Annotated in this window: 57 protein-coding genes and 2 tRNA genes (1 of these 59 cut by a window edge); 24 read left to right on the forward strand and 35 right to left on the reverse strand. The window is 38.2% G+C overall.

Features of this window, described 5'->3' with window-relative positions; all coding sequences use genetic code 11:
* Nucleotides 1-11: 11 nt before the first annotated feature.
* The gene (locus ACY2RU_RS16550) at nt 12-1,016 is read left to right on the forward strand and encodes a PorP/SprF family type IX secretion system membrane protein (protein ID WP_490139670.1); all 1,005 of its coding nucleotides are present in this window, start codon (nt 12-14) and stop codon (nt 1,014-1,016) included.
* 66 nt (nt 1,017-1,082) lie between these two features.
* Here the strand turns inward: ACY2RU_RS16550 and ACY2RU_RS16555 are convergent, their stop codons facing one another.
* On the reverse strand, nt 1,083-2,201 hold the full coding sequence (locus tag ACY2RU_RS16555; RefSeq protein ID WP_490139596.1) for a vWA domain-containing protein: 1,119 nt from the start codon (nt 2,199-2,201) through the stop codon (nt 1,083-1,085).
* 43 nt (nt 2,202-2,244) lie between these two features.
* Nucleotides 2,245-3,279, reverse strand: a complete 1,035-nt coding sequence (locus ACY2RU_RS16560; RefSeq protein WP_490139597.1) for an SIMPL domain-containing protein — start codon at nt 3,277-3,279, stop codon at nt 2,245-2,247.
* A 195-nt stretch (nt 3,280-3,474) separates the two neighbouring features.
* Here ACY2RU_RS16560 and ACY2RU_RS16565 point away from each other — a divergent pair, with 195 nt between their 5' ends.
* Together ACY2RU_RS16565 and ACY2RU_RS16570 are read left to right on the forward strand one after the other, a co-directional pair.
* Nucleotides 3,475-5,682 carry a histidine kinase gene (locus tag ACY2RU_RS16565; protein ID WP_490139598.1) on the forward strand — a complete coding sequence of 736 codons (2,208 nt, stop codon included), beginning with the start codon at nt 3,475-3,477 and terminating at the stop codon, nt 5,680-5,682.
* Between the two features lie 18 nt (nt 5,683-5,700).
* A complete protein-coding gene (locus ACY2RU_RS16570) occupies nt 5,701-6,432 on the forward strand; it encodes a LytR/AlgR family response regulator transcription factor (protein WP_490139599.1) in 732 nt (243 codons plus the stop codon).
* Here ACY2RU_RS16570 and folK read toward each other — a convergent pair.
* Entirely contained in the window at nt 6,425-7,552 is a 1,128-nt protein-coding gene (gene folK, locus ACY2RU_RS16575) for a 2-amino-4-hydroxy-6-hydroxymethyldihydropteridine diphosphokinase (RefSeq protein WP_490139671.1), read from the reverse strand. The genes ACY2RU_RS16570 and folK overlap by 8 nt on opposite strands.
* A 156-nt stretch (nt 7,553-7,708) precedes the next feature.
* Here folK and ACY2RU_RS16580 point away from each other — a divergent pair, with 156 nt between their 5' ends.
* Nucleotides 7,709-8,422, forward strand: a complete 714-nt coding sequence (locus ACY2RU_RS16580) for a queuosine precursor transporter (protein WP_490139600.1) — start codon at nt 7,709-7,711, stop codon at nt 8,420-8,422.
* A 33-nt stretch (nt 8,423-8,455) separates the two neighbouring features.
* Nucleotides 8,456-11,086, forward strand: a complete 2,631-nt coding sequence (locus ACY2RU_RS16585) for an AsmA family protein (protein WP_490139601.1) — start codon at nt 8,456-8,458, stop codon at nt 11,084-11,086.
* On the opposite strand, the gene ACY2RU_RS16590 is transcribed toward ACY2RU_RS16585, so the two are convergent.
* Nucleotides 11,083-11,877: a DUF2797 domain-containing protein gene (locus ACY2RU_RS16590; protein ID WP_490139602.1), complete on the reverse strand. Its 795-nt coding sequence runs from the start codon at nt 11,875-11,877 to the stop codon at nt 11,083-11,085. The genes ACY2RU_RS16585 and ACY2RU_RS16590 overlap by 4 nt on opposite strands.
* A gap of 42 nt (nt 11,878-11,919) precedes the next feature.
* Here ACY2RU_RS16590 and ACY2RU_RS16595 point away from each other — a divergent pair, with 42 nt between their 5' ends.
* Both ACY2RU_RS16595 and ACY2RU_RS16600 read left to right on the forward strand, forming a co-directional pair.
* Nucleotides 11,920-13,440: a GH3 auxin-responsive promoter family protein gene (locus ACY2RU_RS16595; protein WP_490139603.1), complete on the forward strand. Its 1,521-nt coding sequence runs from the start codon at nt 11,920-11,922 to the stop codon at nt 13,438-13,440.
* Nucleotides 13,441-13,756: 316 nt separating this feature from the next.
* Complete coding sequence (locus ACY2RU_RS16600; RefSeq protein ID WP_490139604.1) at nt 13,757-13,942, forward strand: hypothetical protein; 186 nt, start codon at nt 13,757-13,759, stop codon at nt 13,940-13,942.
* Between the two features lie 81 nt (nt 13,943-14,023).
* On the opposite strand, the gene clpX is transcribed toward ACY2RU_RS16600, so the two are convergent.
* From clpX to ACY2RU_RS16640, 8 genes are all read right to left on the reverse strand, one after another.
* Nucleotides 14,024-15,256, reverse strand: coding sequence for an ATP-dependent Clp protease ATP-binding subunit ClpX (clpX, locus tag ACY2RU_RS16605; protein ID WP_490139605.1), 1,233 nt, complete (start codon nt 15,254-15,256; stop codon nt 14,024-14,026).
* Nucleotides 15,257-15,282: 26 nt separating this feature from the next.
* Complete coding sequence (clpP, locus tag ACY2RU_RS16610) at nt 15,283-15,963, reverse strand: ATP-dependent Clp endopeptidase proteolytic subunit ClpP (RefSeq protein ID WP_490139606.1); 681 nt, start codon at nt 15,961-15,963, stop codon at nt 15,283-15,285.
* 84 nt (nt 15,964-16,047) lie between these two features.
* On the reverse strand, nt 16,048-17,370 hold the full coding sequence (gene tig / locus ACY2RU_RS16615; RefSeq protein WP_490139607.1) for a trigger factor: 1,323 nt from the start codon (nt 17,368-17,370) through the stop codon (nt 16,048-16,050).
* A 107-nt stretch (nt 17,371-17,477) separates the two neighbouring features.
* Nucleotides 17,478-17,822 carry a phage holin family protein gene (locus tag ACY2RU_RS16620; RefSeq protein WP_490139608.1) on the reverse strand — a complete coding sequence of 115 codons (345 nt, stop codon included), beginning with the start codon at nt 17,820-17,822 and terminating at the stop codon, nt 17,478-17,480.
* Nucleotides 17,823-17,904: 82 nt separating this feature from the next.
* Nucleotides 17,905-19,416 (reverse strand): SGNH/GDSL hydrolase family protein, encoded by a 1,512-nt coding sequence (locus tag ACY2RU_RS16625; protein ID WP_490139609.1) that lies wholly within the window; start codon nt 19,414-19,416, stop codon nt 17,905-17,907.
* Between the two features lie 18 nt (nt 19,417-19,434).
* The gene (locus tag ACY2RU_RS16630; protein WP_490139610.1) at nt 19,435-20,685 is read right to left on the reverse strand and encodes an OmpP1/FadL family transporter; all 1,251 of its coding nucleotides are present in this window, start codon (nt 20,683-20,685) and stop codon (nt 19,435-19,437) included.
* Nucleotides 20,686-20,807: 122 nt separating this feature from the next.
* Nucleotides 20,808-21,569 (reverse strand): alpha/beta fold hydrolase, encoded by a 762-nt coding sequence (locus tag ACY2RU_RS16635; RefSeq protein ID WP_490139611.1) that lies wholly within the window; start codon nt 21,567-21,569, stop codon nt 20,808-20,810.
* A 1-nt stretch (nt 21,570) separates the two neighbouring features.
* Nucleotides 21,571-22,284, reverse strand: coding sequence for a pyridoxine 5'-phosphate synthase (locus ACY2RU_RS16640; RefSeq protein ID WP_490139612.1), 714 nt, complete (start codon nt 22,282-22,284; stop codon nt 21,571-21,573).
* Nucleotides 22,285-22,368: 84 nt separating this feature from the next.
* Here ACY2RU_RS16640 and ACY2RU_RS16645 point away from each other — a divergent pair, with 84 nt between their 5' ends.
* The 8 genes from ACY2RU_RS16645 to murI all read left to right on the forward strand — a co-directional run bounded on the left by ACY2RU_RS16645 (nt 22,369) and on the right by murI (nt 30,459).
* Nucleotides 22,369-23,025 (forward strand): CBS domain-containing protein, encoded by a 657-nt coding sequence (locus ACY2RU_RS16645; RefSeq protein WP_490139613.1) that lies wholly within the window; start codon nt 22,369-22,371, stop codon nt 23,023-23,025.
* A 4-nt stretch (nt 23,026-23,029) separates the two neighbouring features.
* Nucleotides 23,030-23,914 carry an NAD kinase gene (locus ACY2RU_RS16650; RefSeq protein ID WP_490139614.1) on the forward strand — a complete coding sequence of 295 codons (885 nt, stop codon included), beginning with the start codon at nt 23,030-23,032 and terminating at the stop codon, nt 23,912-23,914.
* Between the two features lie 99 nt (nt 23,915-24,013).
* Nucleotides 24,014-24,706: a type IX secretion system protein PorG gene (gene porG / locus ACY2RU_RS16655; RefSeq protein ID WP_490139615.1), complete on the forward strand. Its 693-nt coding sequence runs from the start codon at nt 24,014-24,016 to the stop codon at nt 24,704-24,706.
* Nucleotides 24,707-24,796: 90 nt separating this feature from the next.
* Nucleotides 24,797-25,540: an undecaprenyl pyrophosphate synthase gene (gene uppS / locus ACY2RU_RS16660; RefSeq protein WP_490139616.1), complete on the forward strand. Its 744-nt coding sequence runs from the start codon at nt 24,797-24,799 to the stop codon at nt 25,538-25,540.
* A gap of 49 nt (nt 25,541-25,589) precedes the next feature.
* Nucleotides 25,590-28,127 carry an outer membrane protein assembly factor BamA gene (gene bamA / locus ACY2RU_RS16665; RefSeq protein ID WP_490139617.1) on the forward strand — a complete coding sequence of 846 codons (2,538 nt, stop codon included), beginning with the start codon at nt 25,590-25,592 and terminating at the stop codon, nt 28,125-28,127.
* Nucleotides 28,128-28,162: 35 nt separating this feature from the next.
* A complete protein-coding gene (locus tag ACY2RU_RS16670; RefSeq protein ID WP_490139618.1) occupies nt 28,163-29,017 on the forward strand; it encodes an OmpH/Skp family outer membrane protein in 855 nt (284 codons plus the stop codon).
* 42 nt (nt 29,018-29,059) lie between these two features.
* Nucleotides 29,060-29,569, forward strand: coding sequence for an OmpH/Skp family outer membrane protein (locus ACY2RU_RS16675; RefSeq protein WP_490139619.1), 510 nt, complete (start codon nt 29,060-29,062; stop codon nt 29,567-29,569).
* A 98-nt stretch (nt 29,570-29,667) separates the two neighbouring features.
* Entirely contained in the window at nt 29,668-30,459 is a 792-nt protein-coding gene (gene murI, locus ACY2RU_RS16680; RefSeq protein ID WP_490139620.1) for a glutamate racemase, read from the forward strand.
* Here murI and ACY2RU_RS16685 read toward each other — a convergent pair.
* Nucleotides 30,442-30,984: an RNA methyltransferase gene (locus ACY2RU_RS16685; protein ID WP_490139621.1), complete on the reverse strand. Its 543-nt coding sequence runs from the start codon at nt 30,982-30,984 to the stop codon at nt 30,442-30,444. The genes murI and ACY2RU_RS16685 overlap by 18 nt on opposite strands.
* Before the next feature lie 235 nt (nt 30,985-31,219).
* Here ACY2RU_RS16685 and mutS point away from each other — a divergent pair, with 235 nt between their 5' ends.
* Nucleotides 31,220-33,811, forward strand: coding sequence for a DNA mismatch repair protein MutS (gene mutS, locus ACY2RU_RS16690; protein WP_490139622.1), 2,592 nt, complete (start codon nt 31,220-31,222; stop codon nt 33,809-33,811).
* Nucleotides 33,812-34,629: 818 nt separating this feature from the next.
* On the opposite strand, the gene ACY2RU_RS16695 is transcribed toward mutS, so the two are convergent.
* The 8 genes from ACY2RU_RS16695 to ACY2RU_RS16730 form a co-directional block, all read right to left on the reverse strand.
* Nucleotides 34,630-34,713, reverse strand: a tRNA-Leu gene (locus ACY2RU_RS16695).
* Between the two features lie 37 nt (nt 34,714-34,750).
* Nucleotides 34,751-34,823, reverse strand: a tRNA-Gly gene (locus ACY2RU_RS16700).
* Between the two features lie 124 nt (nt 34,824-34,947).
* Complete coding sequence (locus tag ACY2RU_RS16705; RefSeq protein ID WP_490139623.1) at nt 34,948-35,394, reverse strand: hypothetical protein; 447 nt, start codon at nt 35,392-35,394, stop codon at nt 34,948-34,950.
* 22 nt (nt 35,395-35,416) lie between these two features.
* Complete coding sequence (locus ACY2RU_RS16710) at nt 35,417-35,545, reverse strand: hypothetical protein (RefSeq protein WP_490139624.1); 129 nt, start codon at nt 35,543-35,545, stop codon at nt 35,417-35,419.
* Nucleotides 35,546-35,642: 97 nt separating this feature from the next.
* A complete protein-coding gene (locus ACY2RU_RS16715) occupies nt 35,643-36,077 on the reverse strand; it encodes a hypothetical protein (RefSeq protein WP_490139625.1) in 435 nt (144 codons plus the stop codon).
* Between the two features lie 281 nt (nt 36,078-36,358).
* Nucleotides 36,359-36,646: a hypothetical protein gene (locus ACY2RU_RS16720; RefSeq protein ID WP_490139626.1), complete on the reverse strand. Its 288-nt coding sequence runs from the start codon at nt 36,644-36,646 to the stop codon at nt 36,359-36,361.
* Nucleotides 36,647-36,693: 47 nt separating this feature from the next.
* Nucleotides 36,694-37,464, reverse strand: a complete 771-nt coding sequence (locus ACY2RU_RS16725) for a TIGR03915 family putative DNA repair protein (RefSeq protein WP_490139627.1) — start codon at nt 37,462-37,464, stop codon at nt 36,694-36,696.
* On the reverse strand, nt 37,461-38,747 hold the full coding sequence (locus ACY2RU_RS16730) for a putative DNA modification/repair radical SAM protein (RefSeq protein WP_490139628.1): 1,287 nt from the start codon (nt 38,745-38,747) through the stop codon (nt 37,461-37,463). Before ACY2RU_RS16730 ends, ACY2RU_RS16725 begins: the two co-directional genes overlap by 4 nt.
* Before the next feature lie 102 nt (nt 38,748-38,849).
* On the opposite strand from ACY2RU_RS16730, the gene ACY2RU_RS16735 reads away from it, so the two are divergent.
* A complete protein-coding gene (locus ACY2RU_RS16735) occupies nt 38,850-39,620 on the forward strand; it encodes an XRE family transcriptional regulator (RefSeq protein ID WP_490139629.1) in 771 nt (256 codons plus the stop codon).
* Between the two features lie 53 nt (nt 39,621-39,673).
* On the opposite strand, the gene ACY2RU_RS16740 is transcribed toward ACY2RU_RS16735, so the two are convergent.
* Genes ACY2RU_RS16740 through ACY2RU_RS16750 form a run of 3 tightly spaced genes read right to left on the reverse strand, consistent with a single transcriptional unit; the run spans nt 39,674 to nt 40,455 of the window.
* Entirely contained in the window at nt 39,674-39,922 is a 249-nt protein-coding gene (locus tag ACY2RU_RS16740; RefSeq protein WP_490139630.1) for a DUF4097 family beta strand repeat-containing protein, read from the reverse strand.
* 32 nt (nt 39,923-39,954) lie between these two features.
* Nucleotides 39,955-40,209 (reverse strand): hypothetical protein, encoded by a 255-nt coding sequence (locus ACY2RU_RS16745; RefSeq protein ID WP_490139631.1) that lies wholly within the window; start codon nt 40,207-40,209, stop codon nt 39,955-39,957.
* 27 nt (nt 40,210-40,236) lie between these two features.
* On the reverse strand, nt 40,237-40,455 hold the full coding sequence (locus tag ACY2RU_RS16750) for a hypothetical protein (protein ID WP_490139632.1): 219 nt from the start codon (nt 40,453-40,455) through the stop codon (nt 40,237-40,239).
* A 133-nt stretch (nt 40,456-40,588) separates the two neighbouring features.
* Here ACY2RU_RS16750 and ACY2RU_RS16755 point away from each other — a divergent pair, with 133 nt between their 5' ends.
* Nucleotides 40,589-41,227 carry a DUF2461 domain-containing protein gene (locus ACY2RU_RS16755; RefSeq protein ID WP_490139633.1) on the forward strand — a complete coding sequence of 213 codons (639 nt, stop codon included), beginning with the start codon at nt 40,589-40,591 and terminating at the stop codon, nt 41,225-41,227.
* 3 nt (nt 41,228-41,230) lie between these two features.
* Here ACY2RU_RS16755 and ACY2RU_RS16760 read toward each other — a convergent pair whose 3' ends face one another.
* Nucleotides 41,231-42,046, reverse strand: coding sequence for a T9SS type A sorting domain-containing protein (locus tag ACY2RU_RS16760; protein WP_490139634.1), 816 nt, complete (start codon nt 42,044-42,046; stop codon nt 41,231-41,233).
* A 20-nt stretch (nt 42,047-42,066) separates the two neighbouring features.
* Nucleotides 42,067-43,338 carry a 3-deoxy-D-manno-octulosonic acid transferase gene (locus ACY2RU_RS16765; protein ID WP_490139635.1) on the reverse strand — a complete coding sequence of 424 codons (1,272 nt, stop codon included), beginning with the start codon at nt 43,336-43,338 and terminating at the stop codon, nt 42,067-42,069.
* Nucleotides 43,339-43,487: 149 nt separating this feature from the next.
* On the opposite strand from ACY2RU_RS16765, the gene ACY2RU_RS16770 reads away from it, so the two are divergent.
* From ACY2RU_RS16770 to ACY2RU_RS16790, 5 genes are all read left to right on the forward strand, one after another.
* Complete coding sequence (locus ACY2RU_RS16770; protein ID WP_490139636.1) at nt 43,488-44,648, forward strand: DegT/DnrJ/EryC1/StrS family aminotransferase; 1,161 nt, start codon at nt 43,488-43,490, stop codon at nt 44,646-44,648.
* 36 nt (nt 44,649-44,684) lie between these two features.
* Nucleotides 44,685-45,707, forward strand: a complete 1,023-nt coding sequence (gene galE / locus ACY2RU_RS16775; protein ID WP_490139637.1) for a UDP-glucose 4-epimerase GalE — start codon at nt 44,685-44,687, stop codon at nt 45,705-45,707.
* Nucleotides 45,708-45,711: 4 nt separating this feature from the next.
* Nucleotides 45,712-46,989: a metal-dependent hydrolase family protein gene (locus tag ACY2RU_RS16780; protein ID WP_490139638.1), complete on the forward strand. Its 1,278-nt coding sequence runs from the start codon at nt 45,712-45,714 to the stop codon at nt 46,987-46,989.
* Between the two features lie 688 nt (nt 46,990-47,677).
* A complete protein-coding gene (locus tag ACY2RU_RS16785; protein ID WP_490139639.1) occupies nt 47,678-48,958 on the forward strand; it encodes a hypothetical protein in 1,281 nt (426 codons plus the stop codon).
* Nucleotides 48,959-49,026: 68 nt separating this feature from the next.
* On the forward strand, nt 49,027-49,251 hold the full coding sequence (locus tag ACY2RU_RS16790; RefSeq protein ID WP_490139640.1) for a hypothetical protein: 225 nt from the start codon (nt 49,027-49,029) through the stop codon (nt 49,249-49,251).
* A gap of 86 nt (nt 49,252-49,337) precedes the next feature.
* Here ACY2RU_RS16790 and fabD read toward each other — a convergent pair whose 3' ends face one another.
* The 4 genes from fabD to ACY2RU_RS16810 all read right to left on the reverse strand — a co-directional run bounded on the left by fabD (nt 49,338) and on the right by ACY2RU_RS16810 (nt 51,943).
* Nucleotides 49,338-50,219, reverse strand: a complete 882-nt coding sequence (gene fabD, locus ACY2RU_RS16795; RefSeq protein WP_490139641.1) for an ACP S-malonyltransferase — start codon at nt 50,217-50,219, stop codon at nt 49,338-49,340.
* A 132-nt stretch (nt 50,220-50,351) separates the two neighbouring features.
* Complete coding sequence (locus ACY2RU_RS16800) at nt 50,352-50,852, reverse strand: pyridoxamine 5'-phosphate oxidase family protein (protein ID WP_490139642.1); 501 nt, start codon at nt 50,850-50,852, stop codon at nt 50,352-50,354.
* Nucleotides 50,853-50,984: 132 nt separating this feature from the next.
* Nucleotides 50,985-51,467, reverse strand: a complete 483-nt coding sequence (locus ACY2RU_RS16805) for a dihydrofolate reductase (RefSeq protein WP_490139643.1) — start codon at nt 51,465-51,467, stop codon at nt 50,985-50,987.
* Nucleotides 51,464-51,943 carry a 2TM domain-containing protein gene (locus tag ACY2RU_RS16810; protein WP_490139644.1) on the reverse strand — a complete coding sequence of 160 codons (480 nt, stop codon included), beginning with the start codon at nt 51,941-51,943 and terminating at the stop codon, nt 51,464-51,466. Before ACY2RU_RS16810 ends, ACY2RU_RS16805 begins: the two co-directional genes overlap by 4 nt.
* A 92-nt stretch (nt 51,944-52,035) precedes the next feature.
* Between ACY2RU_RS16810 and ACY2RU_RS16815 the strand changes: the two genes are divergently transcribed.
* On the forward strand, nt 52,036-53,115 hold the full coding sequence (locus ACY2RU_RS16815; protein WP_490139645.1) for an aminotransferase class V-fold PLP-dependent enzyme: 1,080 nt from the start codon (nt 52,036-52,038) through the stop codon (nt 53,113-53,115).
* Here ACY2RU_RS16815 and ACY2RU_RS16820 read toward each other — a convergent pair whose 3' ends face one another.
* The 5 genes from ACY2RU_RS16820 to ACY2RU_RS16840 form a co-directional block, all read right to left on the reverse strand.
* On the reverse strand, nt 53,116-53,979 hold the full coding sequence (locus tag ACY2RU_RS16820; RefSeq protein ID WP_490139646.1) for an energy transducer TonB: 864 nt from the start codon (nt 53,977-53,979) through the stop codon (nt 53,116-53,118).
* Nucleotides 53,980-54,059: 80 nt separating this feature from the next.
* On the reverse strand, nt 54,060-54,494 hold the full coding sequence (locus ACY2RU_RS16825) for an energy transducer TonB (RefSeq protein WP_490139647.1): 435 nt from the start codon (nt 54,492-54,494) through the stop codon (nt 54,060-54,062).
* A 12-nt stretch (nt 54,495-54,506) separates the two neighbouring features.
* Nucleotides 54,507-55,331 (reverse strand): thymidylate synthase, encoded by an 825-nt coding sequence (locus ACY2RU_RS16830; protein ID WP_490139648.1) that lies wholly within the window; start codon nt 55,329-55,331, stop codon nt 54,507-54,509.
* Nucleotides 55,332-55,418: 87 nt separating this feature from the next.
* Complete coding sequence (locus ACY2RU_RS16835) at nt 55,419-57,143, reverse strand: nucleoside transporter C-terminal domain-containing protein (protein ID WP_490139649.1); 1,725 nt, start codon at nt 57,141-57,143, stop codon at nt 55,419-55,421.
* A gap of 18 nt (nt 57,144-57,161) precedes the next feature.
* A protein-coding gene (locus tag ACY2RU_RS16840; protein WP_490139650.1) for a bifunctional nuclease family protein crosses the window boundary here: on the reverse strand, nt 57,162-57,232 show its final stretch. Its footprint extends 562 nt past the window's final position; the window shows 71 of its 633 coding nt (coding positions 563-633); its start codon lies off the right edge, out of view; its stop codon occupies nt 57,162-57,164.

A 57,232-nucleotide genomic window follows, 5' to 3' on the forward strand; every position in this document is an offset into this window, starting at 1 on the left:
GACAACTAACTATGAAACTAAAAAAAACCTACTTTTTACTATTGCTATTAGCAGTAGCCCCATTCGTTTATTCACAAGACGGAATCCCTGTGTACTCTGAGTATTTAGCGGATAACTTATATATCATACACCCTTCTATGGCAGGGGCAGCTGCGCATAATCAGGTGCGACTTACCGCCAGAAAGCAGTGGTTCGACCAACAAGATGCTCCTAATTTGCAGACCTTGAGTTTTAATGCGCGTTTAGGTGAACAATCTGGTGTAGGAGCTATTCTTTACAATGATAAGAATGGATATCACTCACAAACGGGAGCATATTTAACGTATGCGCATCACTTAATGTTTTCAAGAAGTGAAGCGGATCTTAATCAACTTTCATTTGGATTAAGTGCCGGTATAACACAATCTCGTTTAGATGAAACAGAATTTGATCCTTTGGTATATGATCCCATTATCGCAAACATTATTCAGAGTTCTTCCTATTTTAATGTAGATGCAGGGTTCTCATATAACTTTTTAAATTTTTCTGGACACTTTACAGTGAAAAATGTTTTATTTCAGAATAGAAACTTATTTTCAGAGGAGTATGAGTCTAATAACCAACGTCGTTATATCTTAGGTGCTGCTTATGCTATTGGACAGTTTGGTGCAGTTTGGTCTTATGAACCTTCAGTTATGTTTCAGTTTCAAGAGCGCACGGGAGAACAAGCGTTTGATATTAACTTTAAAGCATACCGAGAAATGGATTTTGGAAAACTTTGGGCAGCGCTCTCATATCGTCGTAGTCTTGACGGTTCTGAATTTGTTGATGGTGCGGGTATTGGAGATCAAAAACTTCAATACATTACACCCATAGTGGGTGTGAATTACAAACAATTTATGTTTGCTTATACCTATTCACAACAAGTAGGAACAATCAAATTTGAAAGTGGTGGTCACCACCAGATCACAATTGGTTATGACTTCCTTGGAGGAAGACCTGAACCTTACGATTGTAATTGTCCTGCAATTAATTAAAAAAAAGCGCCTCTGAACAGAGGCGCTTTTTTTATGAGTTATTTTATAACATGAATTCTTTTTCGATTATTGCCATACATAATTTTTCTTAGCCGCTTGCTTCTTTAAAGATGTTATCATGGCAGCTTCCAAACCATTTGTGTCGCCACTTTTTTGGGTAGCGATAAAGGTTCGGCGCTTTTCATTAAGTTTTGAGATCTCTGATTTAATTTCTTCACGCTCCTCACGTAGCTCTTCCAAATAACTTCGGAGTTCAGCTTCCGATTTCCCACGTAGCGCTTCCGGTAATTGATCTTTTTTTAAAGAATTATAACTAAAATCTTCTTTTTCTTCAGCGTCAACCAGATCCCAAGAGCTATTTTTGTATAAATGCGACCCCTTACTTACAGTACGGCTTACAGCATTGGCTTTGCTATAATCGGCTGCATTTGCATCTTGTTCACCTTGTACACGCACCTTTTGCTTTCCATAGGCACCATAGGGCACATAAGTGTTATTTAAACGCACATTAAGTTGTAAAATCACATCGTCATATGGAGAGGCTATATGTACGGTTTGCTGATTGTGATTGATAGACATATAATCACCATAAGCCAATTTAGCACCATCTCGCCAGTATGAATCAATTCCTTGTTCGTGTTTTCCGCAGAAAATAGTATTAATTACCACATCTTTTTCTTTTGCATTTGTAGCGGCATCTTTATAGTTGATTTTTCCTTGCGTAAATGGCTCATTTCCTGCGATAAATATCATTTTTAGGTCATCTGCGTCGTTACCCCAATCAAGATTGTCTAAAGAAGCTTGAATTACAGCTCCACAATATTCGCTCCCTCCATTTGTAGTTAAAGAGAATAATTCTTTTGAAACATCGTCAAGGTCATTTGTAAAGGAGAGTATTTTCCGAAGATACCCGTCGCGTTCGGCCAATCGATCGTTTCCGTATTCATATAAAGCGATCTCTAATTGTGGACGCTCACCCTTGCATTTTGCATAAGAGAGTTCGTTGACAATTTCCCAGAGCTGAGCCTTGGCCTGATCAATGAGGCCATCCATACTATTGCTAGTGTCAAGTAGAAGTGCAACACGAATGGCTTGCTTTTTAACTACTGAAGCAGAAACTGGATCTCCAGCCATAGCTACTTCTTTTTTCGTTTCAGCTTTGCACGAACTTATTATCAAGCTCATTGTACAAAGCATTATTAGCGTTAACTTTTTCATAGTGTTTAAATTATTTGTTTGTATTTAATTGTTTGATGTCAATATTTCCATCTGGAGAAACCACGTAATACACAGGTTTAATTTCAGTTTTTACGATAGGTTCAGTTTTATCTTCGGGTTTTGGCGTGTAAACTAGTTTTATGTTCATTCCAACTTGAATTACCGGCTCCAAAATGCTTGGATTAATGACCAAATCATAATCGCCATACGAAAGCGGGTCATAGTAGTAAGAGGTTTGTTTCGTTACCTTCGTCACCTTATTTTGTTTGATCGCCTCAAATGAAATACTGTTAAAGGCTTGGTAGCTTTTATAAAAATCTTTCGGAAAAAAGCAATACTTATCGTCTGCCAGTGCTACTGTATAATTATCCATATCAAAACCAAGCATAGTATAATATGCTTTCTTTTTATCTATAAGTTTGATAAGACCAGTTTGTAGTTCATTATATACCGAAGCGATATCTTCAATATAGTAATCTACTTTTACCAAATTGTATATTTCGTTCTTAGCACAGGCCGTTAGGATGGCTTCAAACTGATTGGTTTTTGAAAAGCGAATGTGTAGGTTTTGCTGTAGTTCAAAGCCTTTTGGTACCTCGTTGTATTTTTTACTGAAGATTTTTTTTTCAACCTCGATATCATAAACGGGAACGAAGGAAATAACATCTATCACAATGTCTTCTTCGGAAATACCTTCGGAAAGTAACAGGGCTTTTACGGCATTAATCCGACCGTTAATTAGATCATTTGCCTCTTCCGCAGAGCTGCCAATTTGCGAAAGATTAAATACAGCGGTAAACGAAGTGGCAGTTACATTTTTTAAAGCTTTTAAGTCGATAGTTAATGTAGTAGTAGGATTTATCGGTCTATTTAATTGTTGCTGAACCACTGGGTTATAAATAGGTGCATTACCAAGTGCAGCTATATTTTGCCGAGAGACTACTTCCTCAAGTTGCTGTTGGTTGTAGTTTCCTTTGTGCTGTGCCTGAGCTAATTCAGAAAAAAACAAAAGGCAAGCAAGTATTAAATAGGTATATTTCATCATCTTTATTTATGGTGTAAAACTAGGACGGAAGTATTTCAGAAAAAACCATAAATGAGGTAGTCCCTTTTTTCAATGAGTCAACATAACGCGTCATTGAGTAAAGTGCTACTTTTGAACTCTAAAACACTGTTAATGCTCGTATCGTCGTTTTTCAATGCCGCATAAAGTATGTATGTTTACACTTTCTAATAAATTATGAGAACCTTATTTTTAGTGCTATTTTTTGTTTGCTTCGGAATGTCGGGCGACCTTATGTCTCAAAATAAGAGTGTTCGTTCTTCGAGCGCTAAGCAGACTTTTGCACTACGCGGTAAGGTGATAGAAGCTGAAACATTTTTGCCTATTCCAAAAGTGAATATTGAGATTCTGGGCGGTGATTATACAACGACCAATAATGCTGGGGAGTTTTCTATTCGAGCTAAAGTTGGCGATGAACTTATTATAAAGAATGACGATTTTAAAACCGTGTACTATACGATCAAGGATGGGCAGAATATTACTGTTCAAGTTGAGCAAGCCGAACCCGAATCGGCACCAATATCTTCCAAAAAGTTTATAAAACGTTCCCGAAATGATTTTGCCGACAATATTGATCAGGCGAAAGCCAGCTTAAAAAACGACGCAAAAAAAAGCATTGAATTTGTAACTATGGCCTTAGAGTCAACAGGCAAACAGGCTACCGCAGTACAAAACAGGATCGCGTTTGAGACCCTGGGCGATATTTACACCTTTTGGGGACAACCAGATCTTGCCGTTGACAATTATAAACGGGCCCTTTCTTCAGAAAATAACCTGGAAACGCGCATTAAGCTTGCAAAAGCTTTTATGAAAAATAAGAACTATCAAGAGGCAATAGCCGACTATAAAGATCTGCTAAAAAGCAATCTTTCAAATTATCAAAAAGTCGAAGTTTATGAAGGTTTAGGTGATACATATTCGGCTACGGGTGATTCAAAAAAGAGCGTTGAAAATTATCGAAAAGGCTTAGAAGTTGCCCAAAAGCACGCTATCACACCGAAAGTAACCGATCTTAATTCAAAAATTGGACAGGCATATGCACAGGGAGGAGAAAAACAAGAAGCAGAAGAATACTTTGGAAATTCTCTGAAATTAGCCCAAGGCGAAAATAAAAAGCGTGCAGTTGAAGAAAAAAATCAGGTAGCCGATTTTTATAATGCGAACCGAGATTTTGATAAGGAAATCCAACTTCGATCTGAAGCTTTAGAAGAAATAGAATCATTAGAAGATGATGTGATTTCTGAGCCGGTTGATGAGGCCTTGACTCCGCAACGACAAAATTATAAAATTGCGAATGCCTATGTGGCCCAAGAAAAATATGCAGACGCTATTCCTTTTCTAAAAAAGAGTATTGAAGAAGCCGATAAGAAATCTGATTTAGTAGTAGAAAAGGATGCTACCCGGAAGCTTTCTGAGATCTATCGTGACCTAGGGGATTATGGAAAAGCCGCTGAAAGTTATGAACGCTATGTAGAAGTGGTAGACGAATTATATATTAAAAAGGAGCAGGAGATCTCGCAGGCGGCCCGTTTTAGCCGGGAAATTGCCTTAAAACAGAACCGAATTACCAGTCTGGAAAACGAACGGTCGATCAATGAAAGTAGATATCAACTCGCCTTTGAAAATCAAGAATTAATTCAGAAGAACAATCGCGTACAAAAGTGGGTCATTGGGTCTTTGATCTTGATCGCGCTACTATTATTATTTACAGCCTACAATCAATATAAAGGTGTAAAGCAACAAAAGTATGCCAATAATTTACTCGCGCTAAAATCGTTGCGAACGCAAATGAATCCGCATTTTATTTTTAATGCGTTAAATTCAGTAAATAGCTTTATAGCGAGTAGTGATGAGCGCACAGCAAATAAATACCTCAGTGATTTTTCACAACTTATGCGATCGGTTCTTGAAAATAGTGACGAAGATTTTATTCCGTTGTCTAAGGAAATTGAACTTCTCGAATTGTATACCAAACTTGAACATTTTCGCTTTAAAGATAAATTCGACTACACGATTACGGTTGATGAAAACTTACAGGTAAATGAATTTGTAATTCCTCCAATGCTTTTGCAGCCGTATGTAGAAAATGCAGTATGGCATGGTTTGCGCTACAAAGAGGAGCGTGGTACATTAAAGATTCATTTTAAGCAGTTAGATTCAGAAACGGTAGAAATTTCAATTGTCGATGATGGAATTGGGAGAACAAAATCGATGGAGTTTAAAACCGATAACCAAAAGAAACAAAAATCGAAAGGTATGGGGAACATCAAAAAACGAATCTCTATACTAAATGAAATGTATAAAGATAAGGTGGATGTACATGTTACCGATGGCATGGAAGATGCTTCAGGAACTCGCGTAGAGCTTATTTTAAAGAAAGATTAAACCTAATAATCACCACCTATGAAACTAAGAGCCATCATTGTAGAGGATGAAGAGACTAGTAGAGAAATCTTACGCAATTATATTGGTAAATATTGTCCTACTGTTGAAATTCAAGGAGAAGCCGCCAATGTTGATGAAGCCCTGATCTTGATCAGAAATAACGAACTTGATCTTGTGTTTTTAGACGTAGAGATGCCTTATGGAAACGCTTTTGATCTACTTGACAAGGTGGGTGACAGAACCTTTGAGACCGTTTTTGTTACTGCCTACAATCATTATGCAATTGATGCACTTAATGCACATGCGTCATATTATTTGCTAAAACCTATTTCAATTGACAAGCTTATAGAGGCGGTCGATTATGTTTCAGAAATAAAACAAAAGGAAAATAGCCTTCAAAATACGGTGCTAAAACCGAAACTCACTCAGGTTGAAGGGAAGATCACCATTCCGTTGCAAAACGGATTTGAAGTCTTGCAAGTTGCCGATATTTTATACTGCCAAGCAGATGATAATTACACCAATATTTACCTTTCTAGCAGCAAAAAACTGGTTAGTAAGACCCTAAAATACTTTGAAGATATTTTAAAGGAAAGTGGCTTTGCTCGGGTGCACAAATCTTATTTGGTGAATGTCAATGCCATCACTGAATACAAAAAAGGAAAAGGAGGAAGTGTAGTACTCTCTAGTGGTAAAGAGATCATGGTCAGCCCTTCAAGAAAAAAAGAACTTCTCGCCTTTTTTAGTTAAGGATCAGCTTTATTATCGTGAGATAATCTTTTCGAGACCGAACAAAATCCATTTCAGAGATATCAATGATCTTGATATTGTCATTGTGTTGTGACTTTATAAATTCAAGGTATCCTTCGTTTATTTTCTGAAGATAATGTGCCTCGATCCCTTGTTCATAGTTTCGCCCACGTTGTTTTATATTTTCTAATAAGCGATCCGTATTTTGATACAAATACACATATACATCAGGTTTTGGAAGCTCCTTATGCATCAAATGAAATAACTTCTTATATAGATTGTACTCCTCGTCTGCCAAGGTAACCTTCGCGAAAATTAACGATTTATAAGCATCATAATCGGCAATTACACAATCTTTAAACAAATCGAATTGCGCGATATCTTCAAGCAATTGCAAGTAACGATCTGCTAAAAAAGACATCTCTAAAGGAAAAGCATACCGTGCCTGATCATTATAAAATTTTGGAAGAAAAGGATTGTCTTTAAAGCGCTCTAGAATTAATTTTGCATTAAAATCGGTTGCCAATAAACTGGCCAAACTGGTCTTTCCGGCTCCTATATTTCCTTCAATGGCGATGTAGTTAAATTTTGATAAATCGTAGTCTTTTTTAGGATTTCGCAACCATTTCGATTGTTTTACCACTACACTTTCATCCTTTGTTTCTGAAAGTAGTTTTACAGCATTTTTATGTAATACCGGATGGACTATTTTTGCATTGACCTCCGCCAATGGTTGCAATACAAACCTTCTGTTCGCTATTTCAGGATGTGGTATGACCAGGTCTTTTGTTTGCTTTACTTCGTCATCATAAAACAAAATATCAATATCAATGTTACGTGAGGCATATCCTAAAGCATTTTTACGTTCCCGACCCTGCTTTTTTTCTATAAGAAGGATCTGTTGAAGTAGTTTTCTAGGTGAAAGGGTAGACTGTGCTAAAAGAACACAATTTAAAAAATCACCTCCTTCAAAACCAAGTGCTGGAGTTTCATAAACAGAAGAGATCTTTACGATGGTGCCTATCTCTTCAAAAATAGCATTTACTGCTGCTTGGAGGTGTTCAAAGCGATTGCCAATATTGCTGCCTAGCGAAAGATATATGTTATGTGTTGGTTTTATAACTTGGTTATTGGACCCTCGTTACTGTTTTACGGGGGTTGATTAGTAACATTGTTGAAATCGCTGGCACCTTATAAATAAGACTCTCTCGAATTTAAGACGAAATTAAGGAAAAGAAAAACACTGACCATTATCTTTGTTATTATAGACAGAATTTTGGCGACACTCTCAATAAAAGATAAGATACTTGCCGACCGTATCTACTTGATCTTAGCGGCCTTATTCATAGCTTCGTTGGTTGTGTCTAATTTGATCTTTCAAAAGTTTTTTTATTGGGACTTCTTCGGAATATATACTTTTGAAATTTCTGTAGGTATTTTACCTTACCCCATCACCTTTCTTATAACAGACGTCATTAGCGAGATCTATGGAAAGAAAAAAGCCAATCAAGTAGTCACCGCAGGAATTTTTGCGTCGTTCTTTTCATTGCTAATTGTTTTTGTAGCCGATACTGTGCCAGCAACCTCGTGGAGTCCTATTGACGATCCTGTGTTTTCAAAAGTTTTTGGAGCCACGGCCATTGCCGTTTTTGCTTCTATGATGGCGTATTTATTGGCCCAGTATATCGATATTCAGATTTTCCATTTTTGGAAAAGACTCACCAAGGGAAAACATTTATGGCTTCGGAATAATTTCTCAACTTTTCTGTCGCAATTTGTCGATACCTTCACGGTACTTTTGCTTTTGTGTAGCTTCGGAAAAATTGAATGGTCGCTTTTCGGCAGACTTTTATTAGGCGGGTTTTTATTTAAAGTACTTATAGCAATACTCGATACGCCCGTACTCTATCTGGCCGTTTTTGCCTTCCGAAAGCGTTTTGGTTTGGCTATGGGGGAGGAAATTCCGCAGTTGAAAACACAATATGTTTAATTATAAAATAATCGGCGTTCGCGCTATTCTATCATGAAGAAATTTTTTAAGATCATCGGAATTATTCTTGTACTGCTTATCATCTTTTTGGCTGCCGCTCCATTTTTATTTAAGGGCACTTTTGAAAAACTGATCAAGCAGAACATCGATAAAAATGTCAACGCCGATGTTTCATGGCAAGCGTTCGATTTGAGTCTTTTTAAAGATTTTCCAAACGCTGCTTTGATCATCAATGATTTTAGCGTGGTTAATCGCGCTCCTTTTACTGGTGACACACTCGCAAGTGGAAAAGAACTGCGTTTAAACATGGGCATTACACAGTTATTAAAAGGAGGCAATGACGCGATCAAGATTGATGGGCTTACATTTGATGAAGCTTTTGTCAATATAAAAGTAGATTCGTTGGGTAATGCTAATTACGATATTGGTGTCGAAAATGAAAACACAGTTGGCACTAATAATGAAGCGTCTTCGGAAGGTTTTACATTTAATTTACAGCGCTACGAACTCATCAATTCAAGAATTAACTATTTGGACGAGTCTACAAAAACCTTCTTAATGTTGAAAAATGTTAACCATACTGGGAAGGGAGATTTTTCAGTAAATCAATCAGAATTAGAAACCATAACCACTGCTTTAGTTTCCTTTAAGATCGATAATGTTGAGTATTTAAGTGAAAACAGCGTGACCTTAGACGCGCTCTTTCAACTTGACCTTGAGAATCAGAAGTACACTTTTCTCGAAAATGAAGCAAAGATCAATGAGCTTCCATTAACTTTTAACGGATATGTTCAAGTGAATGAAACCAACAACGAGATCGATATTTCGTTTAAAACACCTTCATCAGACTTTAAAAACTTTTTAGCAGTTATTCCGAAGGAATATGTAAAAAATTTAGACGGCGTAACTACAACGGGTAATTTTACTGTGGAAGGTAACCTTAAGGGCATTGTTGATGATACTTATATTCCTAAAATGGATATAAAAGTTCGAAGTGATAACGCGTCTTTTAAATATCCAGATTTACCGAAAGCAGTTAAAAATATTTCTATTTCCGCAGATCTCTTAAATACCACGGGCTTGTTAAAAGATACGTATCTCGATATTGGCGGACTAACATTTAAAATAGACGACCAGATATTTAAAACCAGCGGAAGCATAAAAAATCTAACACAAAACGCCTTGATAAACCTCGCCATTCAAGGAACACTTGACCTTGCTAATATTGAACGTGTGCTTCCTATTGAATTAGAGCAGGATCTCAGCGGAATTTTTAAGGCAGATGTTACTACAAGTTTCGACATGGCTTCTGTGGAAAACGAACAATATCAAAACATAAAGACGAACGGAACGGCAAGCTTGTCAAATTTTATTTACACTAATGCCGCTTTTAATAATCCGATAGAGATCTCAAATGCCGCGATCACTATGTCTCCGGGAAATATTCAGTTAAATGAATTGAAAGCCAAAACCGGTTCGACCGACGTGCAAGGTACCGGAACGATTCAAAATTTGATCCCGTGGATCATGGCGAAACAAGATCTAAAGGGACGTTTTAATATTAAATCGAACACCTTTGATCTAAATGATTTTATGGCTGCGGAAACTACTTCTTCTGGTCAGAAAGCTTCAAATACCAACGTCTCACTTACCGACGATAGTATTAAAATACCTGACTTTTTGGATGCAACCCTAGACTTTCAGGCAAACAAAGTGATCTACGATGATGTTGTATTGGAAGATGCGAAAGGAACCGTGGGAATTAAAAACGAAACTGCTAATTTGAGTAATGTCACCTCGCGTATTTTTGGTGGAACTATTGCGCTTGCTGGAAATGTGAATACTCAAAATAAAGTGCCAACCTTTGCAATGGACCTGGATCTTAGCAAGATAGACATTGATGAGTCCTTCGGAAAATTAGCGCTACTCAAATATATTGCGCCAGTCGCAAAAGCATTGGATGGAAATCTAAATACCACGATAAAATTGAGTGGTGAGTTGGATGAAAATTTTACACCTAAATTGGCTACTATTGCTGGAAGTGCTTTAGCACAGATATTAACGGCCGAAGTTAATCCTGCGCAGGCTCCATTGCTATCTAAGCTGGGTGAAAAGGTTTCTTTTTTAAATTTGGATAGATTAAGTCTAAAAGATGTTACTACGGCACTGTCGTTTAAAGATGGAAATATTGAAGTGCAACCGTTCACTTTTGATGTAAAGGGAGTAAAAATTACCGCAGGAGGAACTCATGGTTTAGATAAGAGTGTCAATTACAATCTCAGTATGGATGTGCCCGCAAAATATTTAGGAGGGGAGGTAAGCAGCCTATTGGCCAAGTTAGATCCTGCCGAAGCAAACGCAATGACGGTTTCTTTACCTGTAGGTATAACAGGAACCATGACAAATCCGCAAATAAATTTAAACACCGAAAGTGCAGTAAAAGCATTGACACAAAAACTTATTGATAAGCAAAAACAAGATTTAAAAGATAAAGGAACCGATATCTTAAAAGATATTATTGGAGGAAGTTCAAAGCCAAAGGACAGTTCAGGAACTACAAAAACAGACCCAGTTAATACAACAACGGAAGTTGTAAAAGATATTTTTGGCGATCTCTTCGGAAATAAAAAGAAAAAGAAAGATTCGGTAAAGGGCGGAAACTAACTTATTTGCAGCCGCACAACATAGCCCTCACTGCCTCGAACATTAAAAACAGTATCGTCTTCAAAGATGAGGTATTGTCCTTTAATTCCTTTTAGAACCCCTTCATAACTAGGTGTTTTGATGAGGTTTAAACTCTTGGGCTTCTTAGGGTAATGTAATACAGGGAATTCCATATGGGTCTCCGAATTATTAGCAATAAAGTATTCTTTTGCTTCCTCAGGGATAAAAGACCTTAACTTTTCACGCCATTCTACAAGATCCACATCTTTAATTTCATTTTTAAGCATGGTTCGCCAATTTGTTTTATCAGCGACATGATCTTTAAGGGCAACTTCCGTAATTCCTGCTAAGTAGCGATTAGGAACTTCTACGATCTCAATGGCTTCATGTGCACCTTGGTCAATCCATCTTGTGGGAATCTGTGCTTTTCTTGTTACGCCAACCTTGACATTACTACTATTTGCTAGGTAAACAACATGTGGTTGCAGTTGTACTCTTTTTTCATATGCAAGGTCTCTATCTTCCTTTTCTAAATGAGCGGTACTTAATTCTGGTCGCATGATCCAGTCGGCTGCCTGTGGAATTTCATAAAAACAATCATAACAAAAGCCTTGGCGATAGATCTTTTTATCGAGATGGCAGTTCAAACATTCGTTGCCAATATGAGAAATAGATAGTTTTTTATCTAAAAGTTGGTTCATTTGAAGAAAGTCGTTGGCAAAAACCAAATAGTACTGAATTGGACTTCCAATTTCGGTTCGCATTTTTGTTAAAACACCTTCGTATTGCATAGAATAAAATTGTATTTTTAAAGCATAAAGATAGGTCAAAATATGCCAATCCCATTAGTAAATTCAATCGCTTCATGGTTCTTAAAGAAGCGCTTTCATCAAATTGAACTTTTTCTGAAATATCCTATTGAGGTTCAGGAGGAATTGCTGCACAGTCTTATTAATACGGCGCGAAATACCGAAATAGGAAAGCAATACGAATTTGAAAGCATAAAGACCTATCGGGAGTTTGCCGAGAGGGTTCCTATTACAGATTATGAACAAAATCAAGCCCGAATTGAACGGGCGAGGCGAGGGGAGAGTAATATTTTTTGGCCAACTCCTATCAAATGGTTTGCAAAATCGAGTGGAACAACAAATGCAAAGAGTAAGTTTATTCCTGTGAGTAGTGATTCGTTAGAGAAGTGTCATTATGCTGCAAGTAAAGACTTATTATGTATGTACTTAAACAACAATCCCGAGTCACAGTTGTTTGTTGGTAAAAGTCTTCGTTTAGGAGGAAGTAAGGAGTTGTATCAGGAAAACGGTACCGTGTTTGGGGATCTTTCGGCCATCCTGATTGATAATATGCCCTTTTGGGCCGAATTTAGTAGTACGCCAAGCAGTGAAGTTTCTCTGATGGGCGATTGGGAAACCAAGATGCAGGCCATTGTAAATGAAACTATTTGGGAAAATGTAACAAGTTTGGCAGGCGTACCGTCTTGGATGCTGGTATTACTAAATAATGTTTTAGAAACTACTGGAAAGAAAAATTTGTTCGAAATATGGCCAAATTTGGAAGTTTATTTTCATGGAGGCGTGAGTTTTGACCCCTATGTTGAACAATACAATGCAATTTTACCACGGGAGTCATTCCGTTATTATGAGATCTATAATGCTTCGGAAGGGTTTTTCGCGATTCAAGACAGAAATTCCAACAGCGAATTAATGTTAATGCTTGATTATGGGATCTTTTATGAGTTTATCCCGATGGATGCATATGGTTCAACTTCAGAAAAGATCATTCCGCTTTCCGAAGTAGAAATTGGAAAAAATTACGCAATTGTAATTACTACAAATGCTGGCTTATGGCGTTATAAAATTGGCGATACTGTACGATTTACCTCTGTTAGTCCGCATCGAATTAAAGTAACAGGGCGTACTAAGCATCATATTAATGTATTTGGGGAAGAACTTATTATAGAAAATGCCGAAGCAGCGCTTCGGAAGGCATCCTTTCAAACACAAACCGAGATCGTTGATTATACAGCGGCCCCCATTTTTATGGAAGGTAGAGAGAAAGGTGCGCATGAGTGGATCATTGAATTTAAGACCCCTCCAAAAGATTTTAATGAGTTTTCTGAAATTCTCGATACTGCTTTGCAAGAAGTTAATAGTGATTATGAAGCCAAACGCTTTAATAATACTACCTTAAATCCCCCTAAAGTGCACTGCGCTCGTGAACGTTTATTCTATGATTGGTTAAAAGATAAGGGGAAATTGGGCGGGCAGCATAAAGTGCCTCGTTTGTCAAATACACGTGATTATCTAGAGGAATTGATCGATTTAAATGGTCTACAGTAAGATCTGCTTTTTGATTCCTTCGGAATATAATTTCGTTTCCATTTGTATCTCTACTAACTCAATATTTTATTGGTAGATTTTTTAGAAACAATACTTCTTTTAAAGAACGGATGATTTGTTCTGATATTTAGCTCGATCGACGAACGACATCTTTTTCGGCTCAAATACTGCGTTTTAAAACGATGTTTTGTGGTCTTTAATCGATTTTTAAGAAAATCGATGTATTTCAACGAATTTCGAACTCACTTAAACTAAAAGTTTTGGTAGTCCTTTTCTTACGGAGTATGTTTGACCTGTTCAAAGGAAATAACCTCACATGAAAAGAATAATTTTTATAATAGCAACTGTAGTTTTAACCATCTCGATGACCTCTTGTGGTAGTGCGGTTAATCTAAAAAATAGCGATACCGATGTTGCTGGATATACATTGAAAAATAAGACGGAATTGTTGGAGCAGAAAATATTGAATAGAAAGTCAAAAACAGTGATTGCTATTCCGTAACCGATTAGTTTAAGTTAAGTTCAATAAAAAGCCTCAAACGGATTAATGTTTGAGGCTTTTTTATATTTAAGTAAGAGTTTGTTATGAAACGGCTTTCAATTTCTTGATGGTCGCCTTGTTCAGTTTTTCTTGAACGTATTCCTCAGTAACATTTAAAATCTTATCATCTGTTCCAGGTAGTTCGTACATGGCATCAGTTAAAACAGCTTCACAAAGCGAACGCAGGCCTCTAGCACCTAATTTGTATGCTATTGCTTGATCAACGATAAAGCCTAGAGCTTCTTCAGTCATGACAAGTTCTATGCCGTCCATCTCAAAAAGCTTGATATATTGCTTTATAATGGCGTTTTTAGGTTCTGTTAGAATCGCACGCAATGTGCCCTTATCAAGCGGATTCATATGGGCAAGCACTGGTAATCGCCCAATAATCTCCGGAATGAGTCCGTAATCTTTTAGATCTTTCGGGATAATATATCTCAAAAGATTATCGCGATCTAGGTATTCTTCTTTCATCGTTGCACTAAAACCAACGGCTTGCATATTAAGGCGTTTCGAAATATGACGCTCGATTCCATCAAAGGCACCTCCCGCGATAAAAAGAATATTTTCTGTGTTTACTTCAATAAATTTCTGATCTGGATGTTTTCTACCTCCTTTAGGCGGGACATTAACTACAGTTCCTTCCAAAAGTTTTAGAAGCGCTTGTTGAACACCTTCACCACTTACGTCTCTTGTAATTGATGGGTTATCGCTTTTACGGGCGATCTTATCGATCTCATCAATAAAAACAATACCGTTCTGTGCTTTTTCAACATTGTAATCTGCTGCCTGTAAAAGGCGTGTTAGGATACTTTCAACATCCTCACCTACGTAACCAGCCTCGGTCAATACGGTTGCATCTACTATTGCTAAAGGAACGTTTAACATTCGTGCAATTGTTTTAGCGACCAATGTTTTTCCAGTTCCTGTTTGCCCAACAATGATGATATTACTTTTTTGAATTTCAATATCGTCATCCGTTTTAGGTTGTAATAATCGTTTGTAGTGATTATAAACTGCAACCGACATTACTTTTTTGGTATGTTCTTGGCCGATCACATAATCATCAAGAAATTCTTTGATCGATTTCGGCTTTTTGAGCATAAGCTCTTTAGATAATTCATTGTTGGTAGAATGCAGCGCCTCTTCTATTACAATACCGTGTGCTTGTTCAATACAGCGATCACAAATATGTGCATCCAAACCTGCAATAAGCAAGTTGGTTTCGGCTTTTTTACGGCCACAAAAGGAACATTCTAATTCTTCTTTCGACATAAATATCGGTTTAGCTTTTTTGGGGATTATTTGTCGCCTCGGGTCAAAATTTCATCAATCATTCCGTATTCCAAAGCTTTTTCAGCTTTCATCCAGTAATCACGATCACTGTCTTCATATACTTTCTCATAGGTCTGACCGCTGTGTTGAGCGATAATTTTATATAGCTCTTCTTTTAAAGTGATGATCTCCCGTGCCGTGATCTCAATATCACTCGCTTGACCTTGTGCGCCACCCATAGGTTGGTGAATCATAACTCGAGAATGGGTTAAGCCACTTCGCTTGCCTTTTTCACCGGCGCAAAGCAGTACTGCAGCCATAGAAGCTGCCATCCCTGTACAAATGGTTGCTACATCTGGGGTGATAAACTGCATGGTGTCGTAAATACCTAATCCAGCATATACGCTTCCTCCTGGAGAATTGATGTAGATCTGAATATCTCGATTTGAATCAACGCTGGCTAAAAATAGCAATTGCGCTTGTACAATATTGGCTACTTGATCATTAATGCCAGTACCCAGAAAAATAATACGATCCATCATGAGTCTTGAAAAAACATCCATAGATACGGCGTTCATCTGGCGTTCTTCAATAATATTTGGGGTAAGACTCACAGGATACATGCTGCTCATGATCTTGTCATAATACGTGCTGCTTATTCCTTGGTCTTTTGTGGCAAAATCTTTAAATTCTTTCTGAAAATTCATAAATAAAAATCGTGTTGTATTAAAAAAATTAGGGCGTTAAAATATCTATTCCAACGCCCTAAAGATACCTATTTTTTTACGGAATTACTCGTAAGCCTCTTTGATGAATTTTTCGTAGGTAACTTCTTTAGTTTTAAGTTTTACGTTTTCTTTAAAGAAGTCGAGCATTTTATTGGTGTTCAATTGCTCACTCATACGTTTTACTTCTTCTTCGTTAGATAAAATTCGTGCTGCGATGGTATCTAACTCTTCATCACTTGGGTTGGTTTGACCAAACTGTGCCATTTGCGCACGAATCATGCCTTTGCTATAGTCCTTTAGTTCGTCAAAAGTAACTTGTAGTTTATGCTCTGCACGCAATTTCCCTTCGATCAATTGATAACGAAGACCTTTTTCACTGCGTTCGTATTCGGTCTTGGCTGCTTCTTCGGTGATTGGTTCTTCCGAAGAAACCTGGATCCATCGTGTTAAAAATTCACTAGGAAGATCAAACTTTGTATTTTCAATTAGTGACTCTACAATATCATTCAATAATTTCTGATCACTTTGCTGCGCAAATTGACCTTCGGCATCTTCCTTGATCTTTTCTTTGAGTTCTGCTTCGGAAGTAACTACGTCTTTTCCGAAGAGCTTATCGAACAACTCTTGGTCAAGCTCTGCCATTTCACGCGTATTCACTTCTTCAATTTTAAAAGCCACTTCGATATCTAAACCGTGCGCATCGTCATGAGCCACATCGAGGTGTTTTTGATTGTCGTGATCATCGTTAAAAAGTCCTTTGGTCTTTAATGTCACAACATCGCCAACTTTAGCTCCTATAAGAGCGGCAAGTTGTTTTTTACCTTTGATGTCTTCAGTAGAGATAGTGGTTTGTTTATTAATTCCTTTTTCTTCTGAAGTAAACGTTCCTGTGATCTCGTCTCCTTTTTCTACGGTGTCTTTGGCGATCAATTTCCCGTATTGCTTACGAATTGTTTTCACCTGATTATTTAGCATTTCTTCATCAGCAACAATTTTGTAGCTAGTGATTGCTTTTTTAGGCTTCAGGTCCACTTCAAATTCTGGAGCCATACCTAGATCAAATTCGAAGGTAAAATCGTCTGTATTCCAGTCGATCGCGCTTTCATTCTTCGGTATTGGGTTCCCAAGTACGTCTAATTTTTCTTCGGTTAAGAATTTGTGAAGATTCTCTTGAAGTAATTTGTTTACTTCTTCCAATAAGACTGCTTTTCCGTATTGTTTCTGGACCATTCCCATGGGAACATGTCCTTTTCTAAAACCTGGAATATTGGCAGTTTTACGATAGTCGTTTAAGATGGATGCTACTTTATCTGCGTAATCATCTTTTGAAATTTCTACGGTTACTACCGCATTCAATGCATCTATGTCTTTTTTGGTAATATTCATGTCGTCTGTACTGAAAATAGTCGCTTTCCGTTCTTCGGAAAGGCGGGTGCAAAAGTACTACTTTTTATGTAAGACAACAAGTATTTAACGAACGGGATTTTAACGTTTTAGTTGTCCTTTTTCAGAAGTGAAAAGAGAATAGATTGCAATAGGGAAAGTAGCAAACTAAAAATAAGCGCCCACCAAATGTTAGTTACCGCAAAACCACCGATAAAATAATCTGCTAGCAGAATGATTATAGCATTCACGATTAATAAAAATAAACCGAGCGTAACGATAGTTACTGGTAGCGTAAGTATAACTAGAATAGGTTTTACAATGAGCCTCAATAAGCCTAAAACAATAGCAACAATGATGGCAGAACCATAACCATCTACTGCTACACCAGGAAGTATTTTTGCTAAAATGACTACGGCTACGGCAGTGAGTAATACTTTAAGAATTGTATTCATAAGCTTTTAGTTTCCTTAAAGATAAAAAAAATCCGCTCCCAAACTATGGGAGCGGATTTTAATTTTTAGAAATACGCTACGCTTAGTTATTCGCTAAGGTAATTGTAGGATAATTTCCTATTTCAACCATAGGGATTGTTGCTCCGTAGGTTCTGTTGAGTTCTTTTATGATGAGGTTTGCAGTAAATGCATAGCCTCGAGCTGTTGGATGTACTCCATCTAAAGAAAAAGCACCACCAGTTACAAATGTAGACGTTAAGACGCCGCCATTGTAGCTAACACCGTTAGCTGCAACATCTGCCAAGGCAGAACGCGCATCAACAAAAGCAAGTCCGTTAGCACTCGCTAAACCACTAATTGTTGCATTATATGCTGAAGCCGCCGCACTTACACGACCTTGCTCAACTGCAGTAAGAATAAATTGATCTTCTAATGGAATAGAAACACCAATTATACCTAAAGGATTTGATGGGTCTGGTTGTGTCCCTAATACAGAGGCAGCAGTTAAAACAACCAAATCACTTTCATTTGCCTGACGCAATTGACCTAATAAATTAGCCAACGCTGGAGGTAAATTTGCAGGCGGACCTTGTAAAACTAAACTTACATCTGTAAGATCATCGTCTGTCATAATTGGAAAGTTTACACCAGCTGAAAAGTTAATTTTTCTAGCCTCAGCTTCTTCCGGTGTAATAACTCCAAAGGTCACTAAGGTAGGTAAGATCACATCATTGTACTGAGCAAACTGTGCATTTACCGCACCAGCTGTTGCTGCGTCTAATGGAATAGATTTAGCAGGAACCGTTGTAAAGTAAGGAATAGAAGTTACATCTGGAATATTTACCAATACACCGCCTGAAGCTCCAGCGCTAAGCGCAGTTACTTGAGCGCTATATGCTGCAGCGAATACATTTGGATCAGTAATATCGTTTGGTCCATAAGTTGACGGATCGAAATTACCTGTTTGGTCAACACCATCACCTCCGTTGGTCGCATATCCTAGGATATCGTTGTTACCAATCCAAAGACTGAAAAAGGTTGGATTTAGGGAAGCTGCATCTTCAATAACTGAAGCACTCTGACTAGTTTGGAAACGTCCGTACCATGGGTTTAAGGAACCGTATCCGTTAGCATTTAAGTGAAAAACTTTAGCTCCTGGAACTCCCATGTTGTTAAAAGGACCAGCAGCACTGTTTTCAACAGATGTTGTTGGAGTTCCTTCTAAACGAACTGGGCTAGGGTTACTTCCATCAGCATCTGCAGAAAGCACAAATCTGTTAGGAAAAACTTGTTGTCCGCCCGCAAGAAGACCACCTATATTATCATTCATCAAAGGCTGTGTAAACTCACCGCCTCCTGCCAAAGCAAATTGCTGTGCCATGATGTTAGGATAACTATTTTCTTGTCCAGTGATATATAGGGCTCCATCAGCATATCCTGCAGTTAAAGAGTTACCAACGGCTACGTAATTAGTTAGGTTGGCATCACCACTAGTATAAAATCCATTTTCATCTACTGGATTTTCAAATTCTGGGTCGCAACTTACCAAGCCAATGGCGATAAGTCCCGCGAATATTTTAATTGTATTTTTCATCGTGTTGATTTTTTTCAATTACATTTTGTACGTAACACCTAGACCAGGCACAAACGCATTTGATTTGTATTTTCCGCTAAAAGGAGCGCTCTGGCCACTTTCAATGTAGTAATCGTAGGAAGCATCGATTTCTTTAAAGTGTATATAAAGGAAAGAAGCATCGATCTGGAAGCTGTCACTCACATTAAATGTAAGTCCGGCAGTGTATCCATTGCTGTCATTACGCGGAGTTTCTGGTGCAAAGTAACCCGATTGAACAGGAGACTCATCAAAGTAGTATCCAGCGCGTAGCGTGAACATTTTTGTTGCGTCATACTGAAGACCAAAACGATAAATAGACGCATTTTTATAATTACGTGCGTTTTTTGAATCTGGAATGCTTTCATCTGCAAAATCGATATCTAAGGAATCATAAACATCCCAAAAAGCTCGGTTGTAGTCAAAAGCGAATAACCATTTTTCACAAAACTGATATGAAATACCAACGGTCATTTCGGCTGGTAACGGCAAGGTAGCGTCAAATTCAGTTGAGTCTGGGAATGGTGTTAGTGGAGAATCTGGAATGTTTTCAAAGGTAGCGTCACCGCCTTCAGCATTCATTTTTATCTCCGATCGATAATTAGCACCAATGGTAATGTTTTCGGTAGGTTTAAACATAGTTCCTACAGTAAAACCCCAGGCGTTAATTCCTGTTGCGTCAATGGTCACTTCTGAGCGATTTCCGTCAAGGTCACTTAAGCTTCTTGAAAGGTTACGATTAAAGTTCACAGAACCAGTTACGTAAATAGGGCCACCACCAAAACTTAGGTGCTCATTTACTTTAATGGCAACAGTTGGTTGGATATAGATAGCTGCTAAATCGATATTGTTCACTAAGTGTGAACCAGCCCAATCATCTTCATATTCTACCGAACTTCCGTAAGGTGTATAGGCCGCTAAACCAAAGGCTAGCCAATCTGTTGCTTGATAAGACGCATATACATAAAAGGGTGTTCCTACTGGACTGTCGGTTCTTGCCGAGACGCCAGTGCTTTCATTTTGATATGCTACGTTAGAGAATACGCCAAAGGCTCCCCCAGAAATACTGAGTTTATTCTCTAGGTAAACTATACCTGCTGGATTGAAAAACAACGATTCACTGTTAACAACAGCGACACCGGTGTGTCCCATTGCCAAAGATTTGTTACCCTGTAAACTAACACGGTATCCTCCGGCGTACATTACTGCTGTGGCTAATGTAAACACAGCAAGAAGCAATACTTTCTTCATAATAGTTTGTTAAGTTAATTTTAAATTTCTGTAAAAGTAAGAATAATTCGGTTGCATCTACGTGGTTCCACGTAGTTCCCTGTTTGTTTGTTATGCACGCATAACAAACCGCTTCTGCAATACTATAAAAAATCCTTAACATAATGGTAAAATTCGAGTGGATTTTCGGCATGAAGCCAATGTCCGGCCTTAGAAACTGTTTTTAAAGTTGCCTTCGGAAACTGTTTTTTAATGGAAATCTCATCCATATCTTCAATATAGCCAGATTTAGAGCCTCGTAAAAATAAGGTAGGTCCGTCATATTTTGCATCCAATGGAAGTGCCTTTCCTACTTCGCCAATCTTTTCAGTAAGGACAGGCAAATTCATACGTAAACCTAGCTTTCCTTTTTGTTTCCAGAAGAGGTTTTTTAGTAAAAACAAACGCGTGCCTGTATCTGGAATATAAACTGCGAGGGCTTCATCGGCTTCATCACGGGAGTGTATCTTGTCGAAATCTAAAGTGCCTAAAGCTTTTAGTATATCCTGATGATGCTGCGGATATGCTTTAGGCGCAATATCTGCTACTATGAGTTTAGACACTAACTGAGGATAGCGTGTTGCAAGTTCCATGGCGGTTTTCCCGCCCATAGAATGCCCTAGAAGTATGATTTTATCGAGTCTGTGATGTACGCAATAGGCTTGGATGTCGTTGGCCAAGGTTGTGTAATCAAACTGTGTGCTGTGAAAACTACGACCGTGATTACGTTGATCTATAAGGTGTACTTGGTAGCCTATTTCTGAGAATTTTCTACCCAGCGTTTTCCAGTTGTCGCTCATGCCCAAAAATCCGTGGAGGATAACAAAGGGTTGTCCTTCGCCTATTATTTGAGAGTGTAAGATCATATTATGCGAGTTTACTACGATATTGTTTGATTACGTTTTCCAGACCTTGATAAATGGCTTCGCAGATCAGGGCGTGACCAATGGAAACTTCAAGGAGCTGCGGAATATTTTCTTTAAAAAACTGAATGTTTTCAAGTGAAAGATCATGACCAGCATTTACGCCTAATCCTAGTTCATTGGCAAGTACAGCACATTCGGTATAAGGTTTTATGGCTTTTTTGTTGCCTAGGCCATATTGATGTGCAAATGTTTCGGTGTAAAGCTCTATACGGTCAGTTCCTACTTCCGAAGCCCCTTCGATCATACGTAATTCTGGATCAACAAAAATGGAGGTTCTTATCTCATTTCGTCTACATTCGCTAATAATTTCAGAAAGAAAAGTCCGGTTTTTAATAGTATCCCAGCCAGCATTGGAAGTGATAGCGTCTACCGAATCGGGAACCAAGGTGACCTGTGTGGGTTTAATGGCTAAAACCATCTTCATAAACGAATCGATAGGGTTCCCTTCAATGTTGTATTCGGTGGTGACTATTTCCTTTAGATCATAAGCGTCTTGATACCTAATATGGCGCTCATCGGGTCTGGGGTGAATAGTAATTCCTTGTCCGCCAAATGCCTCCACATCTCGGGCTACCTGCAACAGATCAGGAACATTTCCGCCTCGGGCATTTCGCAAGGTTGCAATTTTATTGATATTAACACTTAGTTTAGTCATAACGATTGGAATAAAGCACAAAAATACAAAGCTTCGTCGCGGTTTTGATTCATTATTTAAGTATTTTGCATAAAAATTGTACCTGTGGATACCCAAAACTACATTATCAATGATATTAAGCCTTTTGATATTTCTTCGGGAATAAAAGAGGTGCAACGCGCTTTCAATATGCTTACTTATTCGCACATTCCTGTAATGAAAGAAGGAGCTTATGAAGGTTGTGTTTCTGAAACCGATGCCCATTGTTTTGAGAGTGATAAGTTGCTCTCAGATTTTCAGTATGCTATAGAACCTTTTTTTGTGCGTGCTACCACCAATTGGTTGGATATTCTTGAGGCATTTGCGCTACACAGCAGTAATATTATGCCAGTTTTGGATGACAAAAATCATTATTTAGGGTATTATGAGCTCAGTGATATTATGAGTTTGTTTAATCATACTCCTTTTTTGAATGAAGCTGGAGGTATCATCGTAGTTGAGAAAGGCGTTCGCGATTATTCTTTTAGTGAGATATGCCAGATCGTTGAATCGAATGACGCTAAGATATTGGGTGTATTTATATCTCACATAGACGCTAACATTATGCAAGCCACGGTGAAAATAGGGCATACAGGAATGAATGCCATTGTGCAGACCTTTCGACGTTACGACTATCATGTGGTGTCAAATCATGATGAAGATAAATTTTTGGACGATCTTAAAAAACGCTCCGAGTACCTAGATAGATACCTAAACATTTAAGAAGATGAAAATTGGTATTTACGGTCAGTTTTATCATGAGGATTCTGAAAAATATATTCAGCTTATTCTCGACGCACTGCAAGCAAAGGATGCTGAGATCATTGTTGAGGCAAACTTTTTAAAGATTCTTCAAAAAAATCATACAGGGGCTGCCCAATATGCGCACTTAGAGACTTTTACTAAACTTGATCATAGTTATGATCTGTTTTTTAGTATTGGTGGTGACGGAACCATTTTAAAGTCGGTTACCTTTGTTCGCGATCTCGATATTCCTATTGTAGGGATCAATACAGGTCGCTTGGGATTTTTGGCAACTATTCAGAAAGAAGATATTACTCAAAGTATTAATGCTATCTTAAACGGGTCCTTTCGCATTTCAGAAAGAAGTTTGCTTACTATAGAGACTTCTCCAGATAACAATGAAGTGAAAACGCTCAATTTTGCCTTAAATGAAGTAGCTGTCAATAGAAAAAACACTACTTCAATGATCAAGGTTGAAACCATGGTCAATGATAAATATCTAACTTCTTATTGGAGTGATGGTCTTATTGTTGCAACACCTACTGGCTCTACGGGATATTCTTTGAGTTGTGGGGGTCCTGTAATTGACCCGAGTACCAATAGTATTGTTATTACGCCTATTGCGCCGCATAATTTAAATGCGCGACCATTGGTCATACCTGATAATAGTGAGATCTCCTTAAAGGTGAGCGGACGAGAGACTTCTTTTCTAGTTTCATTAGATTCTCGAATTGCAACTCTAGACAATGGTACCACACTACACATTAAAAAGGCGAGCTTTACTATAAAGATGGTTCAACTGGAAGATGATAGCTTTATAAAGACCCTACGAGAGAAACTTTTGTGGGGAGAAGACAAACGCAACTAGGCAATAAAATACCATAAACTTTGTTAATCAACTTAGACAAATGAGCTTACCTCATGGTGAAGCCAAGTTAATTGTTATATTTGCAAACTTTTAAGGTATATGAAGTATTTCGCATCGCTGTTTATCATAATGTCATCTGTTTATATGGCCTCAGCGCAGACCTATGAATTAGGTATGTTTGTTGGTGGATCTAACTATATAGGAGATGTAGGTAAAACTAACTATATTGCACCTAATGAACTCGCATTGGGAGGTGTTTTTAAATGGAATCGAAGTTCAAGACACGCTTTTCGTTTTAGTGCAATGTTTGCTTCTATAAGTGGGGATGACAATGATTCTAGTGAAGCACGACGCCAAGAGCGAGGTTATTCGTTTGAAAATACGATCACCGAAGTTTCATTAGGGATAGAATACACCTTTTTTGATTATAATGTTTATAGCGGAAGACCCGTTTCAACACCGTATCTTTATACAGGTTTAACTTATTTTGGTTACAATGCCCTGTTTAAAAGATCGAGTAATATTATTGACGAATACGATTCAGCTGGATCTGTAGCCATACCAATGGTGCTTGGGTATAAAGCCAATCTTGGTGGGAAGATAGTACTTGCCTTTGAGATAGGTGCACGCTATACATTTACCGATGATCTGGACGGAAGTTTTCCGGTAGGAGGACTAGAAAATGAAGAAAGTTTGCGTTTTGGAAATCGCAATAATGATGATTGGTACGTGTTTTCCGGCGTAACAGTTAGTTTTACCTTCGGAAGAAAACCGTGTTATTGTAATTTTTAGAAAAAAGCCTCGTCTTTGTGACGTTGCAAAAAGATAAACACGGCTTTAAGAGATGCAGGAATAGTAAAGAAAGCAATTAAGAAGTATGCAATGACATTACAATCGCAGATAGATGTAGACAAACTCCCGCAACACCTAGCTATTATTATGGATGGCAACGGGCGTTGGGCCAAGCAAAAAGGTCTGTTTCGATCTATGGGTCATGAAAATGGCACCAAAGCGGTTCGTGAAATTGTTGAGGCATGCGCCGAAATTAATATTCCATATCTCACCTTGTATGCGTTTTCTACTGAAAATTGGAATCGTCCAAGAATGGAGGTAGAATTATTGATGAAATTGTTAGTTTCCTCTTTAAAAAAGGAGATCGATACGCTTCAAAAAAATAATATCAAGTTAAATGCGATTGGCAATTTAGATGCCTTGCCAAAAAGAGCGCATAAAGAATTACTAGATGTTATTGAAGTGACAAAGACCAATACTAGGATGACGCTCACGCTCGCCCTAAGTTATGGTTCTCGGGAAGAAATTGTAAAAACTATTAAAGAGATTAGTCTTAAAGTTAAAAATAACCTAATTTCGCCCGAATTTATCGATGAAGACGTTATTAATAATCATCTTTACACGCGAAATTTACCAGACGTAGATTTGCTGATACGCACCAGTGGTGAACAGCGTATTAGCAATTTTTTGCTTTGGCAAATAGCGTACGCTGAACTGTATTTTACAGAAACACTTTGGCCAGATTATACTAAAAACCATCTTTTTGAAGCAATATTAAATTATCAAAATAGAGAAAGAAGATTTGGAAAGACTAGTGAACAACTCAAAAAATAATTCAACATTGCCTACTTATAAAAAGCTGTATTGTGCGATAATTTTCACAATGCTTTCCGTTTTTACAATATCTGCCCAGCAAAAGGACTTGGACGGAGGTAAAAAGTATACCATTAATAAAATTGAAGTCACCGGGGCTCAAAGTTTTAATGAGCAAACCGTGATTGCCTTTACAGGTCTTAAAAAAGGAGACCGCATCTATATTCCAGGGGAAAAGCTTAGTGCCGTTACTAAAAAGTTGTGGGAGCAAAAGCTTTTTAGTGATATCGCTTTTTATGTGACCAATATTGAGGGTGACGAAGTTGATTTAGAATTATACATTGTAGAACTTCCAAAGTTAAACAAGGTAACCATTGAGGGAATCCGGAAAGGAAAGACCAAAGAAATTATCAAGGATAATGGTCTTAAGCCTGGTACAAAAATTACCAAAAACCTAATTACTACTACCAAGAACGCTATCACTACTAAGTATAGAGATCTTGGTTTTTTAAATACGAATGTAATTTTTTCTACAACACCTGTTGTCGATACTACCGGACAAGAGGTAAGCAGAGATATGAAGATCCTTATCGATAAAGGGGTGCGAGTTAAAGTTTCGGATATCGATTTTGAAGGAAATAGCGAACTTACTGATGCTAAGCTTCGTAAGACAATGAAAAAGACCAAGCGAAAATTTCCCTTGCGTATTTTTAAACGATCTAAATATACCGAAAGCGGATTTCAAGAGGATAAGACGTCTATTATAACCAAATACAAGACAAATGGGTTTAGAGATGCGCGTATAATAAGTGATACGCTTATCGTTAAGGATAAAAAGAACATTGCACTTGCAATGACCATTGAAGAAGGTAGAAAATACTATTTTGGTGATATTCGTTTCATTGGAAATAGTGTCTTTACAGACCAACAGCTCCGCCGAATTATAGGCATTAAAAAAGGAGACACCTATAATGGTGTCTTGCTGCAAGAACGAATTGAAGATGCTGGAGACCCAGAAGCGATTGATATTACAAACCTATACCAAAATAGCGGTTACCTATTCTCAAGAATTAACCCTGTTGAGGTAGCAGTAAGACAAGATACAATCGATTTTGAAATTCGTATCATCGAAGGAAAAGAAGCCTATTTTGACCATGTTACTGTAGTAGGTAACACCAAGACAAATGATCACGTGATCTATCGTGAGCTGCGTACGCGACCAGGACAGAAATACAGTAAGCGTGACGTGGTTCGTACCATACGTGAACTAGGACAATTGGGCTATTTTGATCCTGAACAATTATCACCAAACTTTAAAAATGTAGATCCAAATAACGGTACTTTAGACATGGAGTATTCTGTAGTTGAAAAAGGATCTAGCCAGATTGAATTGCAAGGAGGTTATGGTGGCGGAGGATTCGTAGGGACACTTGGTTTGTCTTTCAACAACTTCTCATTGCAAAATATATTTAATAAAGATGCTTATAAGCCGTTACCTATGGGTGATGGACAAAAGCTATCGTTACGAGCGCAAGCAAGTAGTTTTTATCAAACCTACAGTCTGTCGTTAGTTGAACCATGGCTCGGTGGTAAAAAGCCTGTTCAGTTGAGTACATCTTTCTCGCATACCGTACAGTACTTTTACGATTTTCAACAGAGGGAAGCCGATCGTGACAGACGATTCTTAATTACTGGTGGATCTGTTGGAATTGCAAAAAAATTACAATGGCCAGATGATTACTTTGTACTCTCACAGGCGGTTAGTTTTCAGCATTATAACTTAAAGAATTATAATACTCCTTTATTTACGTTTGGAGATGGATATTCGAACAACTTGGCGTATACCTTCGGAATAAGCCGAAACAACACGGCTACCAACCCAATCTATCCCATGTCTGGTTCAGATTTTAGTTTAACCGCTAAAATGACGCTACCATATTCGGCATTTGGCGAAAAAGATAAATATAAAGACCTCAGTGATGAGCGTAATGATATTATTGGCGCTTTAGCCATTAACGATGATTCTGATTTTGTTACTGCTGCGAATGAACGTATTGGACAAATTGACCAAGAGCGCTTTGATTGGTTAGAATATTACAAGATCAAATTCAAAGGAACCTGGTATACACGTCTAGTTGACAAATTAGTGTTGCGTACGAATACAGAATTTGGGTACTTAGGTGCTTATAATAATGATAGAGGTATCCCGCCATTTGAGCGTTTCTTTGTTGGAGGGAGTGGCTTAGGATCTTTTAGTCTTGACGGAAGAGAAGTAGTTCAATTACGTGGTTATGCAGATCAGTCACTTTCTGGGACAGATGGAAATACCATTTTCAATAAATTTTCGTTAGAATTAAGATATCCCGTAACTTTGAAACAATTAGCATCTATTTATGTGCTTGGTTTTGTTGAAGGTGGTGGGGCATATGATGGTTTTAGTGACTATAATCCGTTTGATTTGAAACGATCTGCTGGCGTAGGATTACGTATATTTATGCCTGCCTTTGGGTTGTTAGGAATTGATTTCGGGTATGGTTTCGATCCAGTATTGGGTGGTACACAGCCAAATGGACTGGAAACTCATTTCATTATTGGACAACAATTTTAACTTTGGCACGATATTTTCTAATCAACAACTAATCTATGATGAATACTAAGAAATTAATTGCAGTTGCACTTGTTTTGTTAGGCTTTGGCTTGACGGCAAATGCTCAAAGGGGCGTTCGCATCGGTTACATAGACATGGAGTATATCCTTGAAAATGTACCAGAATATAAGGAAGCAACTATTCAGTTAGAAGGAAAAGTGCAACGTTGGAAAACAGATATTTCAAAAGATCAGAAAGAGATCGATCTTATGAAATTAAATTTAAGTAACGAACGTGTATTACTCACTAAAGAGCTTATTGAAGAACGCGAAGAGGAGATCAAGATCAAAGAAGATGAAATGATCAAATATCAACAAGATCGTTTTGGTCCAAATGGTGATCTTATTATTCAAAGACGCCAATTGGTTCAGCCTATTCAAGATCAGGTTTTTAATATTGTACAGGAAATTGCAGTTAATAAAAAATACGATTTTATTTTTGACAAATCTGCCGATGTAGTGATGTTGTTTGCTGCGGAAAGAAATGATATTAGCGAAACCGTATTGAGAAGCATAAATAGAGCCGCTAAAAGAAAAGAAGTAACAACAAAACGTGAAAAGCAAGCTGTTGAAACAAGAGATGCTCTAAGTGTCGAAGAAGAAGGAGCTGTAAGCGAAAGAGAAGAAGCTGTTGAAGCTAAAAAGAATGAGCGTGAGCAAATGATGGCCGATCGTCAAAAAGTACGTGACTCCATTCGAGCAGCTAAAAAGAAAGAATTTGATGAGCGTAGAGAACGTTTATTGAGAGAGCGACAAGAGAGAAAAGATTCTATTATGAACGCCAGAAATGGCGGTCAAAATACACCGCCAGAAAATGGCGGGGACGATGGTGACGGCGGACAAAACATTTAAAAAAAGACAAATAACATAACACTTAAATTAAACACAATTACAATGAGAAATTTTAAATCATTATTCGTAGCCCTAGTGCTATTTGTTGGAGCAACCAGCTTTATGAACGCACAATCTAAGGTTGCGCATATTGAAACTGGAGCCTTAGTAGAAGCTATGCCAGAAATGAAAGCAGCTCAGAGCCAGTTAGAGAAGCTTAAAAAGACCTATGACACAGAGATCAAGGCAATGGGAAGAGAGCTTGAAACAAAAATGAAGCAGTACGATGCCGAAGCAAGCACAAAAACCGATGAGGTGAATCGCTCGCGTATGGAAGAGGTACAGGGAATGCAAAATAATATTGGTGCATACCGAAATCAAGCTTTACAAGACCTTCAGCAAAAAGAAGTTGATATCTTAAAGCCTATCCTTGAAAAGGCGCGTCAGGCTATTCAAACTGTTGCAAGAGCGCAAGGGTTTCAGTATGTCTTAGATTCTTCAACCGGAGGTGGTGTTTTATTAGCCGACGGAAAAGATCTTTTACCAGACGTAAAGAAGCAATTGGGAATCTAATACGACCCGTTCAATAGAATAAAAACGACCTGCATTTGTAGGTCGTTTTTTTATGCGGCAATTTCAAGAAACCGAAAGTTTGAGTTACTTTTACAATGATGATGGCAAACCAACCAATAGGCTTTTTTGATTCTGGCGTAGGAGGCTCTTCTATATGGAAGGAAGTGCATTACTTACTGCCTAATGAGCATACCATTTATCTTGCTGATAGTGCAAATGCACCCTACGGAAATAGAACTTCCGAAGAAATTATTGCACTAAGCTTTAAAAATACCGAAAAGCTTATCGAAATGGGCTGTAAGATCATTGTAGTAGCTTGTAATACTGCTACAACCAATGCAATTGACTTACTTCGGAAGAAGTATAGCATTCCTTTTATTGGTATTGAACCCGCAATAAAACCAGCTGCTTTAAAAACCAACTCTAAGGCTATTGGTATTCTAGCAACTAAAGGAACATTGGGAAGTGAATTGTTTCATAAAACAGCCGCTGCATTAACAAAGGAAATTCAGTTGGTAGAGATTATTGGCGAAGGACTGGTACCTTTGATCGAAGCAGGAAAACTTGATAGCCCCGAATTATTGAGGTTGTTAAAGCGTTATATTGGTCCTATGCTTGAGGCAAAGGTTGATTATCTCGTTCTGGGATGTAGCCATTACCCCTATATTATTCCACAACTGCGCCAGTTGTTGCCAGATTATGTAAAAATCATTGATTCAGGCACGGCAGTAGCCAAACAAACCAAATGGATCTTAGAAGAAAGAGATTTACTTCGGAAAGAAATCACTGTGCCAAAACTTCAGTTTTTCAGCAACACCAACACAGAAACTTTAGCTCGTTTATTAAATGACGTTGAAGATCCCATGGAGATCTTAAGGCTTGATTTCTAATTTGCTAAAAAAATCCCAAACAACAATCCCAGTACTTACACTGATGTTTAAGGAGTGTTTTGTGCCGTACTGCGGAATTTCGAGCACTACATCACTGGCTGAAACAACAGACTGTTGCACGCCTTTTACTTCGTTGCCGAAAATAATAGCATATTTCTTATTGGGCTCGGGTTTAAACGCATCTAACATAACAGCATCTGCAGCTTGTTCGATAGCAATGATTGTAACGTCATCATTTTTTAATGCTAATAATAGTTCGAGTGTGTCTTCCGTGTATTCCCATGAAACACTCTCTGTGGCTCCCAAAGCTGTTTTCTGAATGTCTTTGTGCGGTGGTTGGGCTGTAATGCCGCAGAGATAGATCTTTTCCACAAGAAAAGCATCAGCCGTCCTAAAAACCGAACCAATATTATTCAAACTCCGAATATTGTCTAAAATAATGATAAGTGGGGTTTTAGCGGCTGCTTTAAAACCATCAATATCTTTTCGGTCAAGTTCACTATTTTTGATCTTTCGGTGCTTCATAGTGCAAAGGTACTAGCTTTTTGCGAAGATATTTTTTGTGAGCTTTGTTTTTCTTTTCTTCGGAAGGAGCATGCGCTCATTATAGAAAATTGTTGATAAAAGGCAACAACTTAGGGAAGCTGCGATGGCTTAAAAAGAGGCATTTTCTGTATTTTTACTAGTCACAAATATATTGAAACTTAAAAAGAAATCCGTTGTACCGGATCTTACTATGGCAAAAAAAGTGACCCCTTTAATGAAGCAATATAACAGCATCAAGGCAAAGTATCCGGATGCATTGTTGTTATTCCGGGTGGGTGATTTTTACGAAACCTTTAGTGAAGATGCAGTTCGTGCTTCCAAGATCTTAAATATCACGCTTACGGCGCGGAATAATGGGGGAGAGCAGACAGAGCTTGCGGGATTTCCGCATCATTCCTTGAATACCTATTTACCGAAATTGGTCATGGCGGGATGTCGTGTGGCTATTTGTGATCAATTGGAAGATCCAAAGTTAACCAAGACCATCGTAAAACGAGGGGTGACCGAGTTGGTGACACCAGGTGTGGCTCTCAATGATGATATTTTGCAATCAAATTCCAACAATTTTTTGGCGGCAGTTCATTTTCATCATAAAGGTATTGGAGTATCCTTTCTCGATGTTTCAACTGGTGAATTCTTGACTGCGGAAGGTTCTGCGGAATATATTGATAAATTATTACAGAATTTCAACCCTTCCGAAGTACTTTTTAGCAAACAAAAACGCAAGGTTTTTACGGAGACGTTTGGAGATAATTATCACGTCTTTCACCTTGAAGATTGGGTGTTCCAAACAGATTATGCGCAAGAGACCCTTCAGAAACACTTCGGAACTAAAAATTTAAAAGGATTTGGTGTTGATCATCTTGAAGCCGGTGTGATTGCTAGTAGTGCGGCCCTGCATTATTTAGGGGAAACCCAACATCACAAGCTTCAACATATCACAAAAATTTCAAGGATCGCCGAAGATGCCTATGTTTGGATGGACCGATTTACCATCCGGAATTTAGAGCTTTATCATTCACAGCAACAAAATGCGGTAACTCTGCTCGATGTGATCGATAAAACGATATCGCCTATGGGCGGACGTCTTTTAAAACGATGGATGGCATTACCGCTTAAAGATGTGTCGGCCATTACCCAAAGACATGAAGTGGTGAGTCATTTATTGGATCATCCAAAAGTTTTAGACACGGTGCAACAGCATATTAAACGTATTGGCGATCTGGAACGGCTCATTTCCAAAGTGGCTACGGCAAAGATCCATCCACGGGAGGTGATACAATTAAAAAATTCGTTGGCTGCTATTATTCCGGTCAAAGCACAAGCATTAGCATCTGGTAATGCTTCTTTAAAACGTATTGGTGAACAACTCAATAATTGCGAAAGTCTCCGGGAAAAGATCCAAGAAACCTTAAATGAAGAAGCGCCAGTCAATATTATAAAAGGAAATGCTATTGCCTCAGGTTTTAATGAAGACTTAGATGAGTTACGAGCCATTTCAACAGGAGGCAAACAATATCTTGAAGCGATGCTTAAGCGGGAAACCGAACGTACCGGGATCAGCTCGTTAAAGATCGCGTCAAACAATGTATTTGGTTATTATATTGAAGTCCGAAACACCCACAAAGACAAGGTCCCAGAAGAATGGATCAGAAAGCAAACACTCGTTAATGCAGAGCGTTATATTACAGAAGAGTTAAAAGAATACGAAGCCAAGATCCTGGGTGCCGAAGAAAAGATTTCAGCCTTAGAACACGAGATTTACAATAAGCTGGTTTCTTGGATGCTTCCGTTTATTGGTGTGGTACAGCATAATGCTGCGCTGATCGCCGAATTGGATTGTCTTTGCTCTTTTGCGAGTCATGCCAAAGCCGCCAATTATACGAGACCCCTCTTTGATGAAACCACCGATCTGGACATAAAAGAAGGTCGGCATCCGGTGATCGAAGCTCAGTTACCGCCCGATTATCCTTTTATAGCCAACGATGTATTTTTAGATCGTGATAACCAGCAACTGATCATGATCACAGGGCCCAATATGAGTGGTAAAAGTGCTATTTTAAGGCAAACGGCCTTAATTGTTTTATTGGCGCAAATGGGAAGCTTTGTGCCTGCTAAAGCAGTTCGGATGGGTGTTGTAGACAAAATATTTACACGGGTTGGTGCGAGCGACAATATTTCCATGGGTGAATCTACGTTTATGGTTGAAATGAACGAGACCGCAAGTATTTTAAATAATATTTCAGAGCGTTCATTAGTGCTTCTCGATGAAATTGGACGAGGTACTAGTACATACGATGGTATTTCAATTGCTTGGGCAATCAGCGAGTATTTACATGAACATCCAAGCCGCGCAAAGACCCTCTTTGCGACGCATTACCACGAGATCAATGAAATGACTGAAACTTTTCCGCGAATTAAAAATTACAACGTTTCGGTTAAAGAGCTTAAGGATGATGTTCTGTTTCTGCGAAAATTGGTTCCGGGTGGTTCACATCACAGTTTTGGAATTCACGTCGCAAAAATGGCCGGAATGCCACAAGCGGTTTTAAATCGCGCGAATAAAATTTTAAAACGACTTGAAAAAAGTCATTCTTCTGAAGAGCTTTCCGAAGAAATGAAAGCGATTTCTAAAGATGAAATGCAATTGAGTTTTTTTAAGTTAGACGATCCTCTGCTCGAAGAATTGCGCGACGAGATCCTAGATATCGATATTGACACATTAACGCCTGTAGAGGCTCTTATGAAGCTTAATGAGATCAAGCGGATGCTACAACGGAAAGCATCAATTAAATTTAAGAAGTAGTTTTTGGGCGTTGCCCGCTATGCAGCGTGCCGGGTCTTCCGTTTCAATCTGCTTTGCAGGATTTCCACTGCAACCCCTAACGCATGCAGTGAGCGTTGCGAAGTGAACGGTGAAAATGGAATGCTCAATCATTAATTCAATCATTGATTCACTCATTAATCATCACACTCGCGAGTCCTATATCAACATGTTGAGAGAAAAAGCCTTCGCTGCTCTGCAGCTTGCTTTTTTATGAGATTACACATTAACGGGAATTGCTCGTTTGCACTCGCGAGTCCTATATCAACATGTTGAGAGAAAAAGCCTTCGCTGCTCTGCAGCTTGCTTTTTTATGAGATTACACATTGACGGGAATTGCTCGTTTGCACTCGCGAGTCCTATATCAACATGTTGAGAGAAAAAGCCTATGCTGCTCTGCAGCTTACTTTTTTATGAGATTACACATTAACGGGAATTGCTCGTTTGCACTCGCGAGTCCTATATCAACATGTTGAGAGAAAAAGCTTTCGCTGCGCTGCAGCTTGCTTTTTTATGAGATTACACATTGACGGGAATTGCTCGTTTGCACTCGCGAGTCCTATATCAACATGTTGAGAGAAAAAGCCTATGCTGCTCTGCAGCTTGCTTTTTTATGAGATTACACATTGACGGGAATTGCTCGTTTGCACTCGCGAGTCCTATATCAACATGTTGAGAGAAAAAGCCTTTGCTGCTCTGCAGCTTGCTTTTTTGTTTTCCTCCAACCTCCCGAAACTAAAGTTTCGCGGTTTCCGGAAAACAAAAAAGCCGCATCTTACGATACGGCTTTTTCTCATTTGTACTGAAGACGGGACTTGAACCCGTACGTCCTAATGGACATTGGATTTTAAGTCCAACGTGTCTACCAATTCCACCACTTCAGCATCACTTCGACTAAAACTATAGTCGGGTAGATCAATGAGCGAAAAACGGGATTCGAACCCGCGACCTCCACCTTGGCAAGGTGGCGCTCTACCAGCTGAGCTATTTTCGCGATTTTAATGAACGTACTTCGTTTTCGAAGCGGTTGGCAAATTTATAACATTTGTAAAAACCGCAAAGAACTTTTTGCGATAAATTTTCAGAAAAACGAAAAATAATTAGGGGTGAGGCAAATACTACAAATCGTCGCTCCAAATTTGCTTGATTTCTTCGTCAACTTCTTTTTTAAGATCGACTTCATTTTTGCCTCTTCTTCCGATACGTAACGAGATATAGATAAGGAAAAATAGGATAGGAAGTATGACGGGCAAAGAATACCAAAAATCGTATTCATCAATATACTGGATCTTGTAGTTGATAACGCCAGAGAGTTGAAATAAAAACATGGTAAAAGGCACTAGAATAGCGTATTTCCACCAATTACTGGAGGTAAGGAACCATATACCGGTAAGGATCACAAAAGTCATTTTTGTGAAAAGAGAATGTAAATAGTAAGAGACATTTTGAAAGCTTCCCGCAGTAATCTTTCCAAATATAGTATCCCACTCGCTTCCTTCAGTTGGAGCGATGCGGTATATGTAAAATAGAAAGGGTGTTGTTACCAAAACAATAGATATCAACACCCCTATAAGATATTTCTTTTTTCTATCCGTTTGGTGGCGGTACGTAGTCTTTTTTGTCAATTTGGACTTCATCATTTGTAAGGGCTTCAGGTGTACAACTTGCAGTCATTACCAAACCCACTAAGGCGAAAATAAACATAAATTTTTTCATGAGGATAAGTTTTTGTGTTAATTATGGGGCTAAATTACACTGAACTTTCATAAAAACACATAGTGCATTTCATCTTTATTAATGGTACTTTTGTCGGTTATTTCGTTGATTTTGACCTAATAACGTGTATTTTTTCCACCGCTAAATTACCTAGTGGGAAGTAAAAAGCGAAGAATAATGTCATGGTCAAAGCGAAGGTATACGGACCAAATAATTGCACTAAAATATTGTCAGGGAATACGTACGAGGTCTGTAGGGCATAACCCCCAAATTCTAATAATCCCATTGCTAAAAGCCCATAACAATATTGATTAAAAAACGAATAATTTCTAAGCAATAGTGAAACAGGAATCATATAAAGGAGATAACAACTAATTACTTGCCACCAATGGGTGAATTTCGCAATTTCTAGATTAGCTCCTATAGCATTCATAGTAAAACCTACGATACTGTACAGTACTATATAAATAATGAGTCGATCCTTTTCAACACCGAGTAGCTTTTTATAGCCTAACGACACTAATTTTGACATACAGCATCAATTTTGAACCTAAGGTACGTTTTCTTTAGATTAAATAACAGGAAATCATTCAATTAGATGGTAGAAGGTATTGTTTTAAGGTTGAAATACACGTGTAGATCAAAATTAGATCGGAATAGATACTATTCATTCTATAAGGAGGAAGTGTATTTTGACATAATTAAAGCAAAATGTACGGGTTTTAAATGTTTGGAGGGAAGAATTGACAATTTATGGGCATAAAAAAGCCTCATTGACATCGTCAATGAGGCTTCTTGTCAAGAACAAGTTAATTAGTTATCGTCGTTTCCTTCGATTTCATCTTCTACTTTTTCTGCAGCATTTTCGATTGCATCTCCAGTTGCGTCCGCAGCGTTTTCAATTGCATCGCCTGCTTCATTCATAGCATCTCCGGTAGCGTCAACTGCATCTTCAGCAGCATCAGCAGCAGAATCTGCAGCATTTTCAATAGCGTCTCCAGCATTATCAGCTGCTTCTTGAGCTTTGTCTACTGTTTCTCTACATGAAGCAACAGAAAGTACAAGCGCCAAAGCGGCTAAAGTTGTGATTACTTTTTTCATTTGTTTGATGGTTTTAAATTATACGGGATAAAATTAACATAATTTTTTTATCGAGGCGCTTTTTCACTAAGATATTTCCAGTAACGCTTTGGTACGTGGCGCATATGAAGCTTTAAATTCTTTCTGGAAGCGATTGTGGTGCTGTTAAAGTAATTTTGCCATAGGTTTTGATACTGTTCCTCTTCGGGGGTAAAGTACAAGGCTGCCATTTTGGTTGTATTGATATTTTTGTTTAATTCTATAATTACCGTTTCTATGCAAGTGAGATCATAATAGATTCCATAGTTTCTTTTTAGATCGTAGATAAGCCATTTTTGATCGGCATATCTGTCTTTAAAATGCTTAGCATTTAAGGGAAGTACATTAAAGTCGGGTTCAATAGTGGCTAGATAGATCTCATCTTTTGTGAGCCGAAAACGCACAAAAGCATCCATTCTGTGTTTTTCTCTTCGAACCATTTTTACCACTTTAGCCACCTCAAGGATCTTCGGATCACTATAATTTTTAGCCATTTTTCCTTCTGAAGAAATTAAGAGCCGAATATAATAAAGCAATGTATCCTCTATAGTTGGTATTTCGCTTAGAAAAGCTTTGAAGAGATTGCTTTTTATTTCCGAAGAAGCGTAACGGGATAAGCCTTTCCAAACCCGTGTTGCTTTTTTTTCTTCAGACATGATCATTTCTGAAGTATCAAAGAAATTATTCGTTGCTATATCCATCCTCTGAATGCTTACCTCTTTCAAGTGATGTTCATACACGTGAAAAACGCAGCTCAAAAAACCTTCGAAGGTGTTGTCATATACTAATATCGATCTCATGAAACAACGGGAAGCTGTTGGTTTGAAAACAGATTTAATTGGTTTGAATAAGTGCCTCTAAATTTGCTGTTCGATTCCTGCAGAATGAGTCCTTTAATTTGCGCTGCAGAGCGGTCCTTACTTTCAAAATTTCGTGAGTCACAAACTATAAAGTATTTGGCTCTATTTAAAGCGATACCGAAGGCTTTAAGGTGTTCCCAATTTAATTTTCGAAAACGTCTTGCTTGAATTATTTTTGAAACGCTCTTCATGCCAATTCCCGGAATTCGGACCAACATGCGTTTATCTGCTCGATTGATGTCAATAGGAAAATGTTCCAAATTTCGCAATGCCCAGCTTAATTTCGGATCAATATCGGCGTCAAGATTAGGGTTTTCTTTATTGAGTAACTCTCGAATGTCAAAGCCGTAAAAACGAAGCAGCCAATCGGTTTGGTATAATCTATTTTCACGTAAAACGGGTACTTCTGTGCCAATGCCAGGTAAACGTGTGTCATGGCTAATTGGGATATAGCCGGAATAATAGACTCGTTTCAAATTGAATTTTTTGTAAAAATAAGCAGAAGTGTACATGATCTCTGCATCAGTTTCTCCGCTAGCGCCTACGATCATTTGGGTACTTTGGCCCGCTGGCGCATAGATTGGTGTGCTTTTAATAAGTTTTTTTTCGTTTTTATACTGAATGATCTCGTTACGAACTTTCTCCATCGGTTTAATGAAATCGGCTCGGTTCTTTTCTGGCGCTAATAGTTTTAAGCCTTTTTCCGAAGGTATTTCAATATTTACCGAAAGCCTATCGGCGTAGAGACCCGCTTCCCGCATAAGTTCGTCACTTGCTCCGGGAATGGATTTTAAGTGAATATACCCGTTGAAGTTTTCTTCCTCTCGTAGTTTTTTAGCGACCGCAACCAAACGCTCCATGGTGTAATCTGCACTTTTAAAGATTCCGCTACTTAAAAATAGGCCTTCAATATAATTTCGACGATAGAAATTAATGGTGAGGTCAACTACTTCTTGTACCTTAAAAGCAGCTCTTTTGATATCGTTGCTTTTTCGAGTAACGCAGTAGGCGCAATCAAAAATACAGTGATTAGTGAGTAAAATTTTCAGAAGAGAAACACATCGACCATCTTCGGTATAGGTGTGGCAAATGCCCATACCGCTGATATCACCAAGCCCTTTATTCTTATTGGTTCTTTTACTTCCGCTGGAGGAACAGGAGACATCGTATTTTGCCGCGTCTGCAAGGATATTCAGCTTTTCTTTTATACGTTCAAAATTCATAGTTCGATTTGGAATTAGGACAAAAATATGGAATAATTCCTTGATATAGGAAAATTTCCATCTGGAAATTTGGATATATTCCAACTTTTCTTATATTTGGATATGGAAAATACGCTGTCAATAGAAGCACGTCGATTTAAGAAGGTGCGTGAAGAATTACATCACACCCAGCAATCGTTTGCCGAATTACTGGATATTGGGGCCACAACAGCTGATATTGAACGAGGTAAAACTAAGATATCTGGGAAAGTTGTAATGGAGTTGTTACGGCAATTTCAAATTAATCCGCTATGGCTTTTTGGGGAGAGTTATACTAAATTAGTGAATATTGAGGGAGGCGATGTGAGTCCGAAGGTGATCACCCTCGATAGGGAGGAGAATGAGAGTATTGTTTTGGTAAATCAGAAGGCTGCGGCAGGATATCCTCATAATATCCAAGACACCGAATGGTATGAGACGCTTCCGGCTTTTAATATTCCGCTTCCTGAATATCGCAATGCAACATATAGAGGCTTTCAAGTTGAAGGAGATAGCATGTTGCCTAATATTCGTCCAAATGAGTGGGTTTTGGGTAGAGCAGTACCAAGTATTTCAGAAGCAACAGATAGCAAAATATATATAGTTGTTTTACATGATTCGGTACTTGTTAAGAAACTTCAAAAAGTGCCAAATGCACCTGATAAGGTTCGGCTTATTTCGCTAAATCCTGAGTATATTCCAATCGATGTTCAGATTAGGGATGTTCAGGAGTTATGGCTAGTTAATAGTAAGCTCACGTTTGGTATTGATGATCCTGCTGAAAGTAACTTATTACGACAGTTACAACAATCAATGGAAGAGTTAAAAGGGCAGATCAATAATTTAAACACATAAAAAAAACGACCCCTTGGAATAGGAGTCGTTGATTCTACACGAACGGTTATTTATTACTGACCGTCGTTGTCAATCTTGATTTTGGTGTCACCATCATCTTGTTTGATTTTAACCTCTTTCTCGTCGGTTTCCATCTTGATCTTTAGATCGCCATCATCTTCTTTTACTTTTACTTCGGCGCCATCGTCTTTCATCTCTTGGATAAGTTCTTCGGTTTCTGTTTCAGCTTCTTTTTCGGCATCTCTACAAGATGTAAAAGATACAGCGAAAATAGCTAGGGCAATAAATAGTATGTTTTTCATTTTTGTTATTTTAAATTAGTGAGTTAATACAATTAAGCATCATCTTCTCCGCCCATTCCTGTATTCTCTTGAACTTCATTAACACCTTCTTGAATGGTGTTTTCTATTGGATCAGATGCATCGTCATCTATTGCGTCTTCAACATCGTCTGCTGCATCTTCAATAGCGTCGCCTGCATCATCGATCGCGTTTTCAACATCATCTGTTGTGTTTTTTGTATCTCTACACGATACAAATGCGGTGCTCAGGGTAAATATTACTGCTAAGCTTAAAATTAGTTTTTTCATGTCAGGGTTGTTTGTAGGGTTAATAATTTAATCGTCGTTTCCAATTTTGTCGATTTCCTTGTCGATTTCCTCATTTATTTCTTTGTCAACTTCAGTAGCTGCACGTTCTAATATACCAGGTTTATCCTCTGAGGTTTCTACTTCAACTTCCACTTCGCGAACTACCTCTTTGGTTTCTGTTTCTCTACAAGATGTAGCCGAAAGCGAAAATGCGATAAATGCAATAGGAATTAGTAATCGTTTCATATTTAATGGTTTTGGTGTTAAATTATGATACAAGATTACAAGTTTTAACATTGACACTGTAATAAAGTTTTATTAAAGTTTTCCTAGTAACTTCGTAAAAAATAAAACGATACGCTTTATGAATTTCCAAAAAATGTTTCAATTTCTTAAACGACTCAATACCAATAACGAGAAGGCTTGGATGGATGAACATCGCAAGGAATATTATGAAGTTCGTGATTTTTTTATTTTATGGCTTGATGATATGAATGTGAAATTGGCGGCTATCGATTCTGATTATTTTGATACGCCTGGCAAAAAAGCGATCAATCGAATTAATAACAATCTCATGTTTCACCCCAACAAGCCTATTTATAAAGATCATTTTAGCGCTGGTCTTGACCAGGCGAGTAAGCAGGGCGATTTTTATATGGAGTTTGGTGTGAATGAATGTTTTATTGGAGGTGGTTACTGGCATCCCGATGCTAAAACATTACGTAGTATTCGTCAAGGAATTGACTATAATGGCCACGCATTAAAAGCAATTCTTTCAAAACCAAGTTTTAAAAAAACCTTCGGAGCGCTAATTACCGACGATCCGTTGAAAACAGCCCCGAGAGGTTTTTCCCAAGATCATGAGCATATCGATCTGCTTCGCAGAAGATCGTTTGCCGTAGTGCATCAACTTTCTCAAAAGGAAGTGATGGCACCCAATTTTGATCAAAAAGTGATCGCAATTTATAAAGAACTGTTGCCTTTCCGAAGATATTTAAATGAAGCAGTTAGCGTTTAGCTTTTATTGAACTATCAGTTTTTTGCTCGTACGACCAAGAGTCGTTTCAACTTGAATGAGATAGATGCCGCTAGGTAATGCTGGATTGATCATTGCGCTATGTTCTGTAAAAGTATTGGAGTAGACCAACTCTCCCAAAACAGTATAAATCTGTATGTCCATTTTTGTCATTTCACGATTCAGGCGCACCGTGAAACCGTTTTCGTTACTTGGGTTTGGAAAAAGTTCAAGAGCAAATGGAATTACATTATCATCAACATTGAGCGTACAAGCCATGGGTTGCGGGTCAAATCCCGCTGGGAAACTATCCTCAAATGTTTCGACCGTAATATTCGCTGCCATTTCATCAATACGACTGAGATATATATTTTCGGGACTAATCAAAAGATACGAGGGATATCCAATAACGCCAAAGTTTGTGTCAACAGCTTCGCATCCACCTTCGATGCTAACGGCCGGTGCGTGATTGAAAGGTCCACCAAATTCATTTTCAAAAGCGATGACCTCTGCATTAGTGTCTGTGCCATTATTTATAGAGAGCACAAAAATGTCACCTTTATTGCATCCGTATTTATCGTGAAATTCATTGAGCACCGATTGTGTGATTTGGCAGGGCGCACAGGTATCAAAGAAAAAATCGAGATAGACATATTTGTTTTGTGCGGTGATATCGTACAGATTCCATACTTGACCGTCTACATCTGTGACTGTAAAGTCATCAACGACATCGCCTATTTCATAATTTGAAACTTGAGCTATGCAAGACAGCGAAGTGACAGTTAAAAGACAAGTAAATAATAGGTTTTTTATTGAATTCATCTTTCCTACTAAGTTGTACCTTATATTTTGAGTTGCTTAATATAAGCCATGGTTTTTTGCGTTGCTCCAGTGTTACTATTGACAAAATGACCCGCAATCATGCCTGTTTTACTTCTGAAGTTAGCATCAGTAACTAGTTTATCTAGTATTTCTGAACAGGTTTCGGCTGAATCTACCGAGAATAAACCTGCAAGTGATCGAAGTCGTTCTGCTTCGGGAAACTCTGAATAATTATTGCCAATAACGATTGGAACACCAAAGGTAGCCGGTTCCAAAATATTATGAAGTCCGGTTTTGCCCATGGCGCCACCCACATAAGCGATATCGGCATAACTGTAGATTTTGGTTAAAAGTCCAATGGTGTTAACAATTAGAACAGTTGTTTCTGAAAGATTTCGGTCGCGCATTACCTCTCTTGCTGTACTCTCGGAAGTAAGTTCGCTATACAGAACAGATGTTTTATTTAACTTTTTAACGAAGCTTTCAATTTTAACAGCGTCAATTTTATGTGGTGCGATGACAAATTTGATGTTTCCTTCCGAAGCATTTATAAATGGAAGGAGCACGTTTTCGTCTTCGGGCCAAGTACTTCCGCAGACAATACATAACGAATCTTTTTTAAATTCGTCCATAAAGTCGAGATGGTTGTCATGTTCAATTTGATGTGAAACGCGATCAAATCTAGTGTCTCCGCTTACTGTGACATTTTTATGTCCAAGTTCCTTAAGCAAATCTTTTGATCTGTTTTCCTGAACAAAAAAGTGATCGAAGGTAAAAAGCGCTTTACGCATAAAACTTCCGTAGGGTTTAAAGAAAATCTGATCTTTTCGAAATACACCTGAAATAAGCAAACTTGGGGTCTTCCGTTCCTTTAAGGCGAATAAGTAATTTGGCCAAAATTCGTATTTTACAAAGAGCGCCAAAGAAGGATTTACTAAGGTAAGAAAGCGTTTTGCATTGCGATTGGTATCCATGGGTAAATAAACAACGACATCAGCAATGACAGCGTTCTTTCTAATTTCATAGCCCGAAGGGGAGAAGAAGGTAATGACTATTTTATGCTTTGGAAAGAATTTTTTAACCTCCTCCATAATAGGAAGGCCTTGCTCATATTCACCTAAAGAGGCGCAATGAAACCAGATTGATTTGTCATTAGGAGATAGTTTCTCGGATAGCTTCGAAAATGTGTTTCTTCTGCCTGAGACAAATAATCTTAATTTTTTGCTGAAATATTGCGCCACCCAAAGATGTGCGGTAGCCACGTAAGTGAGAATGGTATAGACTGCTCTCATGATGCGCTAAAATAGCGATTAATTGCCAAATGGAATCACCCATCGCGTCATAACTTTCTAAGGAAATGGTTAGCTAATAAAACTAATTTAATCGGTTGTAGACGGCGGGCAATTTTCGTATTTTTATACCCTATCTTTTTTAAAAACTCATGAGAAAAATCCAGATGGTTGACCTTAAAGGTCAGTACGCAAATATTAAAACGCAAGTAGACAAATCGATTATGAATGTAATTGAATCTACAGCTTTCGTAAATGGGCCTGAGGTACATGCCTTTCAGAAAGAATTGGAAGACTACCTAGGCGTAAAACATGTAATTCCCTGCGCCAATGGTACCGATGCCTTGCAAATAGCAATGATGGGCCTTGGGTTAAAGCCAGGGGATGAGGTTATTACTGCCGATTTTACTTTCGCTGCCACGGTAGAGGTTATTGCCTTACTGCAATTAACTCCGGTTTTGGTCGACGTTGACCCCATAAACTTTAATATTGATGTTTCGGCTATAAAGAAAGCAATTACTCCAAGAACTAAAGCCATTGTTCCTGTTCATCTTTTTGGCCTGGCAGCCAACATGGATGAGATCATGGCCTTGGCTAATGAACACGATTTATACGTAATTGAAGATAATGCGCAAGGAATTGGAGCAACTTATACGTCGCCGAAGGATCAAACCAAAATTAAAACGGGAGCGATTGGTCATGTGGGCTCCACCTCTTTTTTCCCTTCTAAAAACTTAGGCTGTTATGGTGATGGGGGTGCGATTTTCACCAACGATGATGATCTTGCGCATATTATTAGAGGTATTGTAAATCACGGAATGTATGAGCGATATCATCATGATGTAGTTGGGGTGAATTCACGACTAGACTCTATACAGGCAGCTGTCTTACGTGCAAAGTTGCCACATTTAGATGATTATAATACTGCTCGAAGAAATGCGGCGCGCAAATACACTGCGGCTTTTGCAGAAGTTGATCAAATTGTTACGCCTACTGGTTTTTGTGATGCTGGCCAATCGATCTGTGATACCTGCGATTGCCATGTGTTTCATCAATATACTTTAAAGATCACCAATGGGAAGCGTGACGATTTAGTAAAACATTTAAATGAGAAAGGAATACCTTGTGGTGTTTATTATCCAATTCCTTTGCATCTCCAAAAGGCCTATCGTGATGAACGATATGATGAAGCTGACTTTGTAGTTACTAATCAATTGGTAAAAGAAGTTGTTTCTTTACCAATGCATACTGAATTAGATAATGAACAAATTGCGTTTATAACAAAAACGGTAATTGACTTTGTTGCGAATTAAGCATATTCGTATTTAATTGAATCCCAGTTTTAGAATATGAAAAAAATACTTGTTACTGGTGGCTTAGGGTATATTGGATCTCATACCGTTGTTGAATTACAACAACAAGGTTATGAGGTTTTAATAATCGATAATCTATCCAATACCACCGAAGAGGTTGTAGATAGAATTACAACCATCACTGGAATACAACCCAGTTTTACAAAACTCGATTTAAGAGAAAAAAATAAGGTTTCTGATTTTTTCCTTGAACATAAAAATATTGCTGGTATTATCCATTTTGCGGCGAGTAAGGCCGTAGGAGAAAGCGTTGATAACCCACTTTTGTATTATGAAAATAATCTTAACACCTTGATCTATATACTGCAAGAGTGTAATAAGAACGGGATCGACCACCTTATTTTTAGTTCTTCTTGTACCGTTTATGGCGAGCCAGATGGTTTGCCTATTACAGAAGAAGCACCTGTAAAGATGGCTACTTCTCCCTACGGAAATACCAAGCAAATAAGTGAAGAGATCATTCGCGATACCTGCAAGGTTTCACCAAAATTGAATGCCGTTGCATTAAGATATTTTAATCCGGTGGGAGCACATGAAACGGCTGAAATAGGTGAGTTACCAGTAGGAGTTCCTCAAAACCTAGTACCGTTTATAACACAAACCGCGGCTGGATTACGAAAGGAACTTTCTGTATTCGGAGATGACTATCCAACAAATGACGGAAGCTGTATTCGCGACTATATTCACGTGGTTGATCTCGCAAAAGCACACGTGATCGCATTAGAAAGACTTCTTTCCAAATCGAATAAAACTGGCTTTGAAATCTTTAACGTTGGAACAGGTACTGGTTCTTCAGTATTGGAAGTAGTTCATACCTTTGAAAAGGTCACTGGAACTAAATTGTCTTATAAAATTGTTGGTCGAAGAGAAGGAGATGTTATTTCGGTTTATGCAGATACAAAAAAGGCAAATGAAGAATTGGGTTGGAAAGCAGAGAAAACATTGGAAGATGCTCTGGCTTCTGCCTGGAAATGGGAGAAGAAAATCAGAAATATTTAAAATTATGAAAAACTACATCACTCTTTTAGCGTTCTTTTTTGTTTTAGGAAGCATTGCCCAAAATACTTATTTGCATTGTGGAAAAATCATTGATACGAAGAATGGGACAGTGCTCACTAAGAAAACCATTATAGTTAACGGTAAGAAAATCATCGGAGTTCAAGATGGCTTTATGGCGACCAAAAGAGCTGACGATATTATTATAGATCTTTCGAATAAAACAGTATTACCAGGTCTTATCGATATGCATGTACATATTGAAAGTGAAACAAGTCCTACCGCTTATTTAGATGAATACACCCAAAACCCATCCGATGTAGCCTTCGATGCCGCTGCAATAGCCAATCGAACTCTAATGGCAGGTTTTACCACGGTTCGTGATTTAGGTGGCAGTGGCGTGAATGTATCACTTAGAGATGCCATTGCTCAAGGAAAAGTACCCGGCCCTCGTATTTTTACTGCGGAAAAAGCGATTGCAACTACAGGTGGGCATGCGGACCCTACCAATGGACATCGAAAAGATCTAATGGGTGATCCAGGTCCAGCTGAGGGGGTGATAAATAGTGTAGAAGACGCTAGAAAAGCCGTGCGTCAGCGTTATAAGAATGGCGCAGACTGTATTAAGATTACTGCAACGGGAGGAGTTTTAAGCGTGAGTAAAAATGGTATAAACCCACAATTCACACAGGAAGAAGCCGATGAGATCGTAAAAACAGCTAAAGAGTACGGAATGCATGTTGCAGCTCATGCACATGGTGACGAGGGCATGAAACGAGCTATCAAAGCCGGTGTAACAACCATAGAGCATGGCTCTATGATGTCTAAAAGTACGGCACAACTTATGAAACAGTATGGAACTTATTTGGTACCTACGCTTTCAGCAGGTCGATATGTGGCAGCAAAAGCCGATATACCTAACTATTATCCAGCCATTATTATTCCAAAAATTAAAAAAGTGGATGCTGCGCTCAGAAAAACCTTTGCCATGGTAAAAGATGAGGGTGTTAATATTGCATTTGGTACTGATGCAGGCGTTTTTCCACACGGAGAAAATGCAAAGGAATTTGGTTATATGGTTGAAACGGGTTGGTCGCCTATGTTCTCTATCCAATCAGCGACTATTACAAATGCTAAAATTCTAGATATGGAAAATGAAATCGGACAAATCACTTCAGGGTTTTTGGCCGATCTTATTGCTGTAGATGAAGATCCAATTCAAAATATCAATACGCTAGAAAATGTGGTCTTCGTGATGAAAGAAGGCACAGTTTATAAGAATTAACAACGGTTTAACGAAGGTTTAACGGGTTCTCCTTGGTAGCCCACAATAAGATGTGTTGTTTTGTAGCAAACAGAAAGAACGATGAAAATATTGAGCGCTAGACGCAAAACGAAAAGTGAAAAAAGATTTACAGAAGAGATGGGGATGCTGAGCACAAAGGTTGTTTACATTCAAAAAACCTTCTTAAATTTTCCAATAAGTACTGTACACAAGTATCGAGAAACATACTATGGTGAAGTTAAAGATTGTGATGAATGCCTTCTTAGTGCATAGTTAGATCTACTTATAAAGTATTGTTTATTAACATGATAATAAAAACCGAGCTTTAAGCTCGTTTTTTTTTTGAATAATTTTCAATCTAGATTTCCGAGGTTAATTCTTAATTAAAATTCCTGTTATCCATAATGGTAGCTGTTTTCCGTTACCACGTCATTGTCTTATATGTTTTTAGGTAACCCACGATCGACGCGTAATTCGTGAATGGCGTCATGGACCGTTCATTTTTCACCTTATTTTACTAATTCCTTTTATATCTTGTTCTCGATTTGGCAAGTCAATGTGCTTTAAACTGTACAGTACTCTCCACGATGTAAATCGAAGCTAAAACCTTTTATAGGCTATCAGAAACGTTGCTGATATATGGCTTACGATGAATAATTAATCAATTTATTAATTTAAAATCATCATTATGGAAACCAAAATCAAACATTTGATTAAGCCATTTTTGGCATTATTAGTACTCGTCTTATTTTCCAGTTGTCAAAAGGAAGAGCACGAAGATCATGCAGTACATGAACAAAACGTCGAACAGAAGTATGAACGGGAAGAAGTTCCCTTTCGAAAGTTTCAAGAAAATTTTCTTGATAGTCAAGAAGAAACGGCGCTTACCTCATACTTAGCAGGAAATAATGAAGCCGCCTTTAGTGATTATTTATTAAAGATCAACCGTGAACGTATTGTGGCTTTTACGAATGAAGACGTTAAAACGTATACATTTAATGTTGTCACATCAGATACTGATTCGCGTAGTTTTACGAATCTTATTCTCTATGAAAATGAAGAGGGTACTGGCGAGTTGCTTTTAAAATACACTCCAACGACCGATTGGATAGAAGCGCTATCAAAGGGAAATAAAAAAGCATTTTCAGGTGAGATGAGTATTATGGATAAAAACGGTAATGTTCAGCAAACAAACTCTTTTGACAATGGAGTTGAAATACCTAGCAAAACAGTAACCCCATGTACCTTTACGGTAGATGTAATTTGGATTGATTGTTACGGGGCTCAATGTCCATGTACAGACGGAGGAGGCTATGCCGGCGGCTGGGAAATTACCTATGATTGTCCACCAACTAGTGGTGGCGGTGGCGGTGGACCAAATTCAGGAGGCTCAGGGCCAAATGGTGGTGGATCAGGGGGTTCAGGAACAGGTGACCTGCCTACAGATCCATTGGAGTGGTCAATCTTTATGGACCTAACGGGTTTACTTGGTGAATATGACGATTTCTTTTTTGACCACAGCTTAGACCCTGACCCAAATTTAGAATTTACAGATGTTAGCGAGTTTGAAGATTTTATTGCACCATATTCTGGAGCAACAAGCTCAATAATTCCTCAACCAGATGGTACGCAAAACACGATAATTAATATAAGCGATACCTGGGGTCCTGATATAAGAATAATAGTTAACTCAACGCTCTGTAACAATATGACAGGCCAGTCTTTTGTACTAAACTCGATAAATGCTTATTTGGTAGGAAACAATTATTTAGGTTTCTTGATGGAACTAGATGGCTTTAATTTTAGGGGAATAAATAGCGAAAATCATGCAGAGATTGAACTGTACTATACGTATGGGATGGATGTTAAAATTGGTCCGGTGCCAATACACTTTACCCAAGGAAAGATTATGTTGTTAAAGATGGATATTTTTTCAGGAGGATTTAGAGGATACACAGAAATTGATTAACTTAATGGCCATTAACGAGTTAAGTGTTTTAAATCCCTATTTTTTCTAACAAACTAAATTTTATTACTATGATTATTCAAGAAATTACAGACAGGCAAATCACTACAGTTGAAACCGACGTATGGAGCGGAGGACTCGGTGCTTTAAGTTTAATTTTCAATGTTGTTTTACCTATTTTACTTACAGTCTTTATAATATATGTTTTTTATAAAAGCTTTAAGATCTTAAAACGAATGAATAATACACTTGATGAAATCAATAAGAAAATACAAGATCCAAATAGTAGTAGTTAGTGATATATACTTTAGTATGTAAAAGAAGGAAAAGCCGAGCTAAATAAATAGCCCGGCTTTTCTGATTATTACTGATACTAATATGTTTAAATCGTGGCTTTCTCCGTAGCAAATGAACGGTCGATCTTTTTAACTAAGCCTTGAAGGACGTTTCCAGGACCCACCTCAATAAATTTAGTAGCACCGTCTGCGATCATATTTTCCATGCTCTGAGTCCATCGAACAGGAGCCGTAAGTTGTGCAATAAGATTTTTTTGAATTTCTACAGGATCTGTAACGGCTGTCGTAGAGACATTTTGGTATATTGGACAGGCGGGTTCAGTAAATTGAGTGGACTCAATCGCCGCTGCAAGTTCTTCACGGGCTGGTTCCATCAACGGACTATGAAAAGCACCACCAACAGGAAGTATTAATGCGCGGCGTGCGCCAGCTGCAGTGAGAGCCTCACAGGCTCTATTTACTGCGTCGATCTCTCCAGAGATCACTAGTTGCCCTGGGCAATTATAATTGGCAGCCACTACAATTCCTGCAGTCTCTGCGCAGATTCTTTCTACTACCTCGTCTTCCAATCCCAATACAGCTGCCATGGTTGAAGGTGTTAATTCACAAGCCTTTTGCATTGCTAATGCGCGTTTATATACAAGTTGCAATCCGTCGCTAAACGCAATCGTACGATTTGCTACCAAAGCTGAAATTTCCCCCAGCGAATGACCTGCAACCATATCTGGTTGAAATGCGTCTCCCATAACTTCTGCAAGAATGGTAGAATGTAGAAAGATGGCAGGTTGCGTTACTTTGGTTTCTTTGAGCTCCTCTGCAGTTCCCTCAAACATTATCTTGGTTATATCAAAGCCTAAGACTTCGTTTGCGTGATGAAATAGATCTTTTGCTTTCGCAGAAGCTTCAAAAAGATCTAATCCCATGCCGCTAAATTGGGCTCCCTGACCCGGAAATATGTATGCATTCATGCTTTAAGTTTTACTTCAGAAATTATTCAGTTAAATAATGACCAACGGTTGATTTGAATTGCAAAAATAGCAATAAAAATCCCCTTTTCCGAAGAAACGAAAAAGAGGAGTAAGTATGATAAGGTAAAACTATTAAATTGTTAATTGCCCTGTGGTTCCAATATCTTGATTCTTTCCTGTAACTGCAGCTTTTGCCATTTTGAATAAGACAACAATAGCATTCTCGTCATTATCCCAATAGGCTGCCTCACTTGGTGTAAATTTAATGGCTGTTGTGTTAGGGTCTTCAGGGCCATTAAGCCACGTATCATCGGTCTTCCCGTAAAGCTCTTTAATGATTTCATTGTTTGTAATAATTTCGGAACGACCGTAAATACTTAAAAATTTCATGTCACTTCCGCTACTATACATTAGTTGAGTAGCACTGTCTTTTTTAATATTGGCATTGTGCTCGCTATCTGCACCACTGATAAACCAAATATTCCCGTGGTCATCAACTTTTTTAGTTGACATGGGGATGACAGAAAGTGGTTGTTTACTTAATTGAGTTGCCATCATTGCATAATCTACATCTTTTGCAATATCTTTTATTTTCTTGATAGCTTCTTTGTTGTATAAATTTTCCTTGCTCATAATAATTTTTATGTGAAAGGTACTCAGAAAGGGTATTTCGTGTAGCTAAGAAAATGCTAAACCTTGTCAAGACTATGTTAAGGTCAAGTTGATGTCTTTACAACGTCAATAGTAAATGGGAAGAAGTATTTTTTAGATTCTTATCCACGTTTCATAAGTAAAGGCATAGTTATGACGCTCATCTTGTGGGTGATACTCTTTGGAAATGAGCTCCCATTGATCTTTGGAAATTTCAGGAAAAAAGGCATCTGCCTCAAAAGTTCCGTGTACACGAGTTAATTCGATCTTATCGGCAGCTTCCATGGCTAATTGATAGATCTCACCACCACCAATAACGAAGGGTTGTTCGTCTCCCGAAGCTTTCAGCAGGGCAGCATCTAAGCTATGCACTACCAGAACTCCCTCTGGGTTATAATCTTTATTTCTGGTAATGACCACGTGAGTTCTATTGGGTAATGGCTTTGGAAATGATTCAAAAGTTTTGCGACCCATGATAATAAAATGGCTCGTGGTTAATTGCTTAAAACGTTTAAAGTCATCGGGTAAGTGCCAAACTAGTTCGTTGTCTTTGCCTAATTCGTTGTTCTCGCCCGCTGCAGCGATTAATGTTATCATGCTTCTTCCGGTGGTAATAGATTGGGGTTTTCCTTTTTTTTTATTTCAGATAGGGGAAGGGTTGGTTCGTTTAAGGCGCCTTCTTCTCTCGCGGCTTTTACTTCTTGGACGGTGACTTCTTGAATAGCTTGTTTTTTAAGTTCCGCGATTCGCTTTACTTGTATCGCTTTTAGCTTTTCTAATTGTTTGTTCTCCCATTCTTTGCCCATGAACCTATTAATAATTAGCACATTAAAAAGATGAATTAAAAATAGGAATGCCCAAATTAAAATAGCCCAAACAAACCAATCTTTGATAAAAAATTGATCGCCGTAGCCTAAAATAGGATTGATTATAATTAACAATACAGAGCCAACTAAAAACACAATGAAATGACTCATCAGTCTTTTCTTCTGCTTGATGCGTTGTCGAGCGTATTCGTATTGCTCGCGTTGTTCGGCGTCAATTCTTTCGGTTTTGTTAGTTTTTGAAAACATAGTTGGTTACTTTTATGCGGCACCATAGCGTCAATATGATGATCCGGTGTCTTGTAAAAATACCCAATTTTCGTCGTTTACTTTATAATCTTATGAAAGATTTTAAAAAAGAGTTTCCTGTTCTTAAAAAATATAATTATCTCAACACAGCGTCGTGTGGGCTGCTCTCACAGTCTTTAGTTGGTTGGAGGAGAAGTCACGATCTCAACTTAATGGAAGGCGGTAGCGTTTTTAGAGATAAACATCGACCCCATATACAAGGTATTCGATCGGCTGTTGGTAGATTTTTAAAGGCTTCGGAAGATGAAATAGCACTTGTGCCTAATTTTTCTTTTGCGATGAATATGGTTGCGGAAGCATTGCCAAAACCACTTAAAATTCTTTTGCTCGAGTCAGATTATCCTTCAGTAAATTGGGCTATTGAAAATAGAGATTTTGAATTGTGTTTTGCGAAGATCGATGGCGATTTCGAGGAAAATATTGAAGCAGCAGTTGCTCGACACCGACCCGATGTTTTTGCGTTTAGTATTGTGCAATATTTGACCGGAATTCGCATGGACTTTAATTTTCTAAAACAGTTGAAGGCCTACCATCCAAATATAATTCTTATAGGGGATGGCACACAGTTTCTTGGTACAACCGATTTTAATTTTTCTGAAAGTCCATTAGATATTTTGGCAGCCAGCAACTATAAATGGATGCTTTCTGGCTACGGAAATGCGCTTCTTCTCATAAAAGAGAGTATGCAAGAAATATTGTCTCCTAGAACGATTGGGTTTAATTCGGCCGAAGCTGCTTTTAGTAGACGTGACGAAATTCAGTTTATGCGTAGGTTTGAACCAGGGCATCTAGATACTTTGAACTTTGGTAGCTTAGAGCAAGCCATTTTAAATTTTGAAGATATGGGTATGGCAAATGTTGAAGCCAAGATCACTGATCTTTCCAAAAGGGCATTAACGCATTTTGGAGAAGCAGGCTTATTGTCCAAAACGGTAGAGGCACGCGAACAGCACTCAAATATTTTCAGTTTAAAAGGTGATGAAAAGCTTTTTCGGAAGCTAAAAGAGAATAGTATTATTTGTTCCCAACGCGGACAAGGAATTCGTGTAGGGTTCCATTTTTATAATTCCGAAGAAGATCTTGAGATACTCGTGAAGGTTCTTAAAAGCTAACTAAGAATTCTTTTTACGGTTTTTTCTTTTGGCTTTACGTTCCTTTTTTAGACGCGCCTTTTTATCAAGTAAGGTTTCTTCAACTTTAAACAGAATTGGCAACGAATATAAAACACCTACGTCGGTTCCTTTTTGCTTTCCCGGTTCCATTTTTGGTAATGATGAAACTACACGACGCGCTTCAGACTCCAAGGTTGGATGAGGCCCTCTTGCACGAACATTTGTTACAAAACCATTTCTGTCGATTTTAAATTGTACTGAGATACGTTGCACTCCACTTAAGTTTAACGATGAAGCAAGGTGGGTGTTAAAATTACCTAGTACATGCTTCGAAACATTGTCTGACATACATTTCTTTAATGCTGCATTATTATCTTGATAGCAGCCTGGGTATATAGGGGCACGCTCGATTATAGCGAATGGTACCTCGAGATTTTCGTCTGTGGCATGCTTCGTTTGTGGAACGATTTCAGACAGTTCAGTTTCTACTATTGGAAATGCCATTGTTATAACAAAAGAATCGTAGAGCATATCGCCAGCATAATTTTTAAAGGCTTTGATGGGACGAATACGAGCCATCGTTGATATAGCTTTTAACTCAAGCGATTTATTTTCGCTTTCTGAAGAAACTACATGGAAATTACCCAATTGATCAACAAGAATTTCTACGGTAAGAGTAACGGGATTATCAGTTACCTTGACGAAATTGGTTTTTTGAATTTCAGAAACGAGTAGTGCATGTACATTTTCTTTTAGGCAACTATTACGAGCTGCGATATTGTTATGGTCATTGCAATAATCGAAATTAAGTTGTTGCGAAAGACATGTAGCAGAGAGTAAAAGGAGTAGTATTAAAAATTTCATTTAAGCTATCTTTTTATTCAAAAAGAAAATCCTGTTTTCTAATTAAGATAACAGGATTTTCTTTTAAAACGTTACGATGTTTATTTCCCAGTCTTAAAGTTAAAGGGAACTGTATATTTAATGGCACGTGGCTTTCCTGCAAGCATGCCTGGTTTAGACATTTTTGGAATAGCCATGATGTTACGTTTAGCTTCAGCCTGTAAAGCAGCGGTACCGCCAGAGACATTTTTTACTTCCACGAGTCCTTTTTCATTGATAATAAAGTCAACCGTTACTTTACCTTGCTCATTTGCTTTCCATGCAGATGCAGGATATTTGAAGTTTTTTGCTACATGTTGTGATAACTTTTGATTAAAACAGTTGTCACGAGTGTACGAGCTTCCTGATTCACAACCTGGCCAAATAGGAGCGATCTCCTTCATGGTTACGGTGTTTTTATTTACACTACCCCATTCTTGAGAAAATGCTGAGGTTGAACCAATGATTAGGCACAGAATTAAGAGGATGTTTTTCATGATAAGTAGGTTTTAAATAGCAACTGCACCTTTGATGTGCGGATGCGGGTTATAATCGATTAGGGTAAAGTCATCAAAATTGAAGCCAAATATATCTTTTACATCTGGATTGAGCAACATTTTCGGTAAAGGGCGTGGTTCTCTTGATAATTGCAGGTCGATCTGCTCCTGATGGTTATTGTAAATATGTGCATCTCCAAAGGTGTGAATAAAATCTCCAGCTTCATAGCCACAAACCTGTGCCATCATCATAGTGAATAAAGCGTACGATGCAATATTAAAGGGTACTCCTAAGAAAATATCGGCGCTACGCTGGTATAACTGACAGGAAAGTTTTCCGTTAGCAACATAAAATTGAAAAAATGCATGACACGGTGGCAAAGCAGCCTTTCCATTCGCTACATTTTCAGAAAAGGGTTTGGATGTATCTGGCAAGACAGAAGGATTCCATGCACTTACAAGCATCCGGCGACTATCTGGGTTCGCTTTTAAGGTGCTTATGATTTCTGATATTTGATCAATCTCTTCGTTGTTCCAATTACGCCACTGATGTCCGTATACCGGTCCTAAGTTTCCTTCGTCATCTGCCCATTCGTTCCAGATACGTACACCGTTTTCCTGTAAATAATTAATATTAGTGTCTCCCTTCAGAAACCATAATAATTCATAGATAATCGACTTTAAATGTAGTTTTTTGGTGGTAACCATAGGAAAGCCCTCACTTAAATCAAAACGCATTTGATATCCAAACACACTTTTGGTGCCTGTACCTGTTCGATCATGCTTTTCGTTACCTTCTGATAACACGTGTTTTATAAGGTCGTGGTATTGCTTCATCTTCAAAAATATTTATAGGCTAAAAGTAAAAAAGAAGGCGTGTTTTTTAAACGCAAAAAAAAAGCTTTTGTTATAAGTTATTAACTTTTACCCTAAAATCATTCCTGCTATTGTGGCAGAAATTAAAGAGGCGATTGAACCTCCCAAAAGTGCTTTCATTCCAAACTTAGATAGCGTTTTTCTCTGTCCTGGAGCTAATGAGCCGATTCCGCCAATTTGAATTCCAATAGATGCGAAATTTGCAAAGCCACATAACATATAAGTTGCCATGATGATCGATTTTTCGTAGCGTAAGTGTGACGCATTTGTAACATTCTTTAAATCGGCTAATTGAATATAACCAACAAATTCACTGGCAGCCAGTTTAATTCCAAGAAGCTGTCCCATAAGCATCATATCTTCTTCTGCAACACCAATTAACCACATGAGCGGTGCGAATACGGTTCCTAGGATTGCTTCCAAGGATAATCTTGGATATGAGGTATTTGCGGCCATCCAATCGTTTACGGTAGTTATTTCTCCAACGCCGCCAATAAGCCAGTTTAGCATTGCAATAAAAGCAACAAATACAAGGAGCATAGCCCCAACATTAACAGCTAGTTTGAGTCCTTCAGTTGTACCATTAGCAATTGCATCTAATAGATTTGAGCCGATTTTTTCAGAAGAAACCTGAATATCGGTGTTGATTTCTTCGGTCTGTGGGTAAAGTATTTTTGAAATAACAATGGCACCTGGAGCGGCCATTACCGAGGCTGCTAATAAATGTTTTGCAAAGACAAGGCGCAAGACTGGGTCATCACCGCCTAAAAACCCGATGTAGGCTGCTAGTACCGCACCTGCAACGGTTGCCATTCCACCAATCATAACCAAGAGCATTTCACTCTTGTTCATTTTTTCGAGGTACGCCTTAATTAATAGGGGTGCTTCGGTTTGTCCTAAAAATATATTTCCTGCTACACTTAAGCTTTCGGCTCCAGAGATCTTCAGTAATTTAGAGAGCAACCAGCCAAAGGCTTTTACTACTTTCTGAATAATTCCGAGGTAAAATAAAACCGAGGTTAGAGCTGAAAAGAAGATGATGGTAGGGAGTACTTGAAAAGCAAAAATAAAACCGAAAGTGTCCATGTCTACTACTAATCCTTCAAACAAGAACTTACTACCTGCCTGCGTAAATTCAAGAATTTTTACGAAGATCTTACCTACAAACTCAAAAATATTTTGAACAAAAGGAACCTTTAGCACTCCAACAGCAATCACAATTTGAAAGGCGAGTCCGATACCAACAGTACGCCAGTTGATGGCTTTTCTATTCGAACTAAAGAGAAAAGCAATCAATAATAGGGTGAACATTCCTAGAATACCGCGCCAGAGGCTATTGAAAGATAAGCCTTGAGAAGGTATGATACCACTATCTTCGGAAATAACTTCAAGAGGTACAACAGTAATGTCAGTTTTTTCTTTTGGTTTTACAAAGGAGTATGTAGTTGTTTTTTCTGAAAAAACCAGGGTGCTGTCGGTGAGTGTAGAAACGCGATACCTCCTAATTGTATCGGTGGGTTGGTCGTAAAAAAGAACTAATAAGTTATTTTGAAAGATGTAGTCCCCAGACGCATTAAGCTCGTTGTTAGCTGTTAAGTTAAATTCGAAGGTCCCATTTTCTAAGTTAAATTGATCTGTTTCTGGGTTGATCTCGAAAAGTGCTTCGCCGGTAGCGTTTTCAATGGCTGAAAAATTCCAATGCTTTTCTATGTCTTGCGCAAAACTGCTTCCGAAGCATAAAAGAGCAAGAATAATAGTGAGAATGCGCGTCATATGTACTTTGGGAGTTGGTTATGGCCTTTTTGAGATTTCGTCCCGAATATGGGCGGCCTTTTCATAATCTTCATGTGCAACCGCTTGAT

The sequence above is a fragment of the Ulvibacter sp. 2305UL32-6 genome, from assembly GCF_058148545.1.

What these genes read in the sequence shown, in the direction of transcription:
- ACY2RU_RS16550 (WP_490139670.1), top strand. Translation starts at nt 12, where the DNA reads ATGAAACTAAAAAAAACCTACTTTTTACTATTGCTATTAGCAGTAGCC.
- ACY2RU_RS16555 (WP_490139596.1), bottom strand. Translation starts at nt 2,201, where the DNA reads ATGAGCTTGATAATAAGTTCGTGCAAAGCTGAAACGAAAAAAGAAGTA.
- ACY2RU_RS16560 (WP_490139597.1), bottom strand. Translation starts at nt 3,279, where the DNA reads ATGATGAAATATACCTATTTAATACTTGCTTGCCTTTTGTTTTTTTCT.
- ACY2RU_RS16565 (WP_490139598.1), top strand. Translation starts at nt 3,475, where the DNA reads ATGAGAACCTTATTTTTAGTGCTATTTTTTGTTTGCTTCGGAATGTCG.
- ACY2RU_RS16570 (WP_490139599.1), top strand. Translation starts at nt 5,701, where the DNA reads ATGAAACTAAGAGCCATCATTGTAGAGGATGAAGAGACTAGTAGAGAA.
- ACY2RU_RS16585 (WP_490139601.1), top strand. Translation starts at nt 8,456, where the DNA reads ATGAAGAAATTTTTTAAGATCATCGGAATTATTCTTGTACTGCTTATC.
- ACY2RU_RS16590 (WP_490139602.1), bottom strand. Translation starts at nt 11,877, where the DNA reads ATGCAATACGAAGGTGTTTTAACAAAAATGCGAACCGAAATTGGAAGT.
- ACY2RU_RS16595 (WP_490139603.1), top strand. Translation starts at nt 11,920, where the DNA reads ATGCCAATCCCATTAGTAAATTCAATCGCTTCATGGTTCTTAAAGAAG.
- ACY2RU_RS16600 (WP_490139604.1), top strand. Translation starts at nt 13,757, where the DNA reads ATGAAAAGAATAATTTTTATAATAGCAACTGTAGTTTTAACCATCTCG.
- clpX (WP_490139605.1), bottom strand. Translation starts at nt 15,256, where the DNA reads ATGTCGAAAGAAGAATTAGAATGTTCCTTTTGTGGCCGTAAAAAAGCC.
- clpP (WP_490139606.1), bottom strand. Translation starts at nt 15,963, where the DNA reads ATGAATTTTCAGAAAGAATTTAAAGATTTTGCCACAAAAGACCAAGGA.
- tig (WP_490139607.1), bottom strand. Translation starts at nt 17,370, where the DNA reads ATGAATATTACCAAAAAAGACATAGATGCATTGAATGCGGTAGTAACC.
- ACY2RU_RS16620 (WP_490139608.1), bottom strand. Translation starts at nt 17,822, where the DNA reads ATGAATACAATTCTTAAAGTATTACTCACTGCCGTAGCCGTAGTCATT.
- ACY2RU_RS16625 (WP_490139609.1), bottom strand. Translation starts at nt 19,416, where the DNA reads ATGAAAAATACAATTAAAATATTCGCGGGACTTATCGCCATTGGCTTG.
- ACY2RU_RS16630 (WP_490139610.1), bottom strand. Translation starts at nt 20,685, where the DNA reads ATGAAGAAAGTATTGCTTCTTGCTGTGTTTACATTAGCCACAGCAGTA.
- ACY2RU_RS16635 (WP_490139611.1), bottom strand. Translation starts at nt 21,569, where the DNA reads ATGATCTTACACTCTCAAATAATAGGCGAAGGACAACCCTTTGTTATC.
- ACY2RU_RS16640 (WP_490139612.1), bottom strand. Translation starts at nt 22,284, where the DNA reads ATGACTAAACTAAGTGTTAATATCAATAAAATTGCAACCTTGCGAAAT.
- ACY2RU_RS16650 (WP_490139614.1), top strand. Translation starts at nt 23,030, where the DNA reads ATGAAAATTGGTATTTACGGTCAGTTTTATCATGAGGATTCTGAAAAA.
- porG (WP_490139615.1), top strand. Translation starts at nt 24,014, where the DNA reads ATGAAGTATTTCGCATCGCTGTTTATCATAATGTCATCTGTTTATATG.
- uppS (WP_490139616.1), top strand. Translation starts at nt 24,797, where the DNA reads ATGACATTACAATCGCAGATAGATGTAGACAAACTCCCGCAACACCTA.
- bamA (WP_490139617.1), top strand. Translation starts at nt 25,590, where the DNA reads ATGCTTTCCGTTTTTACAATATCTGCCCAGCAAAAGGACTTGGACGGA.
- ACY2RU_RS16670 (WP_490139618.1), top strand. Translation starts at nt 28,163, where the DNA reads ATGATGAATACTAAGAAATTAATTGCAGTTGCACTTGTTTTGTTAGGC.
- ACY2RU_RS16675 (WP_490139619.1), top strand. Translation starts at nt 29,060, where the DNA reads ATGAGAAATTTTAAATCATTATTCGTAGCCCTAGTGCTATTTGTTGGA.
- murI (WP_490139620.1), top strand. Translation starts at nt 29,668, where the DNA reads ATGATGGCAAACCAACCAATAGGCTTTTTTGATTCTGGCGTAGGAGGC.
- ACY2RU_RS16685 (WP_490139621.1), bottom strand. Translation starts at nt 30,984, where the DNA reads ATGAAGCACCGAAAGATCAAAAATAGTGAACTTGACCGAAAAGATATT.
- mutS (WP_490139622.1), top strand. Translation starts at nt 31,220, where the DNA reads ATGAAGCAATATAACAGCATCAAGGCAAAGTATCCGGATGCATTGTTG.
- ACY2RU_RS16710 (WP_490139624.1), bottom strand. Translation starts at nt 35,545, where the DNA reads ATGAAAAAATTTATGTTTATTTTCGCCTTAGTGGGTTTGGTAATGACT.
- ACY2RU_RS16715 (WP_490139625.1), bottom strand. Translation starts at nt 36,077, where the DNA reads ATGTCAAAATTAGTGTCGTTAGGCTATAAAAAGCTACTCGGTGTTGAA.
- ACY2RU_RS16720 (WP_490139626.1), bottom strand. Translation starts at nt 36,646, where the DNA reads ATGAAAAAAGTAATCACAACTTTAGCCGCTTTGGCGCTTGTACTTTCT.
- ACY2RU_RS16725 (WP_490139627.1), bottom strand. Translation starts at nt 37,464, where the DNA reads ATGAGATCGATATTAGTATATGACAACACCTTCGAAGGTTTTTTGAGC.
- ACY2RU_RS16730 (WP_490139628.1), bottom strand. Translation starts at nt 38,747, where the DNA reads ATGAATTTTGAACGTATAAAAGAAAAGCTGAATATCCTTGCAGACGCG.
- ACY2RU_RS16735 (WP_490139629.1), top strand. Translation starts at nt 38,850, where the DNA reads ATGGAAAATACGCTGTCAATAGAAGCACGTCGATTTAAGAAGGTGCGT.
- ACY2RU_RS16740 (WP_490139630.1), bottom strand. Translation starts at nt 39,922, where the DNA reads ATGAAAAACATACTATTTATTGCCCTAGCTATTTTCGCTGTATCTTTT.
- ACY2RU_RS16745 (WP_490139631.1), bottom strand. Translation starts at nt 40,209, where the DNA reads ATGAAAAAACTAATTTTAAGCTTAGCAGTAATATTTACCCTGAGCACC.
- ACY2RU_RS16750 (WP_490139632.1), bottom strand. Translation starts at nt 40,455, where the DNA reads ATGAAACGATTACTAATTCCTATTGCATTTATCGCATTTTCGCTTTCG.
- ACY2RU_RS16755 (WP_490139633.1), top strand. Translation starts at nt 40,589, where the DNA reads ATGTTTCAATTTCTTAAACGACTCAATACCAATAACGAGAAGGCTTGG.
- ACY2RU_RS16760 (WP_490139634.1), bottom strand. Translation starts at nt 42,046, where the DNA reads ATGAATTCAATAAAAAACCTATTATTTACTTGTCTTTTAACTGTCACT.
- ACY2RU_RS16765 (WP_490139635.1), bottom strand. Translation starts at nt 43,338, where the DNA reads ATGAGAGCAGTCTATACCATTCTCACTTACGTGGCTACCGCACATCTT.
- ACY2RU_RS16770 (WP_490139636.1), top strand. Translation starts at nt 43,488, where the DNA reads ATGAGAAAAATCCAGATGGTTGACCTTAAAGGTCAGTACGCAAATATT.
- galE (WP_490139637.1), top strand. Translation starts at nt 44,685, where the DNA reads ATGAAAAAAATACTTGTTACTGGTGGCTTAGGGTATATTGGATCTCAT.
- ACY2RU_RS16780 (WP_490139638.1), top strand. Translation starts at nt 45,712, where the DNA reads ATGAAAAACTACATCACTCTTTTAGCGTTCTTTTTTGTTTTAGGAAGC.
- ACY2RU_RS16785 (WP_490139639.1), top strand. Translation starts at nt 47,678, where the DNA reads ATGGAAACCAAAATCAAACATTTGATTAAGCCATTTTTGGCATTATTA.
- ACY2RU_RS16790 (WP_490139640.1), top strand. Translation starts at nt 49,027, where the DNA reads ATGATTATTCAAGAAATTACAGACAGGCAAATCACTACAGTTGAAACC.
- fabD (WP_490139641.1), bottom strand. Translation starts at nt 50,219, where the DNA reads ATGAATGCATACATATTTCCGGGTCAGGGAGCCCAATTTAGCGGCATG.
- ACY2RU_RS16800 (WP_490139642.1), bottom strand. Translation starts at nt 50,852, where the DNA reads ATGAGCAAGGAAAATTTATACAACAAAGAAGCTATCAAGAAAATAAAA.
- ACY2RU_RS16805 (WP_490139643.1), bottom strand. Translation starts at nt 51,467, where the DNA reads ATGATAACATTAATCGCTGCAGCGGGCGAGAACAACGAATTAGGCAAA.
- ACY2RU_RS16810 (WP_490139644.1), bottom strand. Translation starts at nt 51,943, where the DNA reads ATGTTTTCAAAAACTAACAAAACCGAAAGAATTGACGCCGAACAACGC.
- ACY2RU_RS16815 (WP_490139645.1), top strand. Translation starts at nt 52,036, where the DNA reads ATGAAAGATTTTAAAAAAGAGTTTCCTGTTCTTAAAAAATATAATTAT.
- ACY2RU_RS16820 (WP_490139646.1), bottom strand. Translation starts at nt 53,979, where the DNA reads ATGAAATTTTTAATACTACTCCTTTTACTCTCTGCTACATGTCTTTCG.
- ACY2RU_RS16825 (WP_490139647.1), bottom strand. Translation starts at nt 54,494, where the DNA reads ATGAAAAACATCCTCTTAATTCTGTGCCTAATCATTGGTTCAACCTCA.
- ACY2RU_RS16830 (WP_490139648.1), bottom strand. Translation starts at nt 55,331, where the DNA reads ATGAAGCAATACCACGACCTTATAAAACACGTGTTATCAGAAGGTAAC.
- ACY2RU_RS16835 (WP_490139649.1), bottom strand. Translation starts at nt 57,143, where the DNA reads ATGACGCGCATTCTCACTATTATTCTTGCTCTTTTATGCTTCGGAAGC.